The organism is Phycicoccus endophyticus, from assembly GCF_011326735.1.
Taxonomy (GTDB): Bacteria; Actinomycetota; Actinomycetes; order Actinomycetales; family Dermatophilaceae; genus Phycicoccus; species Phycicoccus endophyticus.
In genome coordinates, this window is sequence record NZ_JAANCN010000010.1 from 1 (window position 1) to 56,678 (window position 56,678).

The 56,678-nt window shown below is 74.2% G+C and carries 49 protein-coding genes (1 of these 49 running past the window's edge); 21 read left to right on the forward strand and 28 right to left on the reverse strand.

Annotated features, from left to right (window positions below):
* Both G8D98_RS11465 and G8D98_RS11470 read right to left on the reverse strand, forming a co-directional pair.
* A partial coding sequence (locus G8D98_RS11465) for an FAD-binding and (Fe-S)-binding domain-containing protein (RefSeq protein WP_240920866.1) occupies window positions 1-1,998 on the reverse strand: 1,998 nt, incomplete at its 3' end.
* Window positions 1,995-3,680 (reverse strand): L-lactate permease, encoded by a 1,686-nt coding sequence (locus tag G8D98_RS11470; RefSeq protein ID WP_166103240.1) that lies wholly within the window; start codon window positions 3,678-3,680, stop codon window positions 1,995-1,997. The genes G8D98_RS11465 and G8D98_RS11470, both read right to left, overlap by 4 nt.
* A 145-nt stretch (window positions 3,681-3,825) precedes the next feature.
* Between G8D98_RS11470 and G8D98_RS11475 the strand changes: the two genes are divergently transcribed.
* Entirely contained in the window at window positions 3,826-4,470 is a 645-nt protein-coding gene (locus tag G8D98_RS11475) for a GntR family transcriptional regulator (RefSeq protein ID WP_166103242.1), read from the forward strand.
* A gap of 11 nt (window positions 4,471-4,481) precedes the next feature.
* Here the strand turns inward: G8D98_RS11475 and G8D98_RS11480 are convergent, their stop codons facing one another.
* The 8 genes from G8D98_RS11480 to G8D98_RS11515 form a co-directional block, all read right to left on the reverse strand.
* Entirely contained in the window at window positions 4,482-5,930 is a 1,449-nt protein-coding gene (locus tag G8D98_RS11480) for an aldehyde dehydrogenase family protein (RefSeq protein WP_166103245.1), read from the reverse strand.
* Between the two features lie 20 nt (window positions 5,931-5,950).
* Entirely contained in the window at window positions 5,951-6,940 is a 990-nt protein-coding gene (deoC, locus tag G8D98_RS11485) for a deoxyribose-phosphate aldolase (protein ID WP_166103247.1), read from the reverse strand.
* Between the two features lie 107 nt (window positions 6,941-7,047).
* Window positions 7,048-8,715: a phospho-sugar mutase gene (locus G8D98_RS11490; protein WP_166103250.1), complete on the reverse strand. Its 1,668-nt coding sequence runs from the start codon at window positions 8,713-8,715 to the stop codon at window positions 7,048-7,050.
* A gap of 10 nt (window positions 8,716-8,725) precedes the next feature.
* Window positions 8,726-9,562: a purine-nucleoside phosphorylase gene (locus G8D98_RS11495; protein ID WP_166103252.1), complete on the reverse strand. Its 837-nt coding sequence runs from the start codon at window positions 9,560-9,562 to the stop codon at window positions 8,726-8,728.
* Between the two features lie 27 nt (window positions 9,563-9,589).
* On the reverse strand, window positions 9,590-10,666 hold the full coding sequence (locus G8D98_RS11500; RefSeq protein ID WP_166103255.1) for an ABC transporter ATP-binding protein: 1,077 nt from the start codon (window positions 10,664-10,666) through the stop codon (window positions 9,590-9,592).
* Window positions 10,663-11,499, reverse strand: coding sequence for an ABC transporter permease (locus G8D98_RS11505; RefSeq protein WP_240920867.1), 837 nt, complete (start codon window positions 11,497-11,499; stop codon window positions 10,663-10,665). The genes G8D98_RS11500 and G8D98_RS11505 overlap by 4 nt, the downstream gene beginning before the upstream one ends.
* Before the next feature lie 11 nt (window positions 11,500-11,510).
* Window positions 11,511-12,401, reverse strand: a complete 891-nt coding sequence (locus G8D98_RS11510; protein ID WP_229661765.1) for an ABC transporter permease — start codon at window positions 12,399-12,401, stop codon at window positions 11,511-11,513.
* Window positions 12,394-13,536, reverse strand: a complete 1,143-nt coding sequence (locus G8D98_RS11515; RefSeq protein ID WP_166103257.1) for an ABC transporter substrate-binding protein — start codon at window positions 13,534-13,536, stop codon at window positions 12,394-12,396. The genes G8D98_RS11510 and G8D98_RS11515 overlap by 8 nt, the downstream gene beginning before the upstream one ends.
* A gap of 147 nt (window positions 13,537-13,683) precedes the next feature.
* On the opposite strand from G8D98_RS11515, the gene G8D98_RS11520 reads away from it, so the two are divergent.
* Together G8D98_RS11520 and G8D98_RS11525 are read left to right on the forward strand one after the other, a co-directional pair.
* The gene (locus tag G8D98_RS11520) at window positions 13,684-15,153 is read left to right on the forward strand and encodes an NAD(P)H-quinone dehydrogenase (RefSeq protein ID WP_166103259.1); all 1,470 of its coding nucleotides are present in this window, start codon (window positions 13,684-13,686) and stop codon (window positions 15,151-15,153) included.
* 56 nt (window positions 15,154-15,209) lie between these two features.
* Window positions 15,210-15,512, forward strand: a complete 303-nt coding sequence (locus G8D98_RS11525; protein ID WP_166103262.1) for a hypothetical protein — start codon at window positions 15,210-15,212, stop codon at window positions 15,510-15,512.
* Between the two features lie 416 nt (window positions 15,513-15,928).
* Here the strand turns inward: G8D98_RS11525 and G8D98_RS11530 are convergent, their stop codons facing one another.
* Complete coding sequence (locus G8D98_RS11530; RefSeq protein WP_166103265.1) at window positions 15,929-17,725, reverse strand: acetyl/propionyl/methylcrotonyl-CoA carboxylase subunit alpha; 1,797 nt, start codon at window positions 17,723-17,725, stop codon at window positions 15,929-15,931.
* Between the two features lie 309 nt (window positions 17,726-18,034).
* Here G8D98_RS11530 and G8D98_RS11535 point away from each other — a divergent pair, with 309 nt between their 5' ends.
* Entirely contained in the window at window positions 18,035-19,237 is a 1,203-nt protein-coding gene (locus tag G8D98_RS11535; RefSeq protein WP_166103268.1) for a DUF2157 domain-containing protein, read from the forward strand.
* Window positions 19,238-19,315: 78 nt separating this feature from the next.
* Here G8D98_RS11535 and G8D98_RS11540 read toward each other — a convergent pair whose 3' ends face one another.
* The 7 genes from G8D98_RS11540 to G8D98_RS11570 are packed head-to-tail and all read right to left on the reverse strand — an operon-like array spanning window position 19,316 to window position 26,403.
* Window positions 19,316-20,299, reverse strand: a complete 984-nt coding sequence (locus tag G8D98_RS11540) for an ABC transporter substrate-binding protein (RefSeq protein WP_166103271.1) — start codon at window positions 20,297-20,299, stop codon at window positions 19,316-19,318.
* Between the two features lie 52 nt (window positions 20,300-20,351).
* The gene (locus G8D98_RS11545; protein WP_166103273.1) at window positions 20,352-21,386 is read right to left on the reverse strand and encodes an ABC transporter permease; all 1,035 of its coding nucleotides are present in this window, start codon (window positions 21,384-21,386) and stop codon (window positions 20,352-20,354) included.
* Entirely contained in the window at window positions 21,383-22,147 is a 765-nt protein-coding gene (locus G8D98_RS11550) for an ATP-binding cassette domain-containing protein (protein WP_166103276.1), read from the reverse strand. Before G8D98_RS11550 ends, G8D98_RS11545 begins: the two co-directional genes overlap by 4 nt.
* Window positions 22,144-23,049, reverse strand: coding sequence for a hypothetical protein (locus G8D98_RS11555; protein ID WP_166103280.1), 906 nt, complete (start codon window positions 23,047-23,049; stop codon window positions 22,144-22,146). The genes G8D98_RS11550 and G8D98_RS11555 overlap by 4 nt, the downstream gene beginning before the upstream one ends.
* A complete protein-coding gene (locus G8D98_RS11560) occupies window positions 23,046-24,461 on the reverse strand; it encodes an FGGY-family carbohydrate kinase (protein WP_166103283.1) in 1,416 nt (471 codons plus the stop codon). Before G8D98_RS11560 ends, G8D98_RS11555 begins: the two co-directional genes overlap by 4 nt.
* Entirely contained in the window at window positions 24,458-25,465 is a 1,008-nt protein-coding gene (locus G8D98_RS11565; protein WP_166103285.1) for a LacI family DNA-binding transcriptional regulator, read from the reverse strand. Before G8D98_RS11565 ends, G8D98_RS11560 begins: the two co-directional genes overlap by 4 nt.
* Complete coding sequence (locus G8D98_RS11570) at window positions 25,462-26,403, reverse strand: 1-phosphofructokinase family hexose kinase (protein ID WP_229661781.1); 942 nt, start codon at window positions 26,401-26,403, stop codon at window positions 25,462-25,464. Before G8D98_RS11570 ends, G8D98_RS11565 begins: the two co-directional genes overlap by 4 nt.
* A 96-nt stretch (window positions 26,404-26,499) precedes the next feature.
* Between G8D98_RS11570 and G8D98_RS11575 the strand changes: the two genes are divergently transcribed.
* Genes G8D98_RS11575 through G8D98_RS11590 form a run of 4 tightly spaced genes read left to right on the forward strand, consistent with a single transcriptional unit; the run spans window position 26,500 to window position 29,948 of the window.
* Window positions 26,500-27,525 carry a beta/alpha barrel domain-containing protein gene (locus G8D98_RS11575; RefSeq protein ID WP_166103291.1) on the forward strand — a complete coding sequence of 342 codons (1,026 nt, stop codon included), beginning with the start codon at window positions 26,500-26,502 and terminating at the stop codon, window positions 27,523-27,525.
* A complete protein-coding gene (locus tag G8D98_RS11580; protein ID WP_166103293.1) occupies window positions 27,522-28,076 on the forward strand; it encodes a P-loop nucleotide/nucleoside kinase family protein in 555 nt (184 codons plus the stop codon). The genes G8D98_RS11575 and G8D98_RS11580 overlap by 4 nt, the downstream gene beginning before the upstream one ends.
* 31 nt (window positions 28,077-28,107) lie before the next feature.
* On the forward strand, window positions 28,108-28,968 hold the full coding sequence (locus G8D98_RS11585) for a tryptophan 2,3-dioxygenase (protein WP_166103296.1): 861 nt from the start codon (window positions 28,108-28,110) through the stop codon (window positions 28,966-28,968).
* A gap of 53 nt (window positions 28,969-29,021) precedes the next feature.
* The gene (locus G8D98_RS11590; RefSeq protein WP_166103298.1) at window positions 29,022-29,948 is read left to right on the forward strand and encodes a PfkB family carbohydrate kinase; all 927 of its coding nucleotides are present in this window, start codon (window positions 29,022-29,024) and stop codon (window positions 29,946-29,948) included.
* A gap of 7 nt (window positions 29,949-29,955) precedes the next feature.
* Here the strand turns inward: G8D98_RS11590 and G8D98_RS11595 are convergent, their stop codons facing one another.
* Window positions 29,956-30,357, reverse strand: coding sequence for a MerR family transcriptional regulator (locus G8D98_RS11595; RefSeq protein WP_166103301.1), 402 nt, complete (start codon window positions 30,355-30,357; stop codon window positions 29,956-29,958).
* A gap of 88 nt (window positions 30,358-30,445) precedes the next feature.
* Here G8D98_RS11595 and G8D98_RS11600 point away from each other — a divergent pair, with 88 nt between their 5' ends.
* Together G8D98_RS11600 and G8D98_RS11605 are read left to right on the forward strand one after the other, a co-directional pair.
* A complete protein-coding gene (locus G8D98_RS11600) occupies window positions 30,446-31,639 on the forward strand; it encodes an acyl-CoA dehydrogenase family protein (protein ID WP_166103304.1) in 1,194 nt (397 codons plus the stop codon).
* The gene (locus G8D98_RS11605; protein WP_166103307.1) at window positions 31,636-33,192 is read left to right on the forward strand and encodes an acyl-CoA carboxylase subunit beta; all 1,557 of its coding nucleotides are present in this window, start codon (window positions 31,636-31,638) and stop codon (window positions 33,190-33,192) included. Before G8D98_RS11600 ends, G8D98_RS11605 begins: the two co-directional genes overlap by 4 nt.
* Before the next feature lie 9 nt (window positions 33,193-33,201).
* Here G8D98_RS11605 and G8D98_RS11610 read toward each other — a convergent pair whose 3' ends face one another.
* The gene (locus G8D98_RS11610) at window positions 33,202-33,867 is read right to left on the reverse strand and encodes a Maf family protein (RefSeq protein ID WP_166103309.1); all 666 of its coding nucleotides are present in this window, start codon (window positions 33,865-33,867) and stop codon (window positions 33,202-33,204) included.
* A gap of 126 nt (window positions 33,868-33,993) precedes the next feature.
* On the opposite strand from G8D98_RS11610, the gene G8D98_RS11615 reads away from it, so the two are divergent.
* The 3 genes from G8D98_RS11615 to G8D98_RS11625 are packed head-to-tail and all read left to right on the forward strand — an operon-like array spanning window position 33,994 to window position 40,243.
* Window positions 33,994-35,631: an NAD(P)-binding protein gene (locus tag G8D98_RS11615; RefSeq protein ID WP_166103312.1), complete on the forward strand. Its 1,638-nt coding sequence runs from the start codon at window positions 33,994-33,996 to the stop codon at window positions 35,629-35,631.
* Entirely contained in the window at window positions 35,631-39,200 is a 3,570-nt protein-coding gene (nifJ, locus tag G8D98_RS11620) for a pyruvate:ferredoxin (flavodoxin) oxidoreductase (RefSeq protein WP_229661764.1), read from the forward strand. The genes G8D98_RS11615 and nifJ overlap by 1 nt, the downstream gene beginning before the upstream one ends.
* A complete protein-coding gene (locus G8D98_RS11625) occupies window positions 39,197-40,243 on the forward strand; it encodes a dihydroorotate dehydrogenase-like protein (protein WP_166103315.1) in 1,047 nt (348 codons plus the stop codon). The genes nifJ and G8D98_RS11625 overlap by 4 nt, the downstream gene beginning before the upstream one ends.
* On the opposite strand, the gene G8D98_RS11630 is transcribed toward G8D98_RS11625, so the two are convergent.
* Both G8D98_RS11630 and G8D98_RS11635 read right to left on the reverse strand, forming a co-directional pair.
* Window positions 40,228-42,120: a Na+/H+ antiporter gene (locus tag G8D98_RS11630; RefSeq protein WP_166103317.1), complete on the reverse strand. Its 1,893-nt coding sequence runs from the start codon at window positions 42,118-42,120 to the stop codon at window positions 40,228-40,230. The two genes, G8D98_RS11625 and G8D98_RS11630, sit on opposite strands and share 16 nt — an antisense overlap.
* A 102-nt stretch (window positions 42,121-42,222) precedes the next feature.
* Entirely contained in the window at window positions 42,223-43,923 is a 1,701-nt protein-coding gene (locus G8D98_RS11635; RefSeq protein WP_166103320.1) for a DUF885 domain-containing protein, read from the reverse strand.
* A gap of 360 nt (window positions 43,924-44,283) precedes the next feature.
* On the opposite strand from G8D98_RS11635, the gene G8D98_RS11640 reads away from it, so the two are divergent.
* Window positions 44,284-44,946 (forward strand): MOSC domain-containing protein, encoded by a 663-nt coding sequence (locus G8D98_RS11640; protein ID WP_229661763.1) that lies wholly within the window; start codon window positions 44,284-44,286, stop codon window positions 44,944-44,946.
* A 10-nt stretch (window positions 44,947-44,956) separates the two neighbouring features.
* Here the strand turns inward: G8D98_RS11640 and G8D98_RS11645 are convergent, their stop codons facing one another.
* From G8D98_RS11645 to G8D98_RS11655, 3 genes are all read right to left on the reverse strand, one after another.
* Entirely contained in the window at window positions 44,957-45,889 is a 933-nt protein-coding gene (locus G8D98_RS11645; protein WP_166103322.1) for a hypothetical protein, read from the reverse strand.
* A gap of 173 nt (window positions 45,890-46,062) precedes the next feature.
* On the reverse strand, window positions 46,063-46,287 hold the full coding sequence (locus G8D98_RS11650) for an acyl-CoA carboxylase epsilon subunit (RefSeq protein WP_166103325.1): 225 nt from the start codon (window positions 46,285-46,287) through the stop codon (window positions 46,063-46,065).
* Window positions 46,288-46,345: 58 nt separating this feature from the next.
* Window positions 46,346-47,974: an acyl-CoA carboxylase subunit beta gene (locus G8D98_RS11655; RefSeq protein ID WP_166103328.1), complete on the reverse strand. Its 1,629-nt coding sequence runs from the start codon at window positions 47,972-47,974 to the stop codon at window positions 46,346-46,348.
* A 23-nt stretch (window positions 47,975-47,997) separates the two neighbouring features.
* On the opposite strand from G8D98_RS11655, the gene G8D98_RS11660 reads away from it, so the two are divergent.
* Genes G8D98_RS11660 through G8D98_RS11675 form a run of 4 tightly spaced genes read left to right on the forward strand, consistent with a single transcriptional unit; the run spans window position 47,998 to window position 51,569 of the window.
* Window positions 47,998-48,765, forward strand: a complete 768-nt coding sequence (locus tag G8D98_RS11660) for a biotin--[acetyl-CoA-carboxylase] ligase (protein ID WP_166103330.1) — start codon at window positions 47,998-48,000, stop codon at window positions 48,763-48,765.
* A gap of 13 nt (window positions 48,766-48,778) precedes the next feature.
* The gene (locus tag G8D98_RS11665) at window positions 48,779-49,885 is read left to right on the forward strand and encodes an adenylate/guanylate cyclase domain-containing protein (protein WP_166103333.1); all 1,107 of its coding nucleotides are present in this window, start codon (window positions 48,779-48,781) and stop codon (window positions 49,883-49,885) included.
* 13 nt (window positions 49,886-49,898) lie between these two features.
* Complete coding sequence (locus G8D98_RS11670) at window positions 49,899-50,579, forward strand: response regulator transcription factor (protein WP_166103336.1); 681 nt, start codon at window positions 49,899-49,901, stop codon at window positions 50,577-50,579.
* A gap of 6 nt (window positions 50,580-50,585) precedes the next feature.
* Window positions 50,586-51,569: a sensor histidine kinase gene (locus G8D98_RS11675; protein ID WP_166103339.1), complete on the forward strand. Its 984-nt coding sequence runs from the start codon at window positions 50,586-50,588 to the stop codon at window positions 51,567-51,569.
* 12 nt (window positions 51,570-51,581) lie between these two features.
* On the opposite strand, the gene G8D98_RS11680 is transcribed toward G8D98_RS11675, so the two are convergent.
* Window positions 51,582-52,058 (reverse strand): GtrA family protein, encoded by a 477-nt coding sequence (locus G8D98_RS11680; RefSeq protein ID WP_166103341.1) that lies wholly within the window; start codon window positions 52,056-52,058, stop codon window positions 51,582-51,584.
* A gap of 42 nt (window positions 52,059-52,100) precedes the next feature.
* On the opposite strand from G8D98_RS11680, the gene G8D98_RS11685 reads away from it, so the two are divergent.
* The gene (locus G8D98_RS11685) at window positions 52,101-53,285 is read left to right on the forward strand and encodes a 5-(carboxyamino)imidazole ribonucleotide synthase (RefSeq protein ID WP_166103343.1); all 1,185 of its coding nucleotides are present in this window, start codon (window positions 52,101-52,103) and stop codon (window positions 53,283-53,285) included.
* A 29-nt stretch (window positions 53,286-53,314) separates the two neighbouring features.
* On the forward strand, window positions 53,315-53,809 hold the full coding sequence (gene purE / locus G8D98_RS11690) for a 5-(carboxyamino)imidazole ribonucleotide mutase (protein WP_166103510.1): 495 nt from the start codon (window positions 53,315-53,317) through the stop codon (window positions 53,807-53,809).
* Window positions 53,810-53,839: 30 nt separating this feature from the next.
* On the opposite strand, the gene G8D98_RS11695 is transcribed toward purE, so the two are convergent.
* Entirely contained in the window at window positions 53,840-54,295 is a 456-nt protein-coding gene (locus G8D98_RS11695; RefSeq protein WP_166103346.1) for a CoA-binding protein, read from the reverse strand.
* A gap of 55 nt (window positions 54,296-54,350) precedes the next feature.
* Window positions 54,351-55,520, reverse strand: coding sequence for a nucleotide sugar dehydrogenase (locus G8D98_RS11700; RefSeq protein ID WP_166103360.1), 1,170 nt, complete (start codon window positions 55,518-55,520; stop codon window positions 54,351-54,353).
* 129 nt (window positions 55,521-55,649) lie between these two features.
* Here G8D98_RS11700 and G8D98_RS11705 point away from each other — a divergent pair, with 129 nt between their 5' ends.
* Window positions 55,650-56,678: the 5' portion of an LLM class F420-dependent oxidoreductase gene (locus tag G8D98_RS11705; RefSeq protein WP_166103363.1), read on the forward strand. 33 nt of this gene lie beyond the right edge of the window; 1,029 of the gene's 1,062 nt are visible here — the first part of the coding sequence; it begins with the start codon at window positions 55,650-55,652; the stop codon falls past the right edge of the window.

Consider the following 56,678-nt stretch of genomic DNA (forward strand, 5'->3'; position numbering starts at 1 on the left):
GGCCGGGAGCGCCGGCGGCAGCGCGTCCGCGGTGGTCAGCGCGGTGGAGGCGGCCCGGGTCGCGGCGCCCCAGTGGCGTGCGGCGGCCGCCCAGCCGTGCCGCAGCACCGGCCCGGCGGCCTCGCCCCGCAGCCGCTTCATCAGGTCGCCGGTGTTGATGTGCAATGGGCAGGCGGTGGCGCACAGCCCGTCGACGGCGCAGGTGTCCACGGCGTCGTAGGCGAAGTCGGCCTCGACCTCGCGCAGCGTCGCCTCCTCGCCGGCGCGGCGCAGCCGGGCCATCTCCCGGCGCAGCGCGATCCGCTGGCGGGGGGTGGTCGTGAGGTCGCGGCTCGGGCACACCGGCTCGCAGTACCCGCACTCGACACAGTCGTCGACCTCGTCGTCGACGGCGAGCGGCACCTTGACCGCCGGCTCCGGTGCGCCGGGGCGCGCGATGAGCACGCCCGGGGCCAGGACGCCGGCGGGGTCGCACAGCGCCTTGACCTCACGCATCACGGCGTACAGCTCGGGGCCGTACTGCCGCTCGACGTAGCCGGCCATCATCCGCCCCGTGCCGTGCTCGGCCTTGAGCGAGCCGCCGTGGTGCAGGACGAGGGAGACCATGTCCTCGGTGAACGCGTCCAGGCGCGCGGAGTGCCCGGCCGAGAGGTCCTCGGTGAGCATGAAGTGCAGGTTGCCGTCCTTGGCGTGGCCGAAGACGACGCTGTCGTGGTAGCCGTGCTCGGCGAACAGCCCGATGAGGCGCTCGCACGTCGGCAGCAGCTCGGGGACGGGCACGACGACGTCCTCGAGCAGGGCCGTCGTGCCCCGCGGGCGCGCGCCGGCGACGGTCGCGTACAGGCCTTTGCGGGTGTGCCACAGCCGCGCCCGCGCGCCCGGGTCGGCCGTGAGCTCCGCCGGACCGGACGCGCCGAGACCCTCGAGGGCCGGCCGGGCCTGCTCCGCGCGCCGGGCGACCGCCTCGGCGGTGCCCGCCTGGTACTCGACGAGCAGGGCGGCGTGCTCGCGCACGTCGATGCGGCGCAGCGACGCGTCGGCGCCGGGGTCGCGCTGGCCGACCCGCAGGGCGGCCGCGTCGAGCAGCTCGACGGTCGCCGGTCCGGTGGCGACGATGTCGGGCAGGGCACCGGTGGCCCCGGCGAGGTCGTCGAAGACGAGCAGCCCGGTCATCGCGTGCGGCTCCAGCGGCACCGTCCGCAGCACGACCGAGGCGACGAACCCGAGCGTGCCCTCGCTGCCCACGGCGAGGTGGGCGAGGATGTCGACCGGCGCCGTGTGGTCGAGGAAGGAGTTGACCCCGTAGCCCATCGTGTTCTTCATGGCGTAGAGCCGCTCGATGGTGCGCACCGACCCCGGCGTCGTGCGGACCCGCTCCCGCAGCCGGGCGAGGCCCTCGTGCAGCTCGGGCTCGTCCGCGCGCAGCCGCGCGTCGGCGTCCGGCGCCGAGGAGTCGACCACCGTGCCGCTCGGCAGGACGAGGACGAGCGAGTCCAAGGTGGTGTAGGTGTTCGCGGCGATCCCGCACGCCATCCCGCTGCTGTTGTTCGCCACGACGCCCCCGAGGGTGCACGCGACCTCGCTCGCCGGGTCCGGGCCGAGCTTGCGGCCGTAGCGCGCCAGGCGGGTGTTCACCGCCCGGACGGTCGCGCCGGGGCCGACCCGCACCCGGGCGCCGTCCTCGAGCACCTCGATGTCGCGGAAGTGCCGCCGGGTGTCCACGAGCAGCCCGGTCGTGCTCGCCTGGCCGGAGAGGCTGGTCCCGCCGGAGCGGAAGGTCAGGGGCAGCCCCTGGGCCGCCGCGGCCGCGAAGAGCCGCCCGACCTCGACGGCGTCCACCGGCGTGGCCACCGCCTGCGGGGTCATCGCGTAGTGCGAGGCGTCGTGGGCCATCTTCAGCCGGTCGAGGGCCCGCCGCGAGAGCCGGGCGGGGTCGGCCAGGGCGGCGGCGAGCCGGTCGCGGTCGCCGTCGGGGCGCGGTGTCGTGGGCACGCTCACCCCACGACCATCCAGCCGAGCACCGGTGTGGACTGCAGGAGCACGAGGAGGCACATGAGCAGCAGGAGCAGCAGGCTCCAGCCGAGCACCCGGCGGAAGAGCAGGCTCTCGCGGCCCTCCATCCCGACGACCGCGGCGGCGATCGCGAGGTTCTGCGGCGAGATCATCTTCCCGAGGACCCCGCCGGAGGTGTTCGCCGCCGCGAGCAGGTACGGGCTGAGGTGGGTCTCCTCCGCGGCGGTCACCTGGAGCAGCCCGAAGAGAGAGTTCGAGGAGGTGTCCGAGCCGGTGACGGCGACGCCGATCCAGCCGACGACCGCGGAGAGGAAGGCGAAGAAGCCACCGGTCGAGGCGAGCGCGAGGCCGAGGGTGACCGTCTGCCCGGAGAAGTTCATCACGTAGGCCAGGGCGAGCACCGAGACGACGGTGAGGATCGTGAACCGGAACTGGACGACGACGTCGAGCAGGGCCCGGGCCGCCGCGGCCGCCCTCACCCGGTAGACCAGGGCCGTCACGACGCCGGCGACGAGCAGGGTGGTCCCGGCCGCGGAGAAGACGTTGAGGTTGAAGGTCGCCGCCGCGAGCGGCGTGCCGTCGGAGCCGGCCACCTGCAGCCCGGGCCAGTCGAGCTTCCAGCCGGAGTGGTCGGCGAGGAAGGTCTTCAGCGGGCCGAAGGAGACGGCGGTGAAGAGCAGGACGACGACGAGGTAGGGGGCGAAGGCGAGCAGGGCCTGCCGGCCGCTCACCGCGGTGGTGACGGACTCGGCCTCGGTGGCCGTCAGGGTGGTGCCGCCCCCGCCGGCGCTCGCGGCGGAGGCGCCGGCAGCCGCCGGCTCGCCCTCCTCGGGGGCCTGGTCCTGGAGCACCTGGGCAGGCTGCCACACGCGCAGCAGGAGGACGAGCGCGAGGGCGCCGACGAACGCGGCGAGGATGTCGGTGATCTCGTAGGCGAGGAAGTTCGAGGTCACGTACTGCGTCAGCGCGAAGCCCAGCCCGCCGACGAGCGCGGGCAGCCACGCCTGGCGCAGGCCGCGCCGGCCGTCGACCATGACGACGAGGACGAGCGGGACGATGGCGGCGAGCACGGGGGTCTGCCGCCCGGCCATCGAGGCGAGGTCGGCGGCGTCCAGCCCGGTGATCTTGGCCAGGGTCGTGATCGGGACGGCGATCGCGCCGAAGGCCACCGGCGCGGTGTTGGCGACGAGGGCCACGGCGGCGGCCTTGAGCGGGCGCAGGCCGACGGCGATGAGCATGACCGCGGTGACGGCGACCGGCGTGCCGAAGCCCGCGAGGGCCTCGAGGAGGGCGCCGAAGCAGAAGGCGATGAGGATGGCCTGGACCCGGTGGTCGGGGGAGACGCTGCCGAACGCGCGACGCAGGAGCAGGTCGTAGCCGGTGAGCTCGGTGAGCCGGAAGACCCAGATGGCGGTCAGGACGATCCAGATGATCGGGAAGAGGCCGAAGCCGGCGCCCTCGCTGGCCGCGAGGAGGGACTGCGAGGCCGGCATCCCGAAGGCGAGCACCGCGACGAGCAGGGCGACGAGCAGGGAGGCCAGGCCGGCCTGCCAGGCCTTCCAGCGCAGCCCGCCGAGGAGGGCGAAGAGGGTGAGCAGCGGCAGCGCCGCGACGAGCGCGGAGAGGGCGAGCGACCCGGCGACGGGGTCGGGGACGGGCTGGAACATGGGGGCACTCCTTCGGGCCACCCGCGCGCCGTCGCGCGGACATAGGGATGAACGTAAGACGTGAGAACTTGTCTGTCAATCATCCGAGCAGTTCGTCTGCTGCGATCGCCTAGGATGAGGACCCCGCCGTCGAAGGAGGCCGCCCGTGAAGCTGCGCACCGTCTCGCTCGTCGACGCCCTCACCGACACCCTGCGCACGCGGGTCCTCGACGGCGAGGTCGACCCGGGCGCCGGGCTCACCGAGAACGACGTCGCGGCGGAGTACGACGTCTCCCGGCCCACAGCCAAGGCGGCCATCGCGACCCTCGTCCAGCAGGGCCTGCTGCGGCGCGAGCCGCACAAGTCCGCCCGCGTCCCGGTGCTCACCGAGGGCGACGTCGAGGACCTCTTCCGGGTGCGCCTGCCCCTCGAGCTCGCCGTCGTCCACGCCCTCATGGAGCAGGAGCAGGTCCCGCGGGCCGCGGCGGAGGCGGTCGACGCGCTCGCGCACGTGCCGCTCGACGCGCGCCACAGCGTGTTCGTCCACGCCGACCTCGGCTTCCACCGCGCCCTCGTCGAGGCCGTGGGTAGCCCGCGGCTCTCACGCGTCTACGGCGACCTCAGCGGGGAGATCCACCTGTCGATGATCCAGAACCGCGAGGCGCTCGGGCGCGACCGGATCGCCGCCGAGCACCGCGGAGTCCTCCAGGCGATGGAGCGCGGCGACGGCCCGGTGGCCGAGCAGCTGATGCGCCGCCACCTCGAGGGGGCCTGCGCCGCCCTCGTCGAGCGGCTCCGCCCGCCGGCCTGACCGGCCCGGGGTCAGGCCGGGGAGCTGGTGCGCACGTAGGGAGCCAGCCCGTGCCGGCCGCCCTCGCGGCCGTAGCCGGACTCCTTGTAGCCGCCGAACGGGCTCGTGGGGTCGAACTTGTTGAAGGTGTTGGCCCACACGACCCCGGCCCGCAGCTGGTCGGCCATCCACAGGATCCGGCTGCCCTTCTCGGTCCAGATGCCCGCCGAGAGGCCGTAGGGGGTGTTGTTGGCCTTGGCCACGGCCTCCCCGGGGGTGCGGAAGGTGAGCACCGAGACCACCGGCCCGAAGATCTCCTCCTGGGCGATCCGGTGGCTCTGGGCGACGCCGCTGAAGACCGTCGGGCGGAACCAGAACCCGCTGGAGGGCAGCTCGCAGCCGGAGTCCCAGCGCTCGGCCCCCTCGGCCTCGCCGACGGTGACCATCTCCTCGATCCGCTCCAGCTGGACGCGGCTGTTGATGGCGCCGACGTCGGTGTTCTTGTCCATCGGGTCACCGACCCGCAGCCTCGCCAGCCGGCGCTTGAGCCGGCGGTCGAGCTCCTCGGCGATGTTCTCCTGGACCAGGATCCGGCTGCCGGCACAGCAGACGTGGCCCTGGTTGAAGAAGATGCCGTCGACGATCCCCTCGACGGCCTGGTCGATCGGGGCGTCGTCGAAGACGATGTTGGCGGCCTTGCCGCCGAGCTCGAGCGTGGCCGTCTTGCGGGTGCCGGCGATGGAGCGGGCGATCATCTTCCCGACCGCGGTGGAGCCGGTGAAGGCCAGCTTGTCGACGCCCGGGTGGTCCACGAGGGCCTGGCCGGTGGCGCCCGCGCCGGTGACGATGTTGACGACACCGGGCGGCAGGTCGGCCTGCTGGCAGACCTCGGCGAAGAGCAGCGCCGTCAGCGGGGTGGTCTCGGCCGGCTTGAGGACGACCGTGTTGCCGCAGGCCAGCGCCGGTGCCACCTTCCACGCGAGCATGAGCAGGGGGAAGTTCCACGGGATGACCTGGCCGACGACGCCGACCGGGCGCGGGTCCTCGCCGAGCGCGGCGTAGGAGAGCTTGTCGGCCCAGCCGGCGTGGTAGAAGAAGTGCGCCGCGACGAGCGGGATGTCGACGTCACGGCTCTCCCGGATCGGCTTGCCGTTGTCGAGGGTCTCCAGGACGGCGAACTCGCGGGCCCGCTCCTGGATGATCCGGGCGATCCGGTAGAGGTACTTGCCGCGGTCGGCGCCGCTCGTTCGCGACCACACCCGGGTGTAGGCGGTACGGGCCGCGCGCACGGCCGCGTCGACGTCGGCGGCGCTGGCCTCGGTGACCTCGGCGAGCACCTCCTCGGTGGCCGGGTTGACGGTCTTCAGCGGCGCGCCGCCCTCGGACTGGACGAACTCACCGCCGATGAACAGCCCGTAGCTGGCGGCGACGTCGACGACCGAGCGGGACTCGGGGGCGGGGGCGTACTCGAAGGTGGGCATCCGTGGCGTCCTCGTTCTGCTCAGTAACCGCTGGGGGCGTCGTCGGCGACGTAGTCGGCGCCGGAGTAGGCGCCGGTACGCATGCGCTGGCGCTGGAGGACGAGGTCGTTGAGCAGGCTCGAGGCACCGAAACGGAACCAGTGCGCGTCGAGCCACTCCTCGCCGGCGACCTCGTTCACCGTCACGAGGTAGCGGATGGCGTCCTTGCTCGTGCGGATGCCGCCGGCGGGCTTGACCCCGACCTGCTCGCCGGTCAGCTCGCGCCAGTCGCGGACCGCCTCGAGCATGACGAGGGTCACCGGCAGCGTCGCGGCGGGGGAGATCTTGCCCGTGGAGGTCTTGATGAAGTCGGCCCCCGCGAGCATGCACAGCCACGAGGCCCGGCGGACGTTGTCGTACGTCACGAGCTCGCCGGTCTCCATGATCACCTTGAGCCGGGCCTCCCCGCAGGCCGCCTTCGTCTCGGCAACCTCGTCGAAGACCTGCCGGTAGTCGCCGGCGAGGAAGGCCCCGCGGTCGATGACCATGTCGACCTCGTCGGCGCCGTTGGCCACGGCGTCCCGGGTGTCGGCCAGCTTGACCGCCCGGCTGGCCCGGCCGCTGGGGAAGGCGGTGGCGACGGCCGCGATCCGGACCGTGGAGTGCCCGAGCACCTCCCGCGCGAACGGCACCATGTCGCCGTAGACGCAGACCGCGGCCGGGCTCGGTGTCGTGGGGTCGCTCGGGTCCGGTACGAGGGCGCGGGCGGCGAGGCCGCGCACCTTGCCGGGGGTGTCGGCGCCCTCGAGGGTGGTGAGGTCGATCATCGAGATGGCGGTGTCGACCGCCCACGCCTTGCTCGTCGTCTTCACCGAGCGGGTCGAGAGGGCTGCGGCCCGGGCCTCGCAGCCCACCTGGTCGACCCCCGGCAGGCCGTGCAGCCAGCCGGTGAGGGCGGTGGTGGTCAGGCGCGAGACCCCGAGGATGTCCCGGGCCCGAGCCGTCACGTCGACGTCGGTGGCGGTGCTCACCCGGGGAGTCTACGGGGGCGCGCAGGCCGGGGTCACCGTCGCAGCCCCGTCCCGCGGTGAGTGCGCAGGTGGTGGCCGGGGCGACCGCGCGCGCACTCGAGCCGGGGTCAGGGGCGGGTGGCGGCCTCGAGATCGGTGCGGACGGCGGCCAGCCGGGCCGCGGCACGCTCGCGCGCAGAGCGGAGGTCGCCACCGGCGACGGGCTCGACGACCTCGAGGTACACCTTGAGCTTCGGCTCGGTGCCCGACGGGCGGACGATGACCCGCGACCCGTCCGTGAGGTACCAGCGCAGCCCCTCGGTCGGCGGCAGCCCGCCGTCGCCGCGGGCCAGGTCGTCCACCCGCTCCACGGCGACCCCCGCGACCTGCGCGGGCGGCTGCGCCCGCAGCCGGTCCATGACCCGGCCGATGAGCCCGAGGTCCTCCACGCGGACCGCGAAGGAGTCCGTGGCGTGCACCCCGTGCTCGCCGGCGAGGTCGTCGAGCCGGTCGAGCAGGCTGCGCCCCTCCGCCGCGAGGGTCGCGACCATCTCGGCGACGAGCAGCGCGGCCGTGACGCCGTCCTTGTCGCGCACGTGCGCCGGGTCGACGCAGTACCCGAGCGCCTCCTCGTAGCCGTAGCGCAGGCCCGGTACCCGGCCGATCCACTTGAAGCCGGTGAGGGTCTCCTCGTGGCGGACGCCGGCGGCCCGGCACATCGCGGCGAGCATGCGGGAGGAGACGATCGAGCTGGCGAACACGGCCTCGGCGGAGTCGGGCACGACCCCGCGCGACAGCACGTGCGACCCGAGCAGCACGCCGACCTCGTCGCCGCGGAGCATCCGCCACCCGCCCGGGCCGGGCACGGCGACGGCGCAGCGGTCGGCGTCGGGGTCGTTCGCGACGACGACGTCGGGACCGGTCTGCTCGGCGAGCTCGAGCGCGGCGTCCATCGCCCCCGGCTCCTCCGGGTTGGGGAATGACACGGTGGGGAACATCGGGTCCGGCTCGGCCTGCGACGGCACGGGGACCGGCTCCGGGAAGCCGGCGGCCGCGAACGCGCGCCGAACCGTCTCCGACCCCACGCCGTGCAGCGCCGTGTGCACGACCGTGACGTCGCGCGGCGAACCCGGCGCGAGGACCGTGACGGCGTCGGCGAGGTAGGCCTCGAGCACCTCGTCGCCGAGGGTCTCCCAGCCGTCGTCCGCCCGCGGCACCGACGCCACCGACCCCACCGCGGCGATCCGCTCGGCGATCTGCCCGTCGACCGGGGGCACGATCTGCGAGCCGTCGCCGACGTACACCTTGTAGCCGTTGTCCTCGGGCGGGTTGTGCGAGGCGGTGACCATCACTCCGGCGTCGGCGCCCAGGTACCGGATCGCGTACGCCAGCACCGGCGTCGGCAGCGGATGGGGGAGCACGACCGCACGCCCGCCCATCCCCGTGACGACCGCGCAGGTGTCGTGGGCGAAGACGTCGCTGTTGGTGCGTGCGTCGAACCCGACGACGACGAAGGGCTCGGCGTCGAGGGTCTGCAGGTACGCCGTGAGCCCGGCCGCGGCCCGGATGACGACGGCGCGGTTCATCCGGTGCGGGCCGCCGCCGAGGCGGCCGCGCAGCCCGGCGGTGCCGAACTCGAGCATCCCGGACATCGCGTCGGCGAGCTCGGCGTGCGCCGCGGTGTCGCCGCCCTGGGCGGCCGTGGCGAGCCGCTCGAGCTCGGCGTGGGTCACCGGGTCGGGGTCGTCGTCGGCCCAGGCACGGGCGGCGCGGAGGAGATCCTCGAGGTCGCTCATCGCGGCGCTCTCAGGCGAGCCGGACGACGTCGGCGAGGAGGCGGCCGCAACGGTCGGCGGCCGCGCGTCCGGCGGCGAGGACCTCCTCGTGGCTCAGCGGGTCGGGCGAGATGCCGGCGGCGGCGTTGGTCACGAGCGAGATGCCGAGCACCTCGAGGCCGGCCTGGCGGGCGGCGATGGCCTCGAGCGAGGTCGACATGCCGACGAGGTCGCCACCGAGCACCTTGGCCATCCGCACCTCGGCCGGGGTCTCGTAGTGCGGCCCGCGGAACTGCACGTACACGCCCTCGTCGAGGGTCGGGTCGACCTCCTGGGCGAGCGCGCGCAGCCGCGGGGAGTACAGGTCGGTGAGGTCGACGAAGTGCGCGCCCTCGATGGGGGAGTGCGCGGTGAGGTTGATGTGGTCGCTGATGAGCACCGGCGTGCCGGGCGCCCACTCCGGGCGCAGGCCCCCGCACCCGTTCGTGATGACGAGGCTCGAGCAGCCGGCGGCCGCGGCGGTGCGCACGCCGTGCACGACCGACCGCACGCCCCGGCCCTCGTAGAAGTGGGTGCGGGTGCCGTAGACGAGCGCCCGGCGGCCGGTGTCGCCGACCGCGACCGAGCGCATCGTGCCGCTGTGCCCCTCGACCGCGGCCTTGGCGAAGCCTGGCACGTCGGTGTTCTCGATGCTCGCGAGTGTCTCGCCGACGAGGTCGCCGGCCTGCCCCCAGCCGGAGCCGAGGACGAGGGCGATGTCGTGCCGGTCGGCCCCCGTGCGCTCGCGGATGACCGCGGCGGCGGCCTCGGCGACCGCGAACGGGTCGGTCGCGGGGTCGGTCAGGTCGTGGGCGGCGGCGTCGGTCACGGTGGCGAGCCTACCGACGGGCGCGGCTCAGTCCGCGACCGCGAGGGCAGCGTCACCCCGGGGAGCCAGGTGCACCCGGTCGCCGGGGCGGTAGCGCGTCACGTCGGTGTTCGCGACCTGCACCGAGACCTCCTCACCCTCCGGCGTGCGGGCCACGACCCGGCCGTGCCCGCCGAGGAAGCTCGCGCTGACCACGGTCGCGGGCGCGGGACCGTCGCCGGGCTCGACGACGATCCCCTCCGGACGGACGAGCACGACCGCCTCGGGACCGTCGGCGGACCCGGGCAGCACGGGGATGCTGCCGCCGAGAACCTGCGCCCGTCCGTCCTCGACCCGGGCGCGCAGGCGGTTGGTCAGCCCGACGAAGTCGGCGACGAACGGCGTGCGGGGTGCGCTGTACAGCTCCGCCGGGGGTGCGACCTGCTCGAGGCGGCCCACCGACATCACCCCGACCCGGTCGGCGACCGCGAGCGCCTCCTCCTGGTCGTGGGTGACGAAGAGCGTCGTCGTGCCGACCTCGAGCTGGATGCGGCGGATCTCGTCGCGCAGCTGGGCGCGGACCTTGGCGTCGAGCGCCGACAGCGGCTCGTCGAGCAGGAGCACCTGCGGCTCGATGGCGAGCGCCCGGGCCAGCGCCACCCGCTGCTGCTGGCCGCCGGAGAGCTGGTGGGCGTACTTGTCGGCGTGCACCGAGAGCCCGACGAGCTCGAGCATCTCCCCGGCGCGGGCCCGCCGGGCGCTCCTGTCCCGGCCGCGCAGCTCGAGGCCGAACTCGACGTTCTGGCGGGCGGTCATGTGCGGGAAGAGGCTGTAGGCCTGGAAGACCATCCCCATGTCGCGCTTGTTCGTCGGGACGCCCGTGATGTCGCGGCCGCCGACCTCGATCGACCCCGAGTCGGGGTCCTCCAGGCCCGCGAGGCAGCGCAGCGCGGTCGTCTTGCCGCACCCGGAGGGTCCGAGCAGGGCGACGAGCTCGCCGGGCTCGAGGTGCAGCGTCAGGCCGTCGAGCGCGGCGACCCCGCCGTAGACGCGGCGCAGCTCGGTCAGCTGCACCGCGATGCCGCGGGTGCTCGGGTCGGTCGGGGCGGGTGTGGTCGAGGTCATGCAGGGTTCTCCTTGCGGGGACGGCGCCGCCGGGCCAGGCGCCCGGTACCGGCCGGGCGGGTGCCGACGAACGACATCGCGAAGAGGACGACGAAGCCGAAGACGAGCGCGGCGAGCCCGACGGCGACCGAGATCTGCGCGTCGGACTTGCCGAGCTCGTACATGGCCACCTGGAGGTTCTTCTTGCTGAACAGGCTGGCGATGGTGAACTCGCCGAGGACGAGCGCGACGGACAGGAACGAGGCGGACAGCACCGCGGTGCGCAGGTTGGGCAGCACGACGCGCCACATCACGGTGAGCCAGCCGGCGCCGAGCGAGCGCGCCGCCTCCGAGAGGGTGCGGACGTCGATCGCCCGCAGGCCGGCGTCGAGCGAGCGGTAGGCGTAGGGCAGGACGAGCACGACGTAGGCGAGCGAGAGCCACAGCGTCGAGGCGCCGAACAGGTAGTACACCCAGGCGTAGACCGGCGTGAGGCCGACGACGAGGACGATCGCCGGCACCGTGAGCGGGAGGAGGCAGACGAACTCCACCGTCCGCGACAGCCCCGGCAGCCGCAGCCGCACCCAGGTCATCGTCGGGACGAGCAGCACGAGCATCGCGAGCGGGGTGATGACCGCCAGCCCGACCGAGGCGAGGAAGCCCTCCTTGAGCGCCGGGTACTCGACGGAGACGGTCGAGACGTCGGCGAGCGTCCGCCAGGTCTGCGCGGTGCGGCCCTCGCCGCCGGGGCCCTGGGTCGTGTAGTCGAGCATCCCGAGCAGGGGCAGGAGGAAGAAGGCGAGCAGCACCGCGAGGGTGACCCACCGGAAGACCCGCTGGCGGCGGCGGAACACGGACCGGCCGCTCACCGCATCCACCGCCCCGCGCGCCGGTCGAGCCACGCGTAGAGGACCATGACGACGGCGACGACGAGGACCATCTCCAGGGCCATCGCCTTGCCCGCGTTCTCCTGGCCGAGGATGACCTCCGAGGAGAGCGAGCTCCCGATCTGCAGCGGCAGCAGCGGGTTGGCCTGGGAGACGAGCGCCTTCGCGGTGGAGTAGGCCGAGAACGCGTTGGTGAACAGCAGGAGTGCCGCGCCGACGAAGGAGGGCATGAGGATCGGGCCGGCCACCCGGCGCCAGTAGGTCCACGTCGTGCCGCCGAGGGTCTCGGTGGCCTCGCGCCACTGCGGGCGCAGCCCCTCCACGGCCGGGAGGAAGACGATGAGCATGAGCGGGATCTGGAAGTACAGGTACACGAGCACCAGGCCGCGGTCCCACTCGTAGAGCCACAGCCCCGAGCCCGTGCCCAGCCCGACCCGGCCGAGGAGCACGCTGAGCAGCCCCTGCGCGCTGAACGACGCGATGAACGCGAAGGCCAGTGCGACACCGCCGAACTGCGCGAGCACCCCGCACAGGGAGGTGAAGAACCGCCGGGTCACCGACCCCTCCCGTGCGGTGCTCACGGCGTAGGCGAGCACCCCGCCGACGAGGGCGCCGACGAGCGAGGTGACCGCCGAGAGGATGACCGACTGAGTCAGGCCCCGCACGACCGAGGGCTCGGTCAGCGCCTCGAGGTTGCCGAGGGTGAAGCGGTTGTCGGCGTCGAGGAAGGCCCCGATGACGACGACGGCCGTCGGGACGATGAGGAAGACCGTCGTGTAGGCGAAGAACGGGACCACCCCGGCGAGGGCGCCCGACGGTCGCAGCCGTCGCAGCGCCCCCGCGCGCGGGGGGGCCGCCGGCTCAGCCAACGGCGTTCGCCCAGTTCTTCGTCAGGTAGGCGCTGCCGGAGTCGGCGTCCTCCTGGGTCGGCACGACCGGGGTCCCGGTGACCTCCGGCAGGGCGGCGGCGGCATCCTCGTCGAGGGTGCCGGCGCTGTGCATCGCGTCGAACCGGACCGGCCGGGCGCCGCCCTTGAGCCACAGGTTCTGGCCCTCGTCGCTGTAGAGGAACTCCTCCCACAGCCGGGCCGCCGCCGGGTGCGGGGCGTCGGCGTTGACCGCCTGGTAGTAGTAGCCCGCGACGACCGCGTCGTCCGGGACGACGACCTTCCAGCTCGGGACCTGGCTGCTCAGGCCGGCGTTGAGGTAGTCCCAGTCGATGACGACGGGGGTCTGGCCGGACTGCACGGTCGCCGGCGTGGGGTCGACGGGCAGGAAGTTGCCGGCCTCCTTGAGCCGCTTGAAGAAGTCGACGCCCTTGGCGAGGTCGCCGGCGCTGCCGCCCTCGGCGATCGAGACCATCTGGACGCCCGCGAACGCGGCCCCGGCCTCGGTCGGGTTGCCGTTGAGCGCCACCTTGCCCTCGTAGTCGGACTTCAGGAGGTCCTGGACGCTCGTCGGGGCGGGGACCTTGTCGGAGTCGTAGCCGATGCTCATGTAGCCGCCGTAGTCGTTGACCCAGGTCCCGTCGGGGTCCTTGAACTCCTCGGGGATGTCCTCCCACGTCGAGACCTGGTACGGAGCGAACATGTCGGTGTTGACGAGGGCGACCGACGCGCCGAGGTCGAAGACGTCCGGAGCCCCGGACTGGCCCTTGAGCCGCTCGGCGGTCGAGATCTCGTCCGCGCTGCTGGCGTCCGGCTGGTCGCTCGTCACCTCGATGTCGGGGTACTTGGCCTGGAAGGCCTTGATCACCTCGCCGTAGTTCGCCCAGTCCGGCGGCAGGGCGATGACGTTGAGCGCACCCTCCTCGGTGGCGGCGTCGACGAGGGCGTCCATCCCGCCGAGGTCCTCCGCCGAGGTCGCGCTCGCGGCGGAGCTGGCGCCATCCTCGCCCGAGTCCCCGGAGTCGCTGTCGGTCGGCGGGGAGCAGGCGACGAGCGCGACGGCGGCGAGCCCGGCGACGGCGAGAGCGCCGGCGCGGCGGCCGAAGGGACGGGACATGGTGACCTCCTGGAAGGACGGGCGGCCGGAGCCGGGGGCCGGTGACGGTCCCGCAGGCACTCTAGGGACTCCGGCGGCGGCGCGGAACGGGACGGGGGGAGGCGTCTCGCGCGGGCAGGCCCGGAGCGGGGCGCGACGGGTGGTTGGATGGGGGCCGTGAACGTGCGCTCGAGCAGAGTCGTCATCCTCGGCGGCGGCCCCGGTGGCTACGAGGCCGCGCTCGTCGGCGCCCACCTCGGGGCCGAGGTCACCGTCGTCGAGCGCAGTGGCGTCGGGGGCGCCGCGGTGCTCACCGACTGCGTCCCGAGCAAGGCGCTCATCTCGACCGCCGACTACATGAGCGACTTCGAGACCGCTGCCCACCTCGGGGTGCACCTGCAGGACCACGAGGGCGACGAGGTCACCGACGCCGTCGCCGACCTGCCCGAGGTCAACCGGCGGGTGCTCGACCTCGCGGGGGCCCAGAGCGCCGACATCACCGCGCGGCTCGGCGAGGTCGGGGTGCGCGTCGTCGCGGGGGAGGGCCGGCTCGTCGCGCCGACGACGGTGCGGGTGACCGGCGGCTCCGACGGCGGAGAGTCCGCGGACGCCGAGCCTGCCGCTGGCGCCGGTGACGGCTCGGGCGGCCGGGACATCGAGGCCGACGTCGTCCTCGTGGCGACCGGTGCCTCGCCCCGGGTCATGGACACCGCGGTGCCGGACGGGGAGCGCATCCTCACCTGGCAGCAGATCTACGACCTGCGCGAGCTGCCCGAGCGGCTCGTCGTCGTCGGGTCCGGGGTCACCGGTGCCGAGCTCGCGCAGGCCTACCTCGGGCTCGGGAGCGAGGTCGTCCTCGTCTCCTCGCGCGACCGGGTGCTGCCGGGGGAGGACCCGGAGGCGGCCGCCGTCATCGAGGACGTCTTCCGCAAGCGTGGGATGGAGGTCCTCTCGCGCTCGCGGATGGCGGCGGTGCGGCGCACGGGCGACGGCGTCGTCGTCGAGCTCGAGGACGGTCGTGAGGTCACCGGCAGCCATGCGTTGCTCGCCGTCGGGTCGGTGCCGCAGACCCGGGGCATCGGCCTGGAGGAGGTCGGCGTCGAGCTGGCGCCCTCGGGGCACGTCGCCGTCGACAAGGTCTCGCGCACGTCGGTGCGGGGCGTCTACGCCGCGGGCGACTGCACCGGCGTCCTGCCGTTGGCGTCCGTCGCGGCGATGCAGGGCCGGATCGCCATGTCGCACGCTCTCGGCGACGCGGTCGCACCGCTCAACCTCGGGGTCGTCTCGGCGAACATCTTCACCGACCCGGAGATCGCCACCGTGGGCATCTCCCAGCGCGACGTCGACGAGGAGAAGGTCGACGCCGAGGTGCTCATGCTCCCGCTCTCGCGCAACCCGCGGGCGAAGATGCTGGGCATCACCGACGGGTTCGTCAAGCTCTTCGCGCAGAAGGGGTCGGGGGCCGTGGTCGGCGGTGTCGTCGTCGCGCCGCGGGCCTCGGAGCTGGTCTTCCCCGTCACGCTGGCGGTGCAGCATCGGCTCAACGTCGACCAGGTCGCCTCGACGTTCACCGTCTACCCCTCGCTGTCCGGTTCGGTCGCCGAGGCGGCGCGGCGCCTGCACCCCATCCACGAGTGAGCGGCCGCGGGCGGAACTCTCGTGCCGGCGGTGGGGTTCTCTCTAGAGTGAGACCCGTGGAGGACGAGCAGCTGACACTTCCGACAAGCGCCGACGCCGGCCCGGACCATCCGCACGCGTCGACCGGGTCGACCGGCTCCGGGCCACAGGCGCCGACCGCGAGCGAGCCCGGCCCGCAGAGCCCGTCGGACCCGAGCGACCCGGACCCCGACGTCGAGGAGCCGTGGACCCCGCACGAGCCGGACGACCCGGCGCCGGTGGCACCGAACCCGGCACCCGGCACCGGGGACGACCCCCAGCCGCGTCGCCAGGTCGGCTCCTCCGCCCCGATGACCCCCGGTGAGCGAACCCCCGCTTGACCCCCGGCCCCTGACCCCGGACGCCTGGCCCCTGATGCACTGATGCACTGATGCGCTGACGTCCCGTCCCCCCGTCACTGATTCGACCAATAGGTCACGTCAGGTACGTCCGGGCCGGGGTGGGCGTCACTGATTCGACCAATAGGTCACATCGGGCACGGTGTGGACCCGGTAGCCGTGCCTGACGTGACCTATTGGTCACGGGAGAGACGGGGCGGGCGGTTCCGGCGTCACCGGATTGACCTATTGGTCGATCCGGTGACGCGAGGTCACGCACCGGGCCCGTGGGCCGGGTTCGTTCCCGGGCGGGTCAGAGGTCTCCGGGTCAGGGATCTCCGAGTCAGGGGCCTCCGGGTCGGGGGTCTCCGGGTCAGGGATCTCCGAGTCGGGGGTTTCCGGGTCGGAGGGCCTCCGGGTCAGGCGTCGGCAGTCTCGGCGTCGCCGTCGGCGTCCTTGAGGTCGCAGATGACCGCACCGTTGCTCACCGTCGCGCCGACCTCGGCCTTGAGGCCGGTGACGACGCCCGCCTTGTGCGCCGTGATCGGCTGCTCCATCTTCATCGCCTCGAGGACGACGACCTGGTCACCGGCGGCGACCGTCTGGCCCTCCTCGACGCTCACCTTGACGATGGTGCCCTGCATGGGCGCGGTGAGGGAGTCGCCGGAGGCCGCGGCCCCGCCGGAACCACCGCCGGAGCGCCGCGGCGCCTTCTTCTTCGCCGACCCGCCCCCGCCACCGAAGGACAGCCCGCCGGGCAGCGAGACCTCGAGCCGCTTGCCGCCGACCTCGACGACGACGCGCTGGCGCTCCTCGGCCTCGGGGGCGTCGCTCGTCGGGCCGCCGTAAGGCTCGATGTCGTTGATCATCTCGGTCTCGATCCACCGGGTGTGGATGCTGAAGTGCTCCTGCGGGTCGGCGGGCGCGAACGCCGGGTCGGAGACCACCTTGCGGTGGAACGGGACGACCGTGGGCATCCCCTCGACGACGAGCTCGTCGAGCGCGCGGCGGGCCCGCTCGAGCGCCTGCTGGCGCGTGCGCCCGGTGACGACGAGCTTGGCGATCATCGAGTCGAACGCGCCGGCGATGGTGTCGCCCTCGACGATGCCCGCGTCCCACCGCACGCCGGGGCCCTGGGGGACGACCATCCGGCTCACCGTGCCCGGCGCCGGCAGGAAGCCGCGACCGGGGTCCTCGCCGTTGATGCGGAACTCGATGGAGTGCGCGTGCGGCTCGGGGTCGGGGTAGTCCAGGCTCTCGCCGTCGGCGATCCGGAACTGCTCGCGCACGAGGTCGACGCCGGTGACCTCCTCGGAGACCGGGTGCTCGACCTGGAGGCGGGTGTTGACCTCGAGGAAGCTGATGTCGCCCTGCGGGCCGACGAGGAACTCGCACGTGCCGGCGCCGACGTACCCCGCGGTGCGCAGGATCTCCTTGGACGCCCGGAGCAGCTCGGTGTGCTGCTCCTCGGTGAGGAACGGCGCGGGCGCCTCCTCGACGAGCTTCTGGTTGCGGCGCTGGAGGGAGCAGTCGCGCGTCGAGACGACGACGACGTTGCCGTGCTGGTCTGCGAGACACTGGGTCTCGACGTGCCGGGGGTGGTCGAGGAAGCGCTCGACGAAGCACTCGCCACGCCCGAAGGCGGTGACCGCCTCGCGCACGGCCGAGTCGTACAGCTCGGGGATCTCCTCCATCGAGCGAGCCACCTTCAGGCCGCGCCCACCACCGCCGTAGGCGGCCTTGATGGCGACCGGCAGGCCGTGCTCCTCGGCGAAGGCCACGACCTCGTCGGGCCCGTCGACCGGGTCCTTCGTGCCCGGCACGAGCGGCGCGTTGGCGCTGAGCGCGATGTGCCGCGCCTTGACCTTGTCACCGAGGGAGTCGATGGCCTCCGGGCCCGGCCCGATCCACGTCAGGCCCGCGTCGATGACCTTCTGCGCGAACGGGGCGTTCTCGGCGAGGAACCCGTAGCCGGGATGGATGGCGTCGGCGCCGGAGGCGTGCGCCACCTCGATGAGCTTGTCCTGGAGGAGGTAGGAGTCCCCCGGAGTCGAGCCGCCGAGGGCATGGGCCTCGTCGGCGACCTTGACGTGCAGCGCGTCCCGGTCCGGCTCGGCGTAGACCGCCACGGAGGCGATCCCGGAGTCGGTACAGGCACGGGCGATGCGGACGGCGATCTCGCCGCGGTTGGCGATGAGGACCTTGCTGATCGGCATGTCTCGAACTCTATCGGTCCGGGGCCCCCGGGCCGGGGTGGCCCTCGGAGGTTTGGCTCACACGTCCGGCCGCGGCCGGTCCTCCAGGGGAGCAGGCTGGCGGCCCCGGCGTAACGCATCTCACGGCGGGCTGCTCAGGGCTGCGGGAGACTGGAACCGTCCCGCTCCCGGGACCCTCCCGAGGAGGATGCGATGTCTGCGCACTCCACTTCTCCCGCAACCGAACCCGAACCACGCGACGAGACCTTGACAGGCCCCACCGCGACCAGTGCGGCGGCACCCGCCGGGTCACCCGCGGCCCGGGCCGCCGTGAGCCCGCGCCAGCTCGCCTGGCTCGAGGAGCAGCTGGGCGAGTGGGCTGCCGACGGGCTGCTCGACGAGCAGGCCGTCGCCGCGGTCCGTGCCCGCTACCAGGTCCACCGGAGGGTCACCCTCACCGGCACCGTCCTCACCCTCGGCTCGCTCTTCGTCGGGGTCGGCCTGCTGTGGGCCGTGGTGGCGAACATCGAGGCGATGTCGCACCTCGTGCGGCTCGTCCTCGTCCTCTCCCTGTGGCTCGGGCTGCTGGCCACCGCCGAGCTCCTCGCCCACCGGCGGGCCCGGGCGGGAGACCTCGCGTCACCCGCCGTGGGCGCCCTGCGCCTGCTCGCGGCCGCGGCGCTCGGCGCGGTCGTCTTCCAGGGGGCACTGGCGGCCGAGGTGGCGACCGGCACACCGGGGCTGCTCGGCCTGTGGGCCCTCGGGGCGCTCGGCTACGCCTACGCCGTGGCAGCCCTCGGGCCCACCGTCCTCGGGGTCGTCCTCGGGGCCGGGTGGCTGCTCTGGGAGGTCGGGGAGCGCGCCGACGACGTGCTCGCGGTGACGACGGCGATCGCCGCCGCGGCGCTCGTGACCGTCGCCGCGGGGATCCTCCACCGGTACGCCGGCCGCCGCCGGGCCGCCTGGGCGTCACTCGGCCTGCCGTGGCGGGAGGTGGGGGCGGTGCTCGCCCTCGCGGCGCTCTTCGGTGCGGCCCTGCCGCTCGCCGAGGACCCCCCGCGGCCGCTGCCCGTGCTGCTCTGGGTGGCCCTCGCGGCCGGGGTCGTCCTCGGGGCGCTGGCCGCCGCCTCGGGCACCGGCGTGGACCGGTACGAGGTGGGCCTCGGCGCCGCGGCACTGGCGCTGACCCTCGTCCTGGCGCTGTGGCGCGGCCGGGCCGACATCGGCACCGTCGAGGACCTGACACCGCCCGACCTCGCCCGCGCGGTGACCGCGGTCGTGGTCTACCTGCTCCTCGCGAGCGGCTACGCGGTGCTCGGCGCGCTGCGCGGCTCCGACCGGCTCACGGCGGTGGCGGCGGCGGCGCTGGTGCTCTTCACGACGACGCAGGCGTTCGCCGTCTTCGCGCCGATCCTGCCCGGCGGCGTGCTCTTCGTCGCCGTCGGCGGCGTGCTGCTCGTGACGGGCCTGCTCGCCGACCGGGGCCGCCGCCGGCTGCGCGCCGCACGCGGCTCCCGCGACCGGCGCGGCTGACCCCGGCCCCCGGACGTGCAGCGGGGCCGCCGCGGCCCGAACGGCTCACGACGGCCCCGCTGGTTCGGGGGAGGAGGGTCAGCAGGTCGACTTGTAGGCCGCGTCGCCGCCCTCGCCGGAGAGGTTGTCCTTGGTGATGATGGTGAACCCGGTCTGGATCTCCTTCTCGACCGAGCCGCCGGTGAGCGCGGCGTCCGCCTGCTCGACGCCGTCCATGCCGATGGTGCTCGGCTGCTGGGCGACGAGCGCCTGGACGGTGCCGTCCTGCAGCGCCTTGATCTGGTTGGGGCCGGCGTCGAAGCCGACGATCGTCACGTCCTTGGCCCCGGCCTGGCGGACACCGGTCGCGGAGCCCTCGGCGGCGAAGAGGTTCGTCGCGAAGATGCCGACGATGTCCGGGTCCTTCTGCAGCGCCGCGGAGACGAGGTTGGCCGCCGTCGCCGGGTCGTTGTGGCTGTACTGGACGCCGAGGTAGGTGAAGGAGCTGTCGCCCTTGGTGGCCTCCTCGAAGCCGTCGACGCGCGCGTCGACCGTCGAGATGCCGGGGTCGGTGGAGATGACGAGCACCTTCCCGCCGTCCGGCTTGGCCTCCTGGATGGCCTCGAAGGCCGCCTTCCCGCCGCCGATGTTGTCCGAGCTGATCTGCGAGACGGCGAAGGACGGGTCGTTGACCGTCGTGTCGACGAGCACCACCTTGATGCCGGCCGCCGCGGCCTGCTCCAGCGGAGCCTGCATCGCCTGGACGTCGGTCGGGGCGACGAGCAGCGCGGCCGGCTTGGACGCGGTGACCGAGTCCACGATCGGCTTCTGCAGGGTCGGGTCGAACTTCTGCGGACCCTGGGTCGTGACCGTGTAGCCGAGCTCCTTGGCCTTCTCCTCGATCCCGCACTGCATGGTGATGTAGAACTCGTCGCCGGCGACGCCCTGGACGAAGGCGATCGTCTTGTTGTCACTGCCACCGCTGTCGCCGCTGGAGTCGGCGCTCGGTGCCCCGGACGAGCACGCCGCGAGGGCGAGAGCTGCGCCGAGGACGGCTGCGGTGGACCTGAGGGTGCTTCGCATGGGTCCTGCCTTTCTGTGGTGACTTCGTTGTCGTGGTGCAGGTGTGTGGGGGCTAGCCGGCCCGGACGGCGGCGGCCCGCCGGTGCTGGTCGACGTAGACCGCGGCGATGAGGATCGAGCCGACGGCGACCGTCTGCCAGTACGGGGAGACGCCGATGATGACGAACCCGGCCTGGAGGACCGCCGGGATGAACAGGCCGACCATCGAGCCGAACATCGAGCCCTGGCCGCCGAAGATCGAGGTGCCGCCGATGACCACCGCCGCGATGACGTTGAGGTTGGTCAGCGACTGCCCGGCGATCGTCGTCGTGCCGTACTGCGCGAGCGAGAGGATGCCCGCGACGCCGGCGAGGAAGCCGGAGAAGGCGTAGATCTCCACGAGCTTGCGGTCGACGTTGATGCCGACCCGGCGGGCGGAGACCTCGTTGGACCCGATGGCGTAGGTGTACCGGCCGAAGCGGGTGCGGTGGAGGATCACCCCGCCGATGACGACGATGACGAGCGCGATGAGCGTGATCGCCGGGACGCCGGCGAGCCGGCCGTAGCCGATGGAGTCCTGCAGCACGCGCGGGGCGGAGCGGATGTCGAGGCCGCCGGTGAGGATCTGCGCGCTGCCGAGCGCGACGGAGAGCGTCCCGAGGGTCACGATGAGCGGGGGGACCTTCGCCTTGGCGACGAGCAGCCCGTTCAGGCCACCCCAGAAGACCCCGACGACGACCGAGAGCACGAGGCCGACGAGCGCCGTGCCCCACCCGGTGTCGCCCATCGACTCCATGACCTTCGCCGCGACGACGGAGGAGACCACGAGCACCGAGCCGACGGACAGGTCGATGCCCGCGGTGATGATGACGAAGGTCATCCCGACCGCGAGGACCGCCCAGATGGAGACGTTCTGGGCGATGTTGGTCAGGTTGCCCGTCGTGAGGAACGTGCTCGGCTGCATGACGCCGAAGATGGCGACGATGACGACGAGCACGCCGAGGATCCACACCGACTGCATGGCGCGGACCCGGTCGGCGAGGCTGTCGTGGGTGGCCTTGGTCTCGATCCCCGAGGCCGGCCTGTCGCTCGTGGTGGTCGTGCTCATGCCGCACCCTCCTTGATCTCCAGTGCTCCGGTCATGGCGCCGACGAGCTCCTCGACGCTCGTGCCCTTGCCGGGGTAGGTGGCGACCCGCTTGCCGAGCCGCAGCACCTGGATGCGGTCGGCCACCTCGAGCACGTGCGGCATCGAGTGCGAGATGAGCACGACGCCGAGCCCGCGGTCGCGGACCCGCTTGACCATGTCCAGGACGTTGCGGGTCTGCACGACGCCGAGCGCGGCGGTCGGCTCGTCGAGGAAGAGGACCTTGTCGGCCCAGGCCACGGCGCGGGCGATGGCCACCGACTGCTTCTGGCCGCCGGACATCGACCCGACCGGGGTGACGACGCTGCGCACGGCCGACCCGAGGTCGGTGAAGGCCTGGGCGGCCTCCTGGCGCATCCGGGGGGTGTCCATGAACCCGAGCCGGCCGAGCAGGCCACTGCGCATGACCTCACGGCCGAGGTACATGTTCTGCGCCGCGTCGAGGTGTGGCGCGAGGGCGAGGTCCTGGTGGACGACCTCGATGCCGGCGCGCGAGGCGTCCTGGGGGGTGTGGAACGTCACCGGGGTGCCCTCGAAGAGGACCTCCCCCTCGTCGAGGTCGAGGTTGCCGGTGAGCGCCTTGACGAGCGTGGACTTGCCGGCACCGTTGTCGCCGATGAGGGCGACGACCTCGCCGGCGGAGACGTCGAAGTCCGCACCGTCGAGCGCCTGGACCCGGCCGAAGCGGCGGCGCAGCCCGCGGGCCTCGAGCAGGGCGCTCATGCCGCGCTCTCCCGGTACGAGCGGGCCCGGCCCTCGATGATGGCGCGGTACTCGTCGAGGCGCCGACGCCCGGTGTCGGAGAGGAACGCGACGCGCTCGGCGTGGTCCATGGCGACCGCCTCGCGCCACACCGACCGCCCGGCGATGAAGCCGCTGGCGCCGCCCTCGTCGCAGCTGATGCGCAGCACCTCGGAGAACTCGTCCGAGGACACACCGGCCGAGAGGACCGCCCAGGGTGAGGAGATGCGTTCGGCGAGACGCCGGCACGCCTCGGGGCTGCCGGGGTACTCGAGCTTGAGCAGGCTGGGGCTGAGCTGGTCGATGAGGACCGCGGCCTCGATGATGGCGTCCGCGCGGGCCGCGGGGGAGAGGGGCTCCTCGCCGGCGAGCGGGAAGATGAGGTTCTCGATGACCGAGGGCACGCCGACCTCGGCACAGTCGGCGACGAGGGTGCGCATGACCTCGACCGCCTCGGCCGTCGTGTCCCGGCCGTCGGCGCCGGGGCGCCGGTCGGCGCGGACCTGGACGAGGAACTTCATCGCGTCGGCACCGCTGTCGCGCACCCAGGCCGCGTCCTGGGCGGGGTCGAGCGCGACGACGGGCTCGCCGTCGTGCGTGCCGCGGCTCGCGGGCTCGGCGGCGAGCAGGAGGCCGAAGGGGGAGGATGCCTCGGCGGCCTTGGCGGCGGGCAGGCCGAAGGTGGGGTCGACGAGGAAGGCCGAGGCGCTGCCGGCGAGCGAGGCGATCATGTCGCGCTTGAGCGCGGTGATCTCCTCCTCCGTCGTCTCGCTGCGGTCGACGGCGGCGAGCATCCGCCGCAGGGTGCCTCGCTGGTCCATCGCGAGGACGGCGAAGGTACCTGCCTCGGTGGCGATGGCGTCGAGTCCGGTCGTGGTCGTCATGCGGTTGCCTCCTGGGTGGACTGGCGGTCTGGGGTGTTCTCGTGGGTGAACCACGGGGCGGGTGGCCGGCGGTCGGCGCCGGCGTCGGTGGCGTGCAGGGCCGCCCACGCGCCGAAACGGGCGGCCCCCCACGTCCCGGGCAGCTCGACGTCGGAGACCTCGACGGTGGGGGCGAGGTCGCGGCGGGCGGCGAGCACCGAGCGCATCCGCGTCCAGCCGCCGGCGACGACGAGCCGGTCGACGGGGACCCCCGCGTCGTGCAGCGTGCCGAGCAGCTGACGCCCACGGGCCGTCCCGCCGTCGAGGGCGGCCCGCCAGACGTGGGCGGGGGTGTGGGTCTCGGAGTCGAGCTCGATGCGGACCTCGTGGTCCTCCATCGCGTAGCCGGTGACCCGTACGTCGGCGGTGTCGCCGGGGGGCAGCCGCAGAGTCTGCTCGTCGAGGGCGCTGCGGGCGGGGTCGTGCTCGGCGCCGAGGACGCGCTGGACCCGCTTGAGGACCAGGCCGGTGCGGGTGCCGCCGATGAACCCCGTGGTGCCGCGCACGACGTGGGGGTAGACGGAGATGCCCTGGCCGGCGAGGTCGCGCACGACGTCGGGCTCCGGGACGTGGGTGCCCGCCGCGAGGTAGGCCTCGGCCGTGCCGAAGCTGTCGAGCGCCGACCCGGGCAGGGCGCAGCCGGTGGCCGCGGCCGCGACGGCGTGGTCGTGCCCGGCGACGGTGAGGACGGCGCCACGGGCCGCACCCACCGGGTGGTCGGCGCGGACCCGGCCGGCGGGCTCGCCGGCGGCGACGATCTCGGGCAGCAGCTGCGGGCCCGACCCGAGGTGCTCGAGGGCCGGTTGCCAGGCGCGCCCGGTATGCACGTCGAGCAGCCCGGTGCGCCCGAGCAGCGACAGCTCGGCCACCCGCCGCCCACCGAGGCGCAGGATGACGAACTCGGGCAGCGAGAGCCACTGCAGCCCGCGCAGGTCCAGGCCCGCGTCGCGCAGCCACAGCAGCTTGAAGAACGAGGCGACGTGGCTGACCGGTAGGCCGGTCCGGGCGGGGAACGCGTGCGCGAGCGGCGCGGGCAGGGCCGCGGCCTGCTCGGTGCCGCGCGGGTCGTACCAGGCGATGACGGGGGAGCGGTCCACCCCCGCGGCGTCGACGAGCACGCCCGCCTCGGCCATCGAGGTGAAGCCGAGGGAGCGCATGGCCGCCCCCGGGCCGAGGGCAGCGCCCACCTGCTCGAGGAGGTCCTCGACGGCGTCGACCACCGAGGACGGGCTGCGGTCGACGCGCCCCTCGCCGGTCTCGCGCCACGCGGTGTCGACGGCGCGGTCGAGCAGGCGGGTGCCGTCGGCCGCGACGGCGCTCACCTTCGTCACGGTCGTCCCGAGGTCGAAGCCGAGGTCGACGACGGCGCTCACGGGAGCGACCTCGGGGCGAGCTCGCCCGAGCCGCGGGCGAGGAGCATCGTCGGCATGACCATGTCGAGGACCTCGGCGTCGGGGTCCTGGATGCGGCGGGACAGCAGGTCGAAGGCGGCCTCCGCGAGCGCCGTGGGGCGCTGGTCGACGACCGTCGTCGGCGGGGTCATCAGGTCGGCGGCGGGGTGGTCGCCGAAGATCACGACGGCGATGTCCTGCCGGTGGAGGCGCTGCTGGGCGCGCAGGATCGCCAGGCCCATCATCGGGGAGGCGGCGAAGACGGCGGTCGGCGCGTCCGCCGTCGCGAGCATCGCCAGGGCGTGCGGGTAGCCCTCGTCGGCGGACCACGCCCGGGTCTCGACGATCCGGGGGTCGACCTCGAGCCCCGCCTCGGCGAGCGCCTTCTCGTACCCGACGTAACGGTCGGTGAGCGTCGTGAAGGCCGAGGTCTTGCCGAGGAACCCGATCCGGCGGTGGCCGCGCGCGGCGAGGTGGCGGACGGCCTCGACGGCGCCCTCCTCGTCGGTGACCCGGACGACGTCCTTGTCGGTGACGCCGCACTTGCGGTCGATGACGACGACCGGCACCTCGTCGGGGAGGGCCTCGGCGACCCTGCGCTCGTCGCCGAACGGTGCGACGACGAGACCGGCGACCCCGCGGCGCGCGAGCCGCTGGATCTGGGTGCGCATGCGCGACTCGTCCATGCCCGTCGAGGCGACGAGGACGTCCATCCCGACGTCCATGGCCCGGCCCTCGATGACGGCGACGACCTGGGCGAAGAACGGGTCGTCGATGGAGTCGACGACGACGCCGACGGTGGGCAGCTTGCCGCCACCGAGGCGCTGGGCCGCCGGGTCGGGGTGGTACTGGAGCAGGTCGATGGCCGCCTGCACGCGGGCCACGGTCTCGCGGCGCACGTTGGGGGCGCCGTTGATCACCCGCGAGACGGTCTTGATCGAGAAGCCGGACTCGCGCGCGACGTCGTAGATGGTCGGCCGGGTCATCGCGCCACCGGGTCCGGGAGGGCGGCGAGCGCCGGGGCGACGAGGGCCGGGTCGAGCATCCCGCCGGTCTCGTGCTGGACGGCGGCGGCGGCCACCGCCATGCCGGTCCGCACGGCGACGACGTCGGGGGCGCCGGCGAGCAGGGCGTCGGAGGTGCCGGCGAGGAAGCTGTCACCGGCACCGATCGGGTTGGCGACCGGCACCCGCGCGGCGCCGAGCCACCAGGTGCCCTCGGCGGTGGTCAGCGCGGCGCCGTGGGAGCCGGCGGTGACGACGGCCCGCCGCGCGCCGCGGGCGTGCAGCTCGCGGGAGGCCTCGAGGCAGCGGTCGAGGAGGTCCTCGCCGGACTCCTCGACGTTCTCGTCGGTCCGCCCGTGCAGGAGCGCCTCGGCCTCGCCGACGTTGGGGCTCACCAGGTCCGGGCCGAAGGGGAGGGTGGCCTCGAGCACGGCCGGGGCGGCGTCGACGTAGGCCTCGACGCCGGCCGCGTGTGCGGCCTCGACGACCCGGCCGTAGGTGTCGGGGGCCAGCCCGGGCGGCAGCGACCCCGAGCAGGCGACGGCGGGAGCGCCGGCGAGCTCGGCGCGCACCGTGGGCAGCAGGGCGGAGGTGTCCCACTGCTCGGGCTCCGGGCCGCGCCCGTTGACGACGGTGACCCGGCCGGCGTCCTCGAGGAAGATCATCGCGAGCCGGCCCTGGCCGTCGTGGTGGACCGGGACGAAGGCGCAGCCCTCGGCCGCGAGCAGCTGTTCGAGGCGGGCGTCCTCGCGGGGGGCGAGCCCGACGAGCCGGTGCGTCCGCCCGAGCGTGCGCAGCGTCCGGCAGACGTTGACCCCCTTGCCGCCGGCGGTCGAGACCGTCCGGGAGGAGCGGCTCACCGTGCCCGGCACGAGCGTGGCGAGCCACGTCGTCACGTCGATGCACGTGTTGGGGGTCACGACGAGCAACGGGGGCCTCCTTGCCCAGATCGACAGCGCTGTCATTGGTGGAACGCCCCTTGTCCGGGCGGTTCGCTTCCCGTACCGTAAGGCGCTATGACAGCGCTGTCAACACCCCGGACCCCCACCCCTTCGACGATCGGCCACCACCGGCGCCTCGCCCGGATCTGCGACCAGGCCGGCCACATCCGCACGATGGCGATCGACCACCCCGAGAACTACCTGACCCTCTTCGACCCCGACCCCTCGGCCGTGGCGTTCGAGGAGGTCGTCGAGTCCAAGCTCGAGATGGTCCGGGCGCTCGCGCCGCACTCGACCTCGGTCCTGCTCGACCCCGTGTGGAGCTTCGGACAGGCGGTGGCGACCGGCGCCGTGCCCGGGGACGTCGGTGTGATCAGCGGCATCGAGGACCTCTACTACGCGCCGAGCAGCGCGGTGGGGTTCGACACCGAGCTGCGCCTGCGCCCCGGGTGGGACCCCGCCGTCCTCACGACGCTCGGCGCGGACGCCGCCAAGCTCGTCGTCTTCCACCGCGAGGACCAGCCGGAGGCGGTGCGTGCCCAGCAGCACGCCGTCGTCGCCGAGGTCGCCGACCGCTGCCGCGCCCACCAGCTGCCGCTCGTCGTCGAGCCGCTGTGGTTCCCGACGGGGGAGGAGGACACCGCCGACCCGGCGGTGCGCGAGGTGCGCCGCCGCAGCGTGTTGTCCGCCGCGCACTCCTTCCGGGCCGCGGGAGCGGACGTCATGAAGATGGAGTTCCCGCTGCTCGACCTCGAGGACCTCGACGCCGCCCACGAGGCGTGCGCCGCCCTCGACGCCGCGGTCGACGGGCCGTGGGTGCTGCTCTCCGCGGGGGTCACCTTCGAGGGATTCCGCACCCAGCTCGACGTCGCGGCCGACCACGGCTGCAGCGGGTTCATGGCCGGGCGGGCGATCTGGGGCGACGCCGTGGGCCGGCTCGACGCGCCGGCCCGCGCCGCCGGTGCCGCCCTGGCCGCCGACCGGCTCGACGAGCTCGCCGCGGTGCTCGAGGGCCGCGGCGCCCCGGCCTACACCCCCGCCGAGCCCGCCGAGGTCGCCTCGCTCATCGGCGCCGAGTGGTACCGGACCGCGACGGAGTGAGCGCCGTCGCGGGGCCCGGGCTCGTCTGCGTCGGCGGCGCGCCCGGGGCGGGGAAGACCACGGTGGGGGCGCTCGTCGCCCGCGGGCGCCGCGCCGCCCTCGTCGACCTCGACAGCGCCACGACCCCGCTGCTCGAGGCGTTCGCCGCCGAGCTCGGGGAGCCCGCCGACCTCGACGCCCCGCGCCTGGCCGCCGTCCGGGACGCGCGCTACGCCTGCCTCGCGGGGGTCGTCGCCGACTGCCTGGCCTGCGGCGTCGACGTCGTCGTCGTCGCCCCGTTCACCCGGGAGGGCGCCGATGCCCGGGTGTGGCGCGCCTGGGGCCTCGCGCTCGGGGCGGGGAGTGTGACGACCTGCTGGCTCACCGTCGACCCCGCCGTGGCGGCGGCCCGGCGGGCCGGCCGGGGCGCGCCCCGGGACCTCGCGGGGTCCGGCGCGCACGCGGGGTCCGCGGCGGCCGACCTCGAGGGGGTCGACGTCGTGCTCGACGCCAGCGACGCCACCGCCGAGGAGCTCGCGGCCCGGCTCGCCGGGGCCTGGCCGCCCCGCTGACCGGGCGGCCCGGGGGTGGCACGATGACCGGATGAGCGAGGACGCGGTCGAGCGGGCCACCCGAACCCTCGAGGAGGGCATCGTCCGCGACGACGGCACCGCGATGTCCTACGCCGACTATCTCGACCTCGGCACCCTCCTCGCGGCCCAGCACCCGCGCAGCGACCCCCCGCAGCACGACGAGCTGCTCTTCATCGTCCAGCACCAGGTGAGCGAGCTGTGGCTCAAGCTGCTCGTCCACGAGCTGCGCTCGGCGCGGGCGCTGCTCGCCGAGGACAACCTGTCCCAGGCGCTCAAGCGGCTCGCCCGCGTCAAGCACGTGCAGCGCCAGCTCGTCGAGATGTGGGACGTCCTGGCCACCCTCACGCCGAGCGAGTACGCGCGCATCCGGCCCTTCCTCGCGACGAGCTCGGGCTTCCAGAGCGACCAGTACCGAGCCGTCGAGTTCCTCCTCGGGAACAAGAACGCCGACCTGGTCCGCGTCGTCGAGCACGACGACCGCGCCCGGGCCTCGCTCGAGCAGCTGCTCGAGGAGCCGACGCTCTACGACGAGCTGCTGCGGCTGCTCGCCCGCCGCGGGTACGCGGTGCCCCCGGGGGTGCTCGCACGGGACGTGCGCGAGCCGTACCGCCTCGTCCCCGAGCTCGTCGAGGTCTTCGCGCTCGTCTACGCCGCTCCCGAGGAGCACTGGGGCGTCTACGAGACGTGCGAGGAGCTCGTCGACGTCGAGGACCTCTTCCAGCAGTGGCGCTTCCGCCACCTGCAGGTCGTCACGCGCACCATCGGGGCCAAGCCCGGCACGGGGGGCTCCAGCGGCGTCGGCTTCCTGCGCCGTGCCCTGGACCTCACCTTCTTCCCCGAGCTGTACGCGGTGCGCGCGCAGGTCGGGTGAGCCCGCCCGCGACGGCGCGGCCGCCGGCCACGGCGGGTCACTAGGGTCGGCGCATGGCCGCCCCCCGCGTCATCCACACCGCCCAGGCCCTCGTCGACGCGGTCGTCGAGGTACCCCGCCTCCCGGCCCGCGGGGGCAACGTCATGGCGACCTCCTCGCGCCGGTACGCCGGGGGAGCGGTGACCACCCTGCTCGCCGCGGCCCGCTCGGGTGCGCGCGCGGTCCATGCGGGGTCGGTCGGCACCGGCCCGAACGGCGACCTCGTCCGGGCGGTGCTCGAGGCCGAGGGCGTCGCGCTGAGCGCGCCCCGGGTCGACGGGCTCGACACCGGGGTCTGCCTCGTCCTCGTCGAGCCGACCGCCGAGCGCAGCTTCGTCACGACCGAGGGGGCCGAGCGGCAGGTCACCCCGGCGTCGCTGGCGACCAGCGCCCCCGCGGCCGGGGACTTCGTGTGCGTCAGCGGCTACTCGCTGGCCGGCGCCACCCGTGACCCGCTCCTGGCGTGGCTGGAGTCGCTGCCCGCGCACGTGCACGTCGTCCTCGACCCCGGTGCCGCCTTCGCCGAGGCCGCGCCGCGGGTCCGGGAGGCCGTCCTGGCGCGGACGGCGGTGTGGACGGGCAACGCCGAGGAGGCCGAGACGCTCGCCGGGGTGCACGGACTGGCGGAGGCGGCGCAGGTCGTCGCGGGCCTGCTGCCCCCCGGGGCGGTCACCGTCGTGCGCGACGGCCCCCGGGGGTGCCTCGTGCGCGAGGGCGGGCGCGAGAGCCGGCTGCCGGGCCACCCGCAGCGCCCGGTCGACACCAACGGGGCGGGTGACACCCACACCGGCGTCCTCCTCGCCGAGCGGGTCGCCGGGCTGGGCTGGCCGCAGGCCGCCGTCCGGGCCAACGCCGCCGGCGCGCTCACCGTCACCCGGCGCGGGCCGGACACCGCCCCGACGCGCGCCGAGATCGACGCCTTCCTCGAGCGCGCCCGCTGAGCGCCGGTCAACCCAGCCGGGCCAGGTCCTCCCGGCAGCGGCGCTCGAACCCGTCGAGCTCGGCGAGGGCAGCCTCGAGGTCGCGGCGGCGCTGCTCGAGGTCTGCCCGGCGGTCGTCGATCTGGGCGAGGACGTACTCCAGCTGGCTGCGCCGGCCACGCGGGGCGTCGTAGAGGTCGATGATCGTGCGGATCTCCTCGAGCGGGAAGCCGAGCCGGCGCCCCCGCAGGACGAGGGCCAGCCGGGTGCGGTCGCGCCGGTGGTAGACCCGCGTCGTGCCGCGGCGCTGCGGGGTGAGCAGGCCGAGCTCCTCGTAGTGGCGCACGGTGCGGTGGGTGACCCCGAACTCCTCGGCCACCTCGGCGATCGACCACGTGCGCTCGCCCGGGGGAGCGCTGGGGGCTGGCATACCGGCGAGTATTGCTTTACGTTGACGTCAACGTCAAGGACCACCGAGCGGCCCCGACCGGGGACGCCCGCAGCGCGAAGGGGCGCCGATGTTCGAGCTGAGCAAGGACCACGAGGACTTCCGGGCCGTCGTGCGCGAGTTCGCCGAGCAGGAGGTGGAGCCGCACGTCGCCGCGTGGGACCGCGCCCACCACTTCCCGGCCGACCTCGTGCCCCGGATGGGCGCGCTCGGCCTCTTCGGGCTCGTCGTCCCGGAGGCCTACGGCGGCTCGCTCGAGCACTCCGAGGGCGGTGCCTTCACGAGCCTGTGCCTGGCCATCGAGGAGCTCGGCCGGGTCGACCAGTCGGTGGGCATCACGCTCTCGGCCGGCGTCGGGCTCGGCATCAACCCGATCCTCACCTACGGCAGCGACGCCCAGAAGGAGCGCTTCCTGCCCGACCTCGTCGCCGGCCGCGCGCTCGCCGGGTTCGGGCTCACCGAGCCGGACGCCGGCTCGGACGCCGGCGCCACCCGCACCCGTGCGGTCCTCGACGAGGACACCGGGGAGTGGGTCGTCGACGGCGCCAAGGCGTTCATCACCAACTCCGGCACCGAGATCACCTCGGTCGTCACCGTGACGGCCCGCACCGGCACCCTCGAGGACGGCCGTCCGGAGATCTCGGCGGTCATGGTGCCCTCCGGCACACCGGGGCTCACCGTCGAGCCGGCCTACGAGAAGATGGGCTGGAACATCTCCGACACCCACGGCCTCTCCTTCGACGGCTGCCGTGTCCCGGCCGACCACCTCCTCGGGGAGCGGGGCCGGGGCTTCCACCAGTTCCTCAAGACCCTCGACGACGGACGGGTCGCGATCAGCGCCCTCGCGCTCGGCCTCATCACCCGGATGCGCGAGGAGGCCGCCGCGTACGCGCGCACCCGGACCGCCTTCGGCCGGCCGATCGGCGCCAACCAGGGGGTCGCCTTCCCGGTCGCCGACCTGGCGGTCATGGAGGACGCCGCACGGCTGCTCACCTACCGCGCGGCCTGGCTCAAGGACGAGCAGGAGGCCGGCCGGCGCTCGGTCGCCGAGGTCAAGCAGGCGGCCGCGGCGGCCAAGCTCTACACCTCCGAGGCGGCGGTCACCGCGACCCGGGTCGCGACCCAGGTCTTCGGCGGCAACGGGTTCATGGAGGAGTACCCCGTCGCCCGGTTCTACCGGGACGCCAAGATCCTCGAGATCGGCGAGGGCACCTCCGAGGTGCAGCGCATGGTCCTCGCCAAGGGCCTGGGCCTGCCCGCATGAGCGACACCGACCCGCGCGTCGCCGACGTGCGCGCCCGGCTCGAGGCCGCGCACGCGGCCTCGGCGGCGCCCTCGGAACGGGCCGCGGCCAAGCTCGCCGACCAGGGCAAGCTCTACGTCCGCGAGCGGGTCGCCCTGCTGCTCGACGACGGCTCCTTCGTCGAGGACGGCCGCTACGCCAACGCGCGCGCGGCCGGGCTGCCCGCCGACGGCGTGGTCACCGGGCGCGGCACCGTCGAGGAGCGGCCGGTCGTCGTCATCGCCAACGACCCGACGGTCAAGGCCGGCTCGTGGGGAGCGCGCACGGTCGAGAAGATCGTCCGGGCCACCGAGGCCGCGCTGCGCGAGGAGCTGCCGGTCTTCTGGCTCGTCGACTCCGCCGGCGCGCGGATCACCGACCAGGTCGAGATGTTCCCGGGCCGCCGCGGCGCCGGGCACATCTTCCACAACCAGGTGGCCCTCTCCGGCAAGGTCCCCCAGGTCTGCTGCCTCTTCGGCCCCTCGGCGGCCGGTGGTGCCTACATCCCGAGCTTCTGCGACGTCGTCATCATGGTCGAGGGCAACGCCTCGATGTACCTCGGCAGCCCCCGGATGGCCGAGATGGTCGTCGGCGAGCACGTGTCGCTCGAGGAGATGGGCGGGGCCCGGATGCACTGCACCGTCTCGGGCGTCGGCGACCTGCTCGCCGCCGACGACGCCGAGGCCATCGAGCTCGCCCGCCTCTACTTCTCCTACCTGCCCGACTCGTGGCGCAGCCCGCTCCCGACCTACCACCCGGAGGAGCCGGTCGCGCCGCTGTCCCGCGCCACCGTGCCCGAGCGCGAGAGCCAGCCGTTCGACGTCCACGAGCTCATCGAGGGCCTCGTCGACGCGCACAGCTTCTTCGAGGTCAAGCCGCTGTTCGCGCCCGAGCTCGTCGTCGGCTTCGCCCGGATGGCCGGTGAGAGCGTCGGCATCGTCGCGAACAACTCCGCGGTCAAGGGCGGGGTGCTCTTCAGCGACTCGGCGGACAAGGCGGCCCGGTTCATCTGGCTGTGCGACGCCTTCTCCGTCCCGCTGCTCTACCTCGCCGACGTGCCGGGCTTCATGATCGGCTCCGAGGTCGAGCGCGCGGGCATCATCCGGCACGGGGCCAAGATGGTCTCCGCCGTCGCCTCCGCCACCGTCCCGCAGCTGTGCGTCGTCGTCCGCAAGGCCTACGGCGCGGGCTTGTACGCCATGGGCGGGCCCGGTTTCGAGCCGGACGCCACCCTCGCCCTGCCGACCGCGCGGATCGCGGTCATGGGTCCGCAGGCCGCGGTCAACGCCGTCTACGCCAACCGGATCGCCGAGGTCGAGGCCGCCGAGGGCGAGCAGGCCCGGGCGGACTTCGTCGCCGCCCGCCGGGCGGAGTACCTCGCGGACGTCGACCTCGAGCGGCTGGCGGCCGACCTCGTCGTCGACCAGGTCCTCGAGGCCGAGGACCTGCGGGCCGAGCTGCTGCGCCGGCTGCGCTACGCGGCGCGCCGCGAGCGGCACGGCGTGGCCAAGCGCCGCGACGTGCCCCCGGTCTGACCGGGCCGCTCAGGCCCGCTCGCGCAGGTCGTGCCAGGCGAGGCCGAGCTCGCCGAGGAGGTCACGCAGGAGCGGCAGCGAGACGCCGACGACGGTGCCCGGGTCGCCCTCGATGCCACGCACGTACGGCCCGCCCAGACCGTCGAGGGTGAACGCGCCGGCCACCCGCAGCGGCTCGCCCGTCGCGACGTAGGCGGCGACCTCGGCGTCGCTGAGCTCGGCGAAGTGGACCAGGGTCGAGGCGGTCGCCCCGAGCGTGCCCCCGCTGCCTCCCTGGCCGCGGGGTCGCAGGTCGAGCAGCCAGTGGCCGGTGTGCAGGACCCCGGAACGGCCGCGCATGCGCCGCCACCGGGCCTGCGCCTCGGCGGCGTCCGCCGGCTTGCCGTGGACCTCCCCGTCGAGCTCGAGGACGGAGTCGCACCCGAGTAGCAGGTCAGCGGCGGGGCCCTCGTCCCCTCCGGCGAGACGATGGGCGACGTCGTCGGCCTTGGCGCGGGCGAGCAGCAGGGCGACGTCCGCCGCCGCCAACGGGCCGTGCTGCGCCTCGGCGGCCGCGAGCGTGGCCTCCTCGTCGACCCCCGAGACCTGGACGAGGGGCTGCACGCCGGCCGCCCGCAGCACCGCGAGCCGGGCCGGCGAGGCGGAGGCGAGCAGGAGGCGCAGCGGGCCGGTCATGCGCTCAACCTAGCCCGCGGGGCCGCGTGCGCAGGGGAGGGCGTCGCTCGTCCGGCAGCCGTCCACTACACAGCGTAGTATTCGGGGTGGGTCCGCGTCCGCCGGACCCACCCAGGAGGCGCCGACGTGACCGACCGCGAGCGAGACCTCACCCCGCCGGCACCGCTCGGCCTGGGACGTACCCGGTCCGGGCCGGTGCGCAGCCAACGCCCGGTCTACGTCGACCTCCTCCCGCCGTGCAACGCCGGCTGCCCCGCCGGCGAGAACATCCAGGCCTGGCTCGGCCTCGTGCGGGACGGCCGCGACGAGGATGCCTGGCGGCAGCTGACGGCCGACAACCCCTTCCCCGCGGTCCACGGACGCGTCTGCTACCACCCGTGCGAGAGCGTCTGCAACCGTGGCGAGCTCGACGGGGCGGTCTCGGTGCACGCCGTGGAGCGCTACCTCGGCGACCTCGCCGTCGAGCGCGGGTGGCGCTTCCCCGCGCCGGCCGTGCGCACCGGACGCCGCGTCCTCGTTGTCGGCTCCGGCCCGAGCGGGCTGTCGGCGGCCTACCACCTGGCGCGGCTCGGGCACGACGTCGTCGTGCGCGACCACGGCGAGCAGCCCGGCGGGATGATGCGCTACGGGATCCCCGCCTACCGCCTGCCCCGCGAGGTGCTCGACGCCGAGGTCGCCCGGCTGGCCGACCTCGGCGTCGTCCTCGAGCAGGGCCATCGCGTCGAGGACCTCGAGGCCGAGCGGCGCGCGGGCGGGTTCGACGCGGTCTTCGTCGCCGTGGGCGCGCACCTCTCCCGCCGGGTCGACATCCCCAACCAGGACGCGGGCCGGGTCCTCGACGCCGTCTCCTTCCTGCGCGGGGTCGCCTCGGGCGAGCAGGAGGCCCTCACCGGACGGGTGGCGGTCTACGGCGGCGGCAACACGGCCTTCGACGCGGCCCGCGTCGCCCGGCGGCTCGGAGCGCAGGACACGGTCATCGTCTACCGCCGCACCCGCGAGCAGATGCCCGCCCACGCGGAGGAGGCGCTCGACGCGGAGGAGGAGGGGATCCGGGTCAGCTGGCTGCGGACCATCGCCTCGATGGGCGAGGGCGACCTCACCGTCGAGGTCCAGGAGCTCGACGACGACGGCCGCCCGCACGGCACCGGCCGGTTCGAGACGCTCGCCGCCGACACCGTCATCCTCGCGGTCGGCCAGGACAGCGACACCGGCTTCCTGCGGCGGGTGCCCGGTGTGACCTTCGACCGGGACGTCGTCGTCGTCTCGCCGGACACCCTGATGACGGGGGCGCCCGGGATCTTCGCCGGCGGCGACGCCGTCCCGAGCGAGCGCACCGTCACCGTCGGGGTCGGGCACGGCAAGAAGGCGGCCCGCAGCATCGACGCCTGGCTGCGTGGTGAGCCGCTCGAGCGCGCGCCCAAACACCCCCGCGCCGACCTCGACCTGCTCCACCTGTGGTACTTCGGCCTGCACGAACGCCGCCGCCAGCCCGCGCTCGACCCGGGCGAGCGGGTGCAGGGGTTCGCCGAGGTGCTCGCCGGCCTCGGCCCCGAGCAGGCCCGGTTCGAGGCCGGGCGGTGCCTGTCGTGCGGCAACTGCTTCGAGTGCGACGGCTGCCTCGGCTCCTGCCCCGAGGGCGCCGTCGTCAAGCTGGGCCCGGGGCTGCGCTACGCGTTCGACGACGACCGCTGCACCGGCTGCGGCACGTGCGCGCGCCAGTGCCCCGTGCACGCCATCGAGCTGGTCCCGGAGGTGCAGGCCTGATGCGCGCGACCGTCGACGGCAACGAGGCCGCGGTCGACACCGCCTACCGGCTGACCGAGCTGTGCGCCATCTACCCGATCACGCCGTCCTCGACGATGGCCGAGCTCGCCGACGAGTGGTCCAGCCACGGCCGGGCCAACGTGTGGGGGACCGTGCCGTCGGTCGTCGAGATGCAGAGCGAGGGAGGGGCCGCCGGCGCCATGCACGGCGCCCTGCAGGGCGGGGCGCTCGCGACGACGTTCACCGCCTCGCAGGGGCTGCTGCTCATGGTCCCGAACATGTACAAGATCGCCGGTGAGCTGACCTCCACCGTCTTCCACGTCGCCGCCCGCTCCCTGGCCGCGCAGGGGCTGTCGATCTTCGGGGACCACTCCGACGTCATGGCCGTGCGCCAGACGGGCTTCGCGCTGCTCTCCTCGGCGTCGGTGCAGGAGGCGCACGACCTGGCCCTCGTCGCGACGGCGGCCACCCTGCGCACCCGGGTGCCCTTCGTGCACTTCTTCGACGGCTTCCGCACCTCGCACGAGCTGAACACCATCGAGCTGCTCCCGGACGACGTGCTGCGGGCCCTCGTGCCCGAGGAGCTGGTGCAGGCGCACCGGCTGCGGGCGATGAGCCCCGAGCGGCCCGCCGTGCGGGGCACCGCGCAGAACCCCGACGTGTACTTCCAGGCCCGGGAGACGGTCAACCCCTTCTACGCGAGCGTCCCCGCCGTCGTCCAGGAGACGATGGACGCGCTCGCCGCGCACACCGGCCGCCCGTACCGGGTCGTCGAGTACAGCGGCCACCCCGAGGCCGAGCGCGTGCTCGTCCTCATGGGCTCCGGTGCCCAGACCGCCCGCGAGACCGTCGCGCACCTCACCGCGCGGGGGGAGCGCGTGGGCGTCGTCCAGGTCCGGCTCTACCGGCCCTTCCCGGCGGCCGAGCTGATCGCCGCGCTCCCGCGCAGCGTGCGCTCCGTCGCGGTCCTGGACCGGACCAAGGAGCCGGGCTCGGAGGGCGAGCCGCTCTACCTCGACGTCGTCGCTGCACTCGCCGAGGCCCACGCCCGCGGCGAGCAGTCGGCGCTGCCCCGGGTCGTCGGGGGCCGCTACGGGCTCTCGTCCAAGGAGTTCACGCCGGGGATGGTCGCCGGGGTGCTCGGCGAGCTCACCCGCGAGCGGCCCCGGCCGCGCCTCACCGTCGGCATCCTCGACGACGTCGGCGGCACGAGCGTCGACTGGGACCCCGCCTTCGACATCGAGGAGCCGGAGACCTTCCGGGCGGTCTTCTTCGGGATCGGCTCCGACGGCACGGTCGGCGCGAACAAGAACACCATCAAGATCCTCGGCGCCGACCCGCACGTGCACGCCCAGGCCTACTTCGTCTACGACTCCAAGAAGTCCGGCGGGCTGACCGTCTCGCACCTGCGCTTCGGCCCGCACGAGGTCCGGGCGCCCTACCTCGTCTCCCGGGCCCGCTTCGTCGGCTGCCACCACCTCGGGCTCCTGGACAAGGTCGACGTCCTCGGGGTCGCCGAGCCCGGGGCCACCCTCCTGCTCAACGCCCCCTACCCGGCGGACGAGGTGTGGGACCACCTGCCCGGCCCGGTCCAGCAGCGGATCCTCGAGGCACGGCTGCGCGTGTTCGTCGTCGACGCGACCGCGGTGGCCCGGGAGGCCGGGCTGCCGGGCCGCACGAACACCGTCCTGCAGACGTGCTTCTTCGCCGTCTCCGGGGTCCTGCCCCGCGACGAGGCGCTCGAGCGGGTCAAGGCGGCTATCCGGCACACCTACGGCCGTCGGGGCGAGGAGGTCGTCCGGCGCAACGAGGCCGCCGTCGACGCGACCCTCGCGGCCCTGCACGAGGTCACCGTCCCTGGTCGGCGCGCCGAGGGCCACCCGTTGCCCCCGCCCGTACCGCCGGACGCGCCGGAGTTCGTCCGCCGGGTCACCGGCGAGATGATGGCCGGCCGGGGCGACGCGCTGCCGGTGAGCGCCCTGCCGGTCGACGGCACCTTCCCCAGCGGCACGACCGCCTACGAGAAGCGCCGGATCTCCGACCTCGTCGCGCAGTGGGACCCGCAGACCTGTATCCAGTGCGGCACGTGCAGCTTCGTGTGCCCGCACAGCGTCATCCGCTCGAGGTTCTACCCGGCCGAGGCGCTCGAGGGCGCCCCCGAGGAGTTCCGGTCGGCGCCCCTGGTCGCCGCGGGCCTGCCGGGCTCGCGCTACACCCTGCAGGTCTACGCCGAGGACTGCACCGGCTGCGGCCTGTGCGTCGAGGCCTGCCCGGTCAGCCCGCCCGGCGCGCCCGAGCGCAAGGCGGTCAACCTCGCGCCCCTGGAGCCGGTGCTCGACGCCGAGCGCGAGAACGTCGGCTTCTTCGAGACCCTGCCGCTCAACGACCGTTCCCGGGTGGACTTCGGGACGGTGCGCGGCGCCCAGTTCCTCCAGCCGCTCTTCGAGTTCTCCGGCGCCTGTGCCGGCTGCGGCGAGACGCCCTACCTGAAGCTGCTCACCCAGCTCTTCGGTGACCGGCTCACCGTCGCCAACGCCACCGGCTGCTCCTCGATCTACGGCGGCAACCTGCCCACCACGCCGTGGGCCGCCAACGCCCAGGGGCGGGGACCGGCCTGGTCCAACAGCCTCTTCGAGGACAACGCCGAGTTCGGGCTCGGGCTGCGGCTCGCGGCCGACCTGCACACGGCGATGGCCCGGGAGCGGCTCGGCGCGCTGCGCGAGGAGGTGGGGCCCGAGCTCGTCGACGCCGTTCTCGACGCCGGGCAGATCCGCGAGTGGGAGCTCGAGGAGCAGCGGGCCCGGGTCGCCGAGGTGGCCCGCCGGCTCGACGGCATGCCCGGCCCGCTGGCGGCCGACCTGCGCAGCGTCGCGGACCACCTGCTGCGCCGCACCGTGTGGATCGTCGGCGGCGACGGCTGGGCCTACGACATCGGCTCCGGCGGCCTGGACCACGTGCTCGCGAGCGGGCGCAACGTCAACGTCCTCGTCCTCGACACCGAGGTCTACTCCAACACCGGCGGGCAGTCCTCGAAGTCGACACCCATCGGCGCCGTCGCCAAGTTCGCGGCCGCCGGGAAGACGACGCCGAAGAAGGACCTCGCGCTGCAGGCCATCGCCTACGGCAACGTCTACGTCGCCCGGGTCGCGATGGGTGCCGACCCGCACCAGACGCTCACCGCGTTCCGGGAGGCCGAGGCCTACGACGGGCCCTCGCTCGTCATCGCCTACAGCCACTGCATCGCCCACGGCATCGAGATGAGCGCCGGGCTCGACCAGCAGCACCTCGCCGTCGCCTCCGGGCACTGGCCCCTCGTGCGGTACGACCCGGCGGTGCGGGCACGCGGGGGCAACCCCTTCCAGCTGGACTCCCCCCGGCCCCGGGTGCCGCTCGGCGACTACCTGTACAACGAGCTGCGCTACCGGATGGTGCGCAACGCCGACCCGGCCGAGGCCGAGCGCCTCCTCGGGCTGGCCCAGGCGGCGGTCGACCAGCGCTGGCAGACCTACGAGGAGATGGCCACCCGCGGCGCCGAGCGCTTCCCGGCCGACGCGAGGAGGACCCGGTGACCGACCTGTCGACCCGCTACCTCGGGATGACGCTGCGCTCCCCGCTCCTCGCCAGCTCCTCACCGGCGACCCTCGGCGTCGAGCGGGTCCGGGAGCTCGCCGACGCCGGGGTCGGGGCGGTCGTGCTGCCCTCGCTCTTCGAGGAGGAGGTGACCCGCGAGCAGCTGCGCGACCTCGCGCTCACCGAGGGCACCGAGCACGGCGACGGCGAGGCGGCCTCGTACTTCCCCCGTGTCCCGAGCGCCGGGGGCGCCGAGGCCGGCGCCGCGTCGCGCCACCTGCGGCTCGTCGAGCAGTGCGCCGCCGCCGTCGACGTGCCGGTCATCGCCTCGCTCAACGGGAGCACTGCCGGGGGATGGACCGGTTTCGCCCGCCGGCTCGTCGACGCGGGCGCCGCGGCGGTCGAGCTCAACGTCTACCTCGTCCCCGGTGACCCGGCGAGCAGCGGTCGCGAGGTCGAGGACCTCCACGTCGAGGTGCTCGAGCGGGTGCGCGAGGTCCTCGAGGTCCCCGTCGCGGTCAAGCTGAGCCCGTACTTCAGCGCCACCGGGGAGATGGCCACCCGCCTGGACCGCGCCGGCGCGCACGCGCTCGTCCTCTTCAACCGCTTCCTCCAGCCCGACGTCGACCCGGACACGCTGCGGGTCACCACCGCCGTCGAGCTCTCCAGCCCCGCGGAGGCCCGGCTGGCGCGCACCTGGGTGGCCCTGCTGCACCGTCGGGTGCGGGCCGACCTCGCGGCGACCACCGGGGTGGAGAGCGCCCGGGACGTCGCCGCCTACCTGCTCGCCGGGGCGGACGTCGTGATGACGGCGTCGGCGCTCGTGCGGCACGGCACCGGACACGCTGCGACCCTCCTGCAGGGCCTGACCCGGTGGATGGAGGAGCACGGCTTCGCGGACCTCACGGCGGTGCGCGGGCGGCTCGCGGTCCCGACCGACGTCGACGCCTCCGCCCACGGCCGCGCCGGCTACGTCGCGGCGCTCGAGCGCGCCCGGCGAACCTACGGCGACCTCGCCGCGGTCCGTCAGCCGAGCACCTGATCGACGAAGCACCACCGCCACGCCTCGCCCGGCTCGATCGAGCGCATCACCGGGTGGCCGGTCCGCTCGAAGTGGCGTGAGGCGTGCCGCCCGAGCGAGGAGTCGCAGCAGCCGACGTGCCCGCACGCGGTGCACGAGCGCAGGTGCACCCAGGTCAGCCCCTCCGCCCGGCACTCGGGGCAGCCGTCGGTCTCGCTCGGCGGGTGGGGTGCGGCGTCGTCGGCCAGGTGCTCGCAGGCGCCGGCGACCCGCGCCGGCGGGCGCAGCTCGGAGTCGCGCACGTCGGCGGTCTGGGTCGCGCTCGAGACCAGCGCCGTCTCCTCGGCGTCGAGCTGGCCGAGCACCCCGGTGAGCACCGCGTGGTCGACCCGGCCCTGCGAGCGGATGCGCAGCAGCTCGCGGCGCTCCTCGCGGATCATCTCGATGCGCAGCCGGGCCCGGGCCTCCGCGGGGCTCTCCCGGTCGCCGGGGCCGAGCGTGCCGAGCCGCTCCCAGCTGCGGTTGACCCGGTCGGCGGCCTGCTGACGGATGACCTCGACCACCGCCGGGTCGGCGCCGGGGTCGTCCTGGAGCATCCGCAGCCCGGCGCCGGTCGTGGCGCCGAGCACGGTCGCCTCCTGGAGGGCGTCCTCGCGTGGGTCCGGGCCCTGCACGCCGAGGAGACGGGCGAGCGCCGGCAGGGTCGTGCCCTGGAGCAGGAGCGTGCCGACCGTCACGACGAGCGCGACGAGGACGAGCTCGGGGCGCAGCGGCGTCTCCTCGGGCAGGGTGAGCGCGGCCGCGAGCGTGACGACCCCACGCATCCCGGCCCAGCCGCTGAGCAGGGACCAGCGCAGCACGGCCCGCCGCTCGCTCGTCCCCCGCAGGACCTGGACCACGCCCTGGCCGAACAGCCACAGCGGGCGCAGGACGAGCACGGTGAGCAGCACGGCCGCGGCGACGAGGACGGTGCGCCCCGTGCCGAGCTCGCCGGCCCGGGTGTCGGTGACGAGGCCGGAGACCTGCAGGCCGATGAGCAGGAACACGGCGTTCTCGAGGACGAAGGTGACGCTCGACCAGTTGGTGCGCTCGGCCAGCCTGGAGGGGGCGGACTGCAGCACCGGTGCCCGGTGGGCGAGCAGGAGGCCGGCGGTGACCACGGCGAGCACGCCGGAGGCGCCCACCGCCTCGGCCGGGGCGTAGGCGAGGAAGGGGGCGATGAAGGACAGCGCGGTGTCCGCCGGGACCTCGGTGAGGCGCCGGCGCAGCCAACCGACGACGAGGTGGGCCACCACGCCGACCGCGACACCGCCGAGGGCCGCGAGGAGCAGGTCGAGGGCGACGGTCGCGGGGGTCACCTGTGCGAGCAGCCCGTCGGTGCCGTGCGCTGCGAGCCCGGCGGCGGCCAGGGCCGTGCGCAGCGAGACCAGGGCCGTGGCGTCGTTGAGCAGCGACTCTCCCTCGAGGACCGTCGTGATCTTCCGCGGCAGCCCGATACGGCGCGCGACGGCGGTCGCCGCCACGGCGTCCGGGGGCGCGACGACGGCGCCGAGCGCGAAGGCGACCGCGAACGGCACCGGCAGCAGCCACCACGTGACCAGGCCCACACCGGCCGCGGTGAACAGGACGAGCCCCACCGAGAGGCTGAGGATCTTGGAGCGGTAGGCCCGGAAGTCCACGAGCGAGCTCGTGATGGCCGCCGAGTACAGCAGCGGGGGCAGCAGCCCGTAGAGCGCGACCTCGGGGGAGAGGCGCACCTCGGGCATGCCGGGCAGCGCCGAGAGCACGGCGCCGACGACGAGCAGCGCCACGGGTGCGGGCACCCGGGCGGGCGCCGCGAGGCGGCTCACGATGATGACGACGAGGACGATGGCGACGACGAGCTCGGCGGTCTCCACGGGAGGATTCTCACCCCTGCGAGCGGGTGCGAGGGCCCCGGGCGCCCGGCGGCCCCGTGCGGACCGGTGCGGGGGCGGGCGTGGCGGGGCCGGCGGCGCCCGTCAGGTGGCGGTGGGGCCGTCGAGCACCGCGGTGCGCAGGACGTCGAGGCCGACCGACCCGACGTCGAGCGCGCGCCGGTGGAAGTCCTTGAGGGAGAACGCATCCCCGTCGCGGGAGCGGACCTCCTCGCGCAGCTGCAGCCACAGCCGCTGGCCGACCTTGTAGCTCGGTGCCTGGCCGGGCCAGCCGAGGTAGCGGTCGAGCTCGAACCGCAGCGTGGCCTCGTCGTTGCTCGCATGCGCGGTGAGGAACGCCCACGCCTTGTCGTAGGTCCACGCGCCGCCGCCGACCTCCGCGGGGGCCTCGAACCCGCAGTGCACGCCGATGTCGATGACGACCCGCGCCGCCCGCAGCGACTGCGCGTCGAGCATCCCGAGGTAGGTGCCGGGGTCCTCGAGGTAGCCGAGCTCGGCCATGAGCTGTTCGGCGTAGAGCGCCCAGCCCTCACCGTGCCCGCTGACCCAGCACATCATCCGGCGCCACCGGTTGAGCAGCTCGCGCCGGTGCACCGTCTGCGCCACCTGGAGATGGTGGCCGGGGACGCCCTCGTGGTAGACGGTCGTCAGCTCCTTCCACGTCCCGAACTCGGTGACGCCCTTGGGGACCGACCACCACATCCGGCCCGGCCGGGTGAAGTCGTCGCTCGGCCCCGTGTAGTAGATGCCGCCGGTCTGGGTCGGCGCGATCCGGCACTCGATGGTGCGCACCGGGTCGGGGATGTCGAAGTGGGTGCCGGCGAGGTCGGCGATGGCCTCGTCGGCGCGCACCTGCATCCACGCCCGCAGGGCCTCGGTGCCGTGCAGCCGGTAGGCCTCGTCGCCGTCGAGGCGCTCGACGGCCTCCGCGAGCGTGCCTCCGGGCACGATGCGCTGCGCCGTGGCCGCCATCTCGGCGGCGACCCGGGCGAGCTCCTCCTGGCCCCAGGCGTAGGTCTCCTCGAGGTCGACCCTCGCCCCGAGGAAGGCCCGCGAGGCCAGCTGGTAGCGCTCGCGGCCCGCAGCGTCCTCCCGCGGTGCGCGCTCCAGCAGCCGGTCGGCGAGCTCGGTGCCGGCCTGCTCGTATGCGGCGGCGGCCCCCTCGACCGCACGCTGCAGCTGCGCGGCGAGCGGGCCCTCGAGCGGCGCGCCGTCGACGCGGGCGTCGGCGAGGAAGGTGGCGAAGTAGCCGTCGGGCGCGGTGAGGTCCGCGCACTGCCGGATGCACGCCTCCACCTGGCGACGGGGCGTGACGAGCCCGCGCTCGGCCGACTCGCGCAGCGTGCCGAGGTACTGCCCGAGGGCGCGGGGCACCTGGCCGAGGCGCGCGGCGATGGTGGCCCAGTCCTGCTCGGTGTCGGTGGGCATGAGGTCGACGACGTCGCGGCACGCCTGCAGCGGTGAGGCGATGACGTTGAGCTCCATCCGGTCGTAGCCGGCCTCGTGCGTCTCGAGCTGCAGGCCGAGGCGCTCGCGCATCGCGGCGACGGTGACCTCGTCGACGGCGTCGACCGGGGTGGCGGCGTCGAGGCGGGCGAGGGTCTCCCGGGCCAGGTCGGCGTGGGCGGCGTAGCCGGCGGGGGAGAGGTCGTCGAGCTCGTGGTCGTGGCCGGGGACCCCGAGGTAGGTGGCCTCGATGGGGCTGAGCGCGACGGCGGCGTCGAAGTGGGCGTCGGCGACGGCGTCGACGGCGGTCGGCCGGCGCGGGAGGGTGGGCTCGCTCATCTGCCGGACGCTACCCGAGCCGTCCTCCCATCGCCCGGCCTCCCATCCACGCCCCGTGTCGCCGTGTCCAGATCGACCAATAGGTCACGTCAGGTACGTCCCGCCCGGCGTTGGCGTGTCCAGATCGACCAATAGGTCACGTCAGGTACGTCCCGCCCGGCGTTGGCGTGTCCAGATCGACCAATAGGTCACGTCAGGTACGTCCCGCCCGGTGTTGGCGTGTCCAGATCGACCAATAGGTCACGTCAGGTACGTGCCGCCCGGTGCTGCCGACGCCGGGGGCTCGGGCCGCTGTCCACGGCGTGGGCGAGACCCCCACGGGCGGCACGCCGTTGCGCCCGGCCGGCGTACCCTCGGTCGGTGGCCGCACGCATCCGCTCTGTCAACGTCGGCGTCGCTCGGGACGGCATCGGGACCAAGGGCCGGCCCAGCGCCATCGACAAGCGCCCCACGGCCCGGATCGACGTGCGCGACCCGGGCCCCAAGCGCGGCGGGCTGGGAAGTGGCGTTCTCGGTGACGACGTCGTCTCCCGCAAGCACCACGGCGGCTCACGGCAGGCGGTGTACGCCGTCGCCCGTGAAGAGCTCGACCACTGGGCGGACGAGCTCGGTCGCGAGCTGCGCGACGGCATCTTCGGGGAGAACCTCACGACCGAGGGTCTGGACGTCGACGGCGCCGTGCTCGGGGAGCGTTGGGCGGTGGGCTCTGCGTTGCTCGAGGTGACCGGCCCGCGCACCCCGTGTGCGACGTTCGCTGCCTGGATGGGCGAGAAGGGATGGGTGCGGCGGTTCGCCGAACGGGGTCGTACGGGCGCCTACCTCGCCGTGGTCCGGCCGGGGACCGTCGCGGCCGGCGATGCCGTCGACGTCGTCGACCGGCCGGGGCACGGAATCGCCGTTCCCCGGGTCTTCCGTGCATTCTGCGGCGACCTCGAGGCGGCCGAGGAGGTGCTGGCGGCCGACGTCCTCGGTGCGGACGACCGGGCAGACCTGGCGCGGGCCGTAGCGCGCCGTCGGCGCTGAGCGGACGCTGTCAGGCGGCGATGCGCTGGACGCGGAAGTGCGCGCGCCACGCATCCGACAGCGTGCTGGGGACGCTCACTCCGGCGGCCCGTAGTTCGCTCAGCAGTCGATCGAGGAGCGCGGCGGGGTCGACGTAGAGGTCGTCGCCGGTGACGAGGACGAAGGTCCAGCCCTCGGTGTCGGTCAGGTGAGCACGCCGTGCCTCGTCGTGCGCTCGCTGCTCGGGGGAGTCGTGCCACCGCCCGTCGTACTCGACAGCGACCTTGGGCCCCTCGTACCCCAGATCGAGGCGGAAGCGCACGTGCCCGTCGGCGTCGCGGAGCTCCACGTTCACCGTCGGCTCCGGGAGGCCGGCCAGCACCATGAGGAGCCGCAACGCCGTCTCGGGCGAGGAGTCGACGCCCTCTCGCACGAGGCGCGCGGCGGCCAGCGCTTCCCCCCGGCACTGGCCGGCCCACCCCTCGGCGTAGGCCACGAGGTCGCTCGTGCTCAGCCGGTGCTTGCGGACGAGGCTGTCGCCGAGGGCCACCAGGTCGACGAGCCCGAGGAAGCGGGCGAGGTGGCAGAAGGTCTGGCCCGGCGAGGTGACGGGAACCCCGTGCCGCCGCACGACCTCGAGGCGGTGCCGATGGCGGTGCGTCCGCACGCCACGTACGCGGAAGCGGACGTCCCGCATGAAGGCCACGTGGACCCACTCGCTGTCGGGGACTCGCCCACCCCACAGCCGGGCCGCCGTCCAGTGGCTCACGACCGCTCCCTCGGGCGCGAGCAGGAGTGCCGCGCGGGCCCGGACGGCAACGGTGTCGGGGACGAGGGCGGAGACCATGACTCCGGGCAGCACCTGCCGGTACCGGGGCCCGGTCAGCGCGCGGACCGGCACCCCGAGCAGGGCCGCCTCCCGGCGGAGGAACGGCCATGACGGAGGTGGGCGCGTCTCGGACATGACCCGAGAGTGGCACGGACGGCCGCGCGCGACGTGGCGTCATCCACAGGCTCGCTCGGGCCGTGCCGGACGTGACCTATTGGTCACGTGAGGTACGCCGGGGGCTGGCCGGGGCGTGTCTGAAGTGACCTATTGGTCGAATCGGTGACGCGGGGAGGACGGGACGGCGCGGGTCAGTGGCGGTAGGTGGTCTGCCAGGCGCCGGGGCCGTGGGCCACGGGGGCCCGGACGGCCGTCGTGTGCGCGGCCCACGTGGAGACCGGGCGCGCGGGCGCGGGTGGCTCACCGCCGGCCGCGGCCAGCACGAGCACGAGGGCCGCCACCTCCTCCGGGGTGGCCCCCGCGCTCACCCGCAGCGCGGGCACCTCGGGGACCTCCGGGGTCGAGGACCCGCTCATCGCTCGCTCCTTGTCCGCGCGCGGCCGCCCGCGCGCCCCAGCTGCCCGGCCCGGCCCATCACAGCGGGATGTTGCCGTGCTTCTTCGGCGGCAGGGCCTCGCGCTTGGTGCGCAGCGCCCGCAGCGCCTTGGTGACGTTCATCCGGGTGTTCGACGGCGTGATCACGGTGTCGATGTAGCCCCGCTCCGCCGCGACGTAGGGGTTGGCCAGCGCCTCCTCGTACTGCTGGATGAAGGCCGCGCGCGCCTCCTCGACCGACTCGCCGGCCTCGGCGGCCCGCTTGAGCTCCTTGCGGTAGAGGATGTTCACCGCGCCCTGGGCGCCCATGACCGCGATCTGCGCCGTCGGCCAGGCGAGGTTGATGTCCGCGCCGAGGTGCTTGGACCCCATGACGTCGTAGGCCCCGCCGTACGCCTTGCGGGTGATCACCGTGACGAGCGGCACGGTGGCCTCGGAGTAGGCGTAGAGCAGCTTGGCGCCGCGGCGGATGATGCCGTCCCACTCCTGGTCGGTGCCGGGGAGGAACCCGGGGACGTCGACGAAGGTCAGCACGGGCACGTTGAACGCGTCGCAGGTGCGCACGAACCGCGCCGCCTTCTCGGAGGCGTCGATGTCGAGGGTCCCGGCGAGCTGCATGGGGTTGTTGGCCACGATGCCGACCGAGCGCCCCTCGACCCGGCCGAACCCGGTGATGATGTTCGGCGCGAACAGCGGGGCGACCTCGAGGAAGTCCCGGTCGTCGAGCACGCGGGTGAAGACGTCGTGCATGTCGTACGGCACGTTGGGGGAGTCGGGGATGATCGAGTCGAGGAACAGGTCCTCGTCGTTGACCTCGAGGTCGAGCTCGTCCCCGAACAGCGGGGGGTCCTCCATGTTGTTGCTCGGCAGGTAGGACAGCAGCGCCTTGACGTACTCGATGGCGTCGTCCTCGTCGCTGCCCATGTAGTGGGCCACCCCGGACTTGGTGTTGTGCGTCCGTGCGCCGCCGAGCTCCTCGAAGCCGACGTCCTCGCCGGTGACCGTCTTGATGACGTCCGGACCGGTGATGAACATGTGCGAGGTCTGGTCGACCATGACGGTGAAGTCGGTGACGGCGGGCGAGTACACGGCGCCGCCGGCACACGGGCCCATGACGAGCGAGATCTGCGGGACGACGCCGCTGGCGTGCACGTTGCGCCGGAAGATCTCCCCGTAGAGCCCGAGCGAGACCACGCCCTCCTGGATGCGCGCGCCGCCGGAGTCGTTGACGCCGACCACCGGGCAGCCGACCCGCATCGCGAAGTCCATGATCTTGACGATCTTCTCGCCGAAGACCTCGCCGAGGGACCCGCCGAAGACGGTGAAGTCCTGGGCGAACACGGCGATGGTCCGCCCGTCGACGGTGCCGTAGCCGGTGACGACGCCGTCACCGTAGGGCCGGTTCTTGTCCTGGCCGAACGCCACCGAGCGGTGGCGGGCGTACTTGTCCATCTCGACGAACGACCCCTCGTCGAGAAGCAGCTCGAGGCGCTCGCGCGCGGTCTTCTTGCCGCGCTTGTGCTGCTTCTCGACGGCGCGCTGGGAGCCAGCGTTGGCGACCTCGGCGACACGGCGCTTGAGGTCGGCCAGCTTCCCGGCGGTGGTCGTCGTGTCGATGTCTGCGGGGACGTCGGTTCCCCCGATGGAGTGCAGGTCGCTCGTCGACATGTCTCGAGCCTAGCCTTGGCCACGTGGAGGACACGCCCCAGACCGGCTCGCTCGGCGCGGTATCCGTCACACCTGGGGACCCCTGGGGTCCGGTGGAGGTGCGCGAGCGCGTCGGGTCAACCAACGACGAGCTGCGCCGCGACCCGCGACCGTGGCGCGTGCTCGTCGCCGACGTCCAGGAGAGCGGGCGCGGGCGGCTCGGGCGGGCGTGGACGACGACGCCGGGGACGGCGCTCGCGGTCTCGCTCGTCGTGCCCGTCCCGACCTCCGGTGCCGGCTGGGTGCCGCTGTTCGCCGGCCTGGCCCTGCACCGCGCGGTCGCCGAGGTCGCCGGCGTCGAGACCCGCCTGAAGTGGCCCAACGACGTCGTCGTGCCCGCCGACGGCGAGCGCAAGCTCGCCGGCATCCTCTGCGAGTGGACCCCCGGCGGGGTCGTCGTCGGCGCGGGCGTCAACGTCGACACCCCGCGCAGCGGGCTCCCGCTGGACACCGCGACCTCGCTGCGCGCCTGCGGGGCGCCCGGGGTCGAGCGCACCGCGCTGCTCGAGGCCTACCTGCACGACCTCGCCGTCGTGCTCCGGGAGGACCACGGCCCCTTCGGGCCGTCCGCGGCCGGCTACCGCGAGGCATGCGGCACCGTGGGGCGCGAGGTCGAGGTGCACGCCCCCGACGGCTCCCTCCGGCGAGGCCGGGCGACAGGGGTCGACGCGGAGGGCAGACTGACCGTGCGCACCGACGGCGTGACGAGCGCCGTCTCCGCGGGCGACGTCGTCCACGTCCGGCCGCGGTGAGGGAAGGAGGAGGATGACCCAGGCGGAGCCGGACCCCGAGGACGTCGTCCCGGTCCCTCCCGCGGAGCCTGCGGCGGGCGACCTGGCCGCCCGCATCGAGCGCTCGCTGCTCGGCCGTCCGGCGTCGATGGCCCGGGCCGAGGTCAGCGAGTCCGCGGGCGTCGACCCCGTCGCGGCGCGCAGGTTCTGGCACGCCATGGGCTTCCAGGTCGTCGAGGACGACGAGGCGATGTTCACCGAGGCCGACCGGGAGGCGCTGCGCCGGGTCACCGACCTCGTGCGGCACGGGGCGGTCAGCGAGGAGCTCGCCTACGGCATGACCCGCGCCTTCGCCCGCACCGCCGACCGGCTCGCCGTCTGGCAGACCCAGCTCGTCGCCGAGTCGCTGACCCCCGACCCGCTCGAGGAGCTCGAGGGCAAGGACACCCGCTCGGTCCCCGAGCCGCGGATCGCCGCCGACGCCGCCAACCTGCTCTCCCGCACCGTCGACGAGGTCGAGCCACTGCTCGTCTACGTCTGGCGTCGCCACCTGACCAACGCCATCCAGCGCATGCTCGCCGACGCCGACCCGGCCGTGCGCTCGGACCCCTCGGCGCCGGTGCGGGCCGTGGGGTTCGCCGACCTGGTCTCCTTCACCTCGTTCGTGCGCCGGATGAGCGAGCGCCAGCTGGCCCGCCTCGTCCAGCGCTTCGAGCTGCTCGCGAGCGACGTCGTCGCCGAGCACGGCGGCCGGGTGATCAAGACCGTCGGCGACGAGGTCCTCTTCGTCCACACCGAGGTGGCCGCCGCGTCCGCCATCGCCCTCGACCTCGTCGACGCCATGGCCGAGGACGAGCTCATCCCGCCGGTGCGGGTGGGGCTGGCGCGCGGCCGGGTCGTCTCCCGGCTCGGTGACGTCTTCGGGGTCACGGTGAACAAGGCCAGCCGGATCACGGCGGTGACCCCCTCGGGGTCGGTGTACGTCGACGAGAGCATGGCCGCGGCACTGCGCTCGGTCTCGGGCTTCACCGCCACCGAGCGCCGCCGCCGGACGCTGCGCGGCATCGGCACGGTCACCCTCCACGAGCTGCGCCGCGCGCCGGGAGGGCGCCGTCCCACCGCGCCGGAACCGCCCGCGTGACTACCATCGGCCCATGACCACCGTGCTGCTCGCCGAGGACGACCCGGCCATCTCCGACCCGCTCGCCCGTGCGCTGCGGCGCGAGGGGTACGAGGTCGAGGTGTGCGCCGACGGGGAGTCGGCGCTCGAGAGCGCGCTGCGCCAGCCCGACCTCGTCGTGCTCGACCTCGGCCTGCCCGCGATGGACGGGCTCGAGGTGTGCCGGAGGCTGCGCCAGGAGGGCAGCAGCGTCCCGGTCCTCATCCTCACGGCGCGGGCCGACGAGGTCGACACCGTCGTCGGCCTCGACGCCGGCGCCGACGACTACGTGACCAAGCCCTTCCGGCTGGCCGAGCTGCTGGCCCGCGCCCGGGCCCTGCTGCGGCGCGGCACCGGCGAGGCGACCGAGGACGAGGGCCAGCCGCTCGTCGACATCGACCCGGAGGGGCGGCGGGTCTTCCTGCGCGGCGAGGAGGTGCAGCTGACGGGCAAGGAGTTCGAGCTGCTGCGGGTCCTCGTCGCCAACGAGGGCAAGGTCGTCTCCCGGGAGAAGCTCATGCGCGACGTCTGGGACAGCGCCTGGTACGGCTCGACGAAGACCCTGGACATGCACATCTCCGTCCTGCGTCGCAAGCTCGGCGACGACGCCGCGAGCCCGCGCTACATCACGACGATCCGCGGGCTGGGCTTCCGCTTCGACGCTCCGGTGGACTGAGCGCCGGTGCGCCGCATCGTGCTCGGGGTGGCGCTGCAGGTCGCGCTGCTCACGGTCGTGGCCGTGGGGGCGGCCGCCGCGGCCGTCGTCGCGCTGCCCCGACCCAGCCGGGAGGACCCCGGGTCGTGGGTGCTGCCCGGTGCCGTCGCCGGCGGCGCGCTCGCGCTCTCGGTGCTCGGCGCCCTCTGGCTCGGGGAGCGCAGCGCGGTCCGGGTGTCGGGGCTGCTCGAGACGCTGCGCCAGCGGGTCGAGCGGCTCAACGCCGGCGACCGCCCGGTGCCGCTGGACTCGGGGATCGCCGAGGTCGACCGGCTCGACGCCGAGCTGGTCCGGGGGGCCCAGCAGGGCGCTCGCCGGCTCGCCTCCGAGCGCGACTTCGCCGCGGACGCCTCCCACCAGCTGCGGACCCCGCTCACCGCACTGCTCATGCGGCTCGAGGAGATCAGCGCCACCGACGACCTCGGCGTCGTCGCGGAGGAGTCGGCCATCGCCATCGACCAGGTCGAGCGGCTCAGCAACGTCGTCGACGACCTCATGACGCGCACCCGGCACGGCGCGGAGGCCAACCCCTCGGTCTCGCTGGACTCGGTGATCGCCGGGCTGCAGCGGGAGTGGCAGCCGGCCTTCGCCCAGGCGCGGCGGAGCATCAAGGTGAGCGGTGAGCGGGGGCTTGTCGTGCGCGCGACGCCGGTCGCGCTCGGCCAGATCCTCACGACGCTGCTGGAGAACTCGCTCGCCTACGGGCGGGGCACCGTCGAGGTGAACGCCCGCCGGGCCGGACCCTCGGTCGTCATCGAGGTGAGCGACGCCGGCGACGGGGTCCCGGCGGCGATCGCGCCCCACATCTTCGAGCGCTCGGTGTCCTCCTCCGGCTCCGGGCTCGGGCTCTCGCTCGCGCGGGACCTCGCCGAGGCCGCGGGCGGCCGGCTCGAGCTGGCCCGGGCGACCCCGCCGGTGTTCGCGCTGTTCCTCTCGGTGAGCCAGACCTGAGGGCCGGGGCCCTCAGAGCGGCTCGTGGGCGAAGACGAGCCGCCGGTAGGCCCAGAAGCGGAACAAGGTGCCGAGCCCGATCCCGAGGACGGTGGCGACGTTGTCGGCGAGGGTGGAGTCCAGCCCGAGCGTGTAGTGCGAGAGCGCGAGCACGAGCGCCGAGATCCCGAGCGCGACGAGGTTGACGCCGAAGAAGAGCCCGACCTCGTGGTGCATACGGCGGCTGCGACGGTGCCGGAAGGTCCACTGCCGGTTCCCCACCCAGGCCACCAGCGTGGCCACGGCGCCGGAGACGATCTTCGCGGTCGTCACCCGGTCGGCGAGGACGGTGTGCCAGAGGAGGTTCGCCAGGCCGAGGTCGACGACGAAGGCGACCGCCCCGACGACCCCGAACTTGATGACCTCCCGGTAGAGGACGTCGAGCGCCTCGCGCAGTGCCGCGACCGCACGGCCGAGGGGCCCCCGGGGGGGTGCGTCCTGGGCAGTCACCCGCGCAGCCTACCGAGGGCGGGCTGTCGATATCCTCACCCGGTGACCACCCCACGCCGCGCCCCCGGGGGCTTCCCCGTCGTGGGCATCGTCGGTGGGGGCCAGCTCGCCCGGATGTGCGCCGGGCCGGCGGCCGAGCTCGGGGTGACCCTGAGCGTCCTCGCCGAGGCCCCCGACGCCAGCGCCGCCCTCGTCGTGCCGAGCGCGCCGGTCGGCCACCACACCGACACCGATGCCGTCCTGCGGTTCGCCTCGGCCTGCGACGTCGTCACCTTCGACCACGAGCACGTGCCGCCCGAGGTGCTCGAGCGGCTCGTGGCCTCCGGGGTGGCGGTCCACCCGGCACCGGAGGCGCTGCGCTTCGCCCAGGACAAGCTCGCGATGCGCGAGCGGCTCGGCGGGCTCGGGGTGCCCTGCCCGCGGTGGGCCCGCGCCGACACGCTCGCCGACGTCGAGGCGTTCGGGCGGGAGGTCGGGTGGCCGCTCGTCGCCAAGACGCCGCGCGGTGGGTACGACGGGCGGGGGGTGCGGGTGGTCTCCGCGGCCACGGAGCTCGCCGAGTGGCTCGAGCGGGCGGCCACGACCGGCACCGGGCTGCTGCTCGAGGAGCGGGTCGACTTCCGGCGCGAGCTCGCGGTGCTCCTCGCGCGCAGCCCCTCCGGCCAGGCGGCGGCCTGGCCGGTCGTCGAGACGGTGCAGACCGACGGGATCTGCACCGAGGTGCTCGCACCCGCCCCCGGGCTCGACCCCGACCTGTCCGCCCGCGCCGTCGAGGCGGGGCTGCGGGTGGCCGGCGAGCTCGGGGTCACCGGTGTGCTCGCCGTCGAGCTGTTCGAGGTCGAGGATGCCGGCGGCGCGCCCGGGTTCGTCGTCAACGAGCTGGCGATGCGTCCGCACAACTCGGGGCACTGGTCGATGGACGGGGCGGTGACCGGGCAGTTCGAGCAGCACCTGCGGGCCGTGCTCGACCTGCCGCTGGGGTCCCCGCGCCCGCACGCGCCGTGGACCGTCATGGCCAACGTGCTCGGCGGCGACTACCCGCAGCTCTACCCGGCCTACCGGCACGTCATGGCCCGCGACCCCGAGGTCAAGGTGCACCTCTACGGCAAAGACGTGCGCCCCGGGCGCAAGATCGGGCACGTCAACGTCTCCGGCGGCGACCTGGCCGACCTGCGCGAGCGCGCGGTCCACGCCGCCGACTACCTCACAGGAGTGGTGACGCAGTGAGCAGCACAGCGCCCGTCGTCGGCGTCGTCATGGGATCGGACTCGGACTGGCCGGTCATGGAGGCCGCCGTCACCGCGCTCGAGGAGCTCGGGGTCGCCTGCGAGGTCGACGTCGTCTCGGCGCACCGGATGCCCCAGGAGATGCTCCGGTACGGCGCGAGCGCCGAGGAGCGTGGCCTGCGCGTCCTCGTCGCCGGCGCCGGCGGTGCCGCGCACCTGCCGGGGATGCTCGCGGCCGTGACCTCGCTGCCGGTGGTCGGCGTGCCGGTGCCGCTGGCGCACCTCGACGGGCTGGACTCGCTGCTCTCGATCGTCCAGATGCCGGCGGGCGTGCCGGTGGCCACCGTCTCGGTCGGCGGTGCCCGCAACGCCGGCCTGCTCGCGGCCCGCATCCTCGGTGCCGGTGAGGGTCCCGAGGCCGAGCGGCTGCGCGCCGCGACGGGGCGCCTGCGGGAGGACCTGCGGGAGACGGCGCACGCCAAGGGCGCTGCCCTGCGCGCCCGCCGTGGGCAGGCCGAGGGCTGAGCCGCCCACGGCCGGCCGCTCAGCGCACCGTCAGCGCACCATGCCGTCGCTGCGCACCCGGGGCCACTCGATCATCGGGCAGGTGTCCATGACGACGGCCAGGCCGGCCCGGCGCGCCCGCCGGGCCGCCTCGGCGTCGACGACGCCGAGCTGCATCCACACGGCGTCGATGGTCAGGCGGTCCTTGTGCTCGATCACCTCGTCGACGACCGCGCCGACGTGCTCGGAGGCGACGAAGCAGTCGACGACCTTGATGTCCTGGTCGGGGATGTCGGCGATCGAGGCGTAGCCCTGCGCACCGTGGACGGTCTCGGCCTTGGGGTGGACCGGGATGATCGGCTTGCCCAGCTCGACGGTCAGCCAGCGCGAGACCGACCACGCCGGCCGGCTGCGGTTGTCCGACAGCCCGACGACGACCCAGATGCCGGGGTCCATGAGCAGCTCGCGGATGAGGGTCTCGTCGTTCTGGTGCTGCAGTGCGCCCATGGCCCACATCATGCCCGCTCCGGCGGCCCGGGAAACAGGTCCGGGAGGGCTCGGCTCAGTCGCTGCCGAAGAGGTCGCGGGTGTAGACCCGGTCGGCGACGTCGGCCAGCTCGGGCACCCGGCGGTTGGCGACGATGACGTCGGCCCGTTCCTTGAGCTCCTCGAGCGAGACGACGGGCGAGCCGTAGAAGGTGTCCTCGCCGAGCTCGGGCTCGTGGACGAGGACCTCCACGCCCTTGGCCTTGATCCGCTTCATGACCCCCTGGATGCTGCTGCTGCGGAAGTTGTCCGACCCGGACTTCATGATGAGCCGGTGGATGCCCACGACCCGGGGCTCGCGCGCGAGGATGTCGGTGGCGACGAAGTCCTTGCGCGTGGTGTTGGCGTCGACGATCGCCCGGATGAGGGTCTGGGGGACGTCGGCGTAGTTGGCCAGCAGCTGCTTGGTGTCCTTGGGCAGGCAGTAGCCGCCGTAGCCGAAGCTCGGGTTGTTGTAGTGCGTGCCGATCCGGGGGTCGAGGCCGACGCCGTCGATGATCTCCCGCGGGTCGAGGCCGTGGGTGGCCGCGTAGGTGTCGAGCTCGTTGAAGTACGCCACCCGCATCGCGAGGTAGGTGTTGGCGAACAGCTTGATCGCCTCGGCCTCGGTGCTGCCCGTGAGCAGGACCGGGACCTCGTCGTCGAGGGCGGCGTCGGCGAGCAGCCGGGCGACGCGCTCGCCGGCCGGGCCGCGGTCGCCGACGACGACCCGGGAGGGGTGCAGGTTGTCGTGCAGCGCCCGGCCCTCGCGCAGGAACTCGGGGGAGAAGATGACCTGGTCGGTACCGAGCTGCTCGCGCAGACCCTGGGTGAAGCCGACCGGCACGGTCGACTTCACGACGACGGTCGCCCGCGGCTCGAGCCCGACGACGTCCCGGGCCACCTGCTCGACACTGCTCGTGTCGAAGTAGTTGGTCTGCTCGTCGTAGTTGGTCGGGGTGGCGACGATGACGACGTCGCTGCCCGGGTAGGCCTCGCGCGGGTCGGTCGTCGCCTGCAGCCGCAGCCCGCCGGACCGCAGTTGCTCCTCGATGTCGGGGTCGTGGATCGGGCTGCGTCCGGCCCGGAGCAGCTCGACCCGCTCCGGGGCGATGTCGTAGGCGACGACGTCGTGCTGGCGGGCGAGCAGGACGGCCAGCGAGAGCCCGACGTAGGAGGTCCCGACGACGCAGATGCGATGGGTCACGGCGCCCAGCGTAGAGGCCCGCGCCGGTCACCGCCGAGACCGCCCCGCACGCGGTGCCCGCGGCCCCCGGGTGCCGGCCACCGTGCCTCGGGCATGATCGGGGGCGGACCCCGACACCGAGGAGATCGCATGAAGTTCGGACTGTTCATCCCGCAGGGCTGGCGCCACGACCTCGTCGGCGTCGACCCCGCCCAGCACTGGGGCGTCATGGCGGGTCTCGCGCGGCGGGCCGACGGGATCGAGGACTGGTCCTCGATCTGGGTCTACGACCACTTCCACCCCGTGCCCCGCCCGACCGAGGCCGGCGTGCACGAGGCCTGGTCGCTCATGGCCGCCTTCGCCGGGGTGACCGGGCGGGTGCGCCTCGGGCAGATGTGCACCTGCATGTCCTACCGCGAGCCGACCTACCTGGCGAAGGTGGCGGCGACCGTCGACGCGGTCTCGGAGGGGCGGCTCGAGATGGGCATCGGGGCCGGCTGGTACGAGCACGAGTGGCGCGCCTACGGCTACGGCTTCCCGGGCGCGGGGGAGCGCCTGGCCCGGCTGCGCGAGGGCGTCGAGGTCATGCGCCAGATGTGGACCACCGGCCGGGCGACGTTCGCCGGGGAGCACTACACCGTCGACGGCGCGATGTGCTTCCCCCAGCCCCTCCAGGGGACCTCGGTGCCGGGGTCGCGGGCCAACGGGATCCCGCTGTGGGTCGCCGGCGGCGGGGAGCGCAAGACCCTGCGGATCGCCGCCGAGTACGCCGACTACACGAACTTCTCCGGGATGCCCGAGGAGTTCAGCCACAAGTCGCAGGTCCTGCAGGAGCACTGCCGGGACATCGGGCGCGAGTACGACGAGATCGTGCGCAGCGCCAACTTCAACGTCGTCATCGGCCGGGACGAGCGCGAGGTCCGGGAGCGGCTGGCCTGGGTGCGCGACCACTACACCGCCGCCGGCCTGCCCGAGGACGTCGTCGAGTCCACCGTGCGCAGCTTCGAGGAGGGCCCGCTCGTCGGCACCCCGGAGCAGGTGCTCGAGGCGCTCGCCGACCTCGAGCGGCGGGGCATGACGTACGCCGTGACGTACTTCGTCGAGCAGGCCTACGACCTCAGCGGTGTCGAGCTCTTCGAGCGGGAGGTGCTGCCCGAGCTCGTGGACCGGGAGCGGCAC

Excerpts from the sequence above, each read along its gene's own strand:
- G8D98_RS11470 (WP_166103240.1), bottom strand. The coding sequence starts at position 3,680 with ATGTTCCAGCCCGTCCCCGACCCCGTCGCCGGGTCGCTCGCCCTCTCC.
- G8D98_RS11480 (WP_166103245.1), bottom strand. The coding sequence starts at position 5,930 with ATGCCCACCTTCGAGTACGCCCCCGCCCCCGAGTCCCGCTCGGTCGTC.
- G8D98_RS11490 (WP_166103250.1), bottom strand. The coding sequence starts at position 8,715 with ATGAGCGACCTCGAGGATCTCCTCCGCGCCGCCCGTGCCTGGGCCGAC.
- G8D98_RS11500 (WP_166103255.1), bottom strand. The coding sequence starts at position 10,666 with ATGACCTCGACCACACCCGCCCCGACCGACCCGAGCACCCGCGGCATC.
- G8D98_RS11515 (WP_166103257.1), bottom strand. The coding sequence starts at position 13,536 with ATGTCCCGTCCCTTCGGCCGCCGCGCCGGCGCTCTCGCCGTCGCCGGG.
- G8D98_RS11520 (WP_166103259.1), top strand. The coding sequence starts at position 13,684 with ATGGGGGCCGTGAACGTGCGCTCGAGCAGAGTCGTCATCCTCGGCGGC.
- G8D98_RS11530 (WP_166103265.1), bottom strand. The coding sequence starts at position 17,725 with ATGCCGATCAGCAAGGTCCTCATCGCCAACCGCGGCGAGATCGCCGTC.
- G8D98_RS11540 (WP_166103271.1), bottom strand. The coding sequence starts at position 20,299 with ATGCGAAGCACCCTCAGGTCCACCGCAGCCGTCCTCGGCGCAGCTCTC.
- G8D98_RS11545 (WP_166103273.1), bottom strand. The coding sequence starts at position 21,386 with ATGAGCACGACCACCACGAGCGACAGGCCGGCCTCGGGGATCGAGACC.
- G8D98_RS11550 (WP_166103276.1), bottom strand. The coding sequence starts at position 22,147 with ATGAGCGCCCTGCTCGAGGCCCGCGGGCTGCGCCGCCGCTTCGGCCGG.
- G8D98_RS11555 (WP_166103280.1), bottom strand. The coding sequence starts at position 23,049 with ATGACGACCACGACCGGACTCGACGCCATCGCCACCGAGGCAGGTACC.
- G8D98_RS11565 (WP_166103285.1), bottom strand. The coding sequence starts at position 25,465 with ATGACCCGGCCGACCATCTACGACGTCGCGCGCGAGTCCGGCTTCTCG.
- G8D98_RS11575 (WP_166103291.1), top strand. The coding sequence starts at position 26,500 with ATGACAGCGCTGTCAACACCCCGGACCCCCACCCCTTCGACGATCGGC.
- G8D98_RS11585 (WP_166103296.1), top strand. The coding sequence starts at position 28,108 with ATGAGCGAGGACGCGGTCGAGCGGGCCACCCGAACCCTCGAGGAGGGC.
- G8D98_RS11590 (WP_166103298.1), top strand. The coding sequence starts at position 29,022 with ATGGCCGCCCCCCGCGTCATCCACACCGCCCAGGCCCTCGTCGACGCG.
- G8D98_RS11595 (WP_166103301.1), bottom strand. The coding sequence starts at position 30,357 with ATGCCAGCCCCCAGCGCTCCCCCGGGCGAGCGCACGTGGTCGATCGCC.
- G8D98_RS11600 (WP_166103304.1), top strand. The coding sequence starts at position 30,446 with ATGTTCGAGCTGAGCAAGGACCACGAGGACTTCCGGGCCGTCGTGCGC.
- G8D98_RS11605 (WP_166103307.1), top strand. The coding sequence starts at position 31,636 with ATGAGCGACACCGACCCGCGCGTCGCCGACGTGCGCGCCCGGCTCGAG.
- G8D98_RS11610 (WP_166103309.1), bottom strand. The coding sequence starts at position 33,867 with ATGACCGGCCCGCTGCGCCTCCTGCTCGCCTCCGCCTCGCCGGCCCGG.
- nifJ (WP_229661764.1), top strand. The coding sequence starts at position 35,631 with ATGCGCGCGACCGTCGACGGCAACGAGGCCGCGGTCGACACCGCCTAC.
- G8D98_RS11635 (WP_166103320.1), bottom strand. The coding sequence starts at position 43,923 with ATGAGCGAGCCCACCCTCCCGCGCCGGCCGACCGCCGTCGACGCCGTC.
- G8D98_RS11645 (WP_166103322.1), bottom strand. The coding sequence starts at position 45,889 with ATGTCCGAGACGCGCCCACCTCCGTCATGGCCGTTCCTCCGCCGGGAG.
- G8D98_RS11650 (WP_166103325.1), bottom strand. The coding sequence starts at position 46,287 with ATGAGCGGGTCCTCGACCCCGGAGGTCCCCGAGGTGCCCGCGCTGCGG.
- G8D98_RS11655 (WP_166103328.1), bottom strand. The coding sequence starts at position 47,974 with ATGTCGACGAGCGACCTGCACTCCATCGGGGGAACCGACGTCCCCGCA.
- G8D98_RS11665 (WP_166103333.1), top strand. The coding sequence starts at position 48,779 with ATGACCCAGGCGGAGCCGGACCCCGAGGACGTCGTCCCGGTCCCTCCC.
- G8D98_RS11670 (WP_166103336.1), top strand. The coding sequence starts at position 49,899 with ATGACCACCGTGCTGCTCGCCGAGGACGACCCGGCCATCTCCGACCCG.
- purE (WP_166103510.1), top strand. The coding sequence starts at position 53,315 with ATGGGATCGGACTCGGACTGGCCGGTCATGGAGGCCGCCGTCACCGCG.
- G8D98_RS11695 (WP_166103346.1), bottom strand. The coding sequence starts at position 54,295 with ATGGGCGCACTGCAGCACCAGAACGACGAGACCCTCATCCGCGAGCTG.